This window comes from Pseudomonas paralactis, assembly GCF_001439735.1.
GTDB classification, from domain to species: domain Bacteria; phylum Pseudomonadota; class Gammaproteobacteria; order Pseudomonadales; family Pseudomonadaceae; genus Aquipseudomonas; species Aquipseudomonas paralactis.
In genome coordinates this window covers 576,713-634,383 of sequence record NZ_JYLN01000004.1, presented here as the reverse complement: position 1 = coordinate 634,383, position 57,671 = coordinate 576,713, and the positions used below count along the sequence as shown (strand labels likewise).

49 protein-coding genes (2 of these 49 running past the window's edge) are annotated in these 57,671 nt (G+C 61.5%); 30 read left to right on the top strand and 19 right to left on the bottom strand.

The window, feature by feature from the left end; genetic code table 11:
* Positions 1-376: the 5' portion of a multidrug effflux MFS transporter gene (locus TX23_RS14265; RefSeq protein ID WP_057702689.1), read on the bottom strand. 818 nt of this gene lie to the left of the window's left edge; the window shows 376 of its 1,194 coding nt (coding positions 1-376); the start codon lies at positions 374-376; its stop codon lies off the left edge, out of view.
* Positions 377-463: 87 nt separating this feature from the next.
* Positions 464-661, bottom strand: a complete 198-nt coding sequence (locus tag TX23_RS14260; RefSeq protein ID WP_057702688.1) for a heavy-metal-associated domain-containing protein — start codon at positions 659-661, stop codon at positions 464-466.
* Positions 662-808: 147 nt separating this feature from the next.
* On the opposite strand from TX23_RS14260, the gene TX23_RS14255 reads away from it, so the two are divergent.
* The 3 genes from TX23_RS14255 to cueR all read left to right on the top strand — a co-directional run bounded on the left by TX23_RS14255 (position 809) and on the right by cueR (position 3,855).
* The gene (locus TX23_RS14255) at positions 809-1,189 is read left to right on the top strand and encodes a hypothetical protein (RefSeq protein WP_057702687.1); all 381 of its coding nucleotides are present in this window, start codon (positions 809-811) and stop codon (positions 1,187-1,189) included.
* Between the two features lie 66 nt (positions 1,190-1,255).
* Positions 1,256-3,457, top strand: a complete 2,202-nt coding sequence (locus tag TX23_RS14250) for a heavy metal translocating P-type ATPase (protein WP_057702686.1) — start codon at positions 1,256-1,258, stop codon at positions 3,455-3,457.
* Positions 3,454-3,855 carry a Cu(I)-responsive transcriptional regulator gene (gene cueR / locus TX23_RS14245; RefSeq protein ID WP_003188242.1) on the top strand — a complete coding sequence of 134 codons (402 nt, stop codon included), beginning with the start codon at positions 3,454-3,456 and terminating at the stop codon, positions 3,853-3,855. The genes TX23_RS14250 and cueR overlap by 4 nt, the downstream gene beginning before the upstream one ends.
* Before the next feature lie 128 nt (positions 3,856-3,983).
* Here the strand turns inward: cueR and TX23_RS14240 are convergent, their stop codons facing one another.
* On the bottom strand, positions 3,984-4,883 hold the full coding sequence (locus TX23_RS14240) for a PA4780 family RIO1-like protein kinase (RefSeq protein ID WP_003188241.1): 900 nt from the start codon (positions 4,881-4,883) through the stop codon (positions 3,984-3,986).
* 216 nt (positions 4,884-5,099) lie between these two features.
* Positions 5,100-6,377 (bottom strand): acetyl-CoA C-acetyltransferase, encoded by a 1,278-nt coding sequence (locus tag TX23_RS14235; RefSeq protein ID WP_057702685.1) that lies wholly within the window; start codon positions 6,375-6,377, stop codon positions 5,100-5,102.
* Between the two features lie 105 nt (positions 6,378-6,482).
* Between TX23_RS14235 and TX23_RS14230 the strand changes: the two genes are divergently transcribed.
* The 4 genes from TX23_RS14230 to TX23_RS14215 all read left to right on the top strand — a co-directional run bounded on the left by TX23_RS14230 (position 6,483) and on the right by TX23_RS14215 (position 12,642).
* A complete protein-coding gene (locus TX23_RS14230) occupies positions 6,483-7,835 on the top strand; it encodes a 3-oxoacyl-ACP reductase (protein WP_057702684.1) in 1,353 nt (450 codons plus the stop codon).
* A gap of 2 nt (positions 7,836-7,837) precedes the next feature.
* A complete protein-coding gene (locus tag TX23_RS14225; RefSeq protein WP_057702683.1) occupies positions 7,838-8,686 on the top strand; it encodes a MaoC family dehydratase in 849 nt (282 codons plus the stop codon).
* 301 nt (positions 8,687-8,987) lie between these two features.
* Positions 8,988-10,775 (top strand): collagen-like triple helix repeat-containing protein, encoded by a 1,788-nt coding sequence (locus tag TX23_RS14220; RefSeq protein ID WP_082629622.1) that lies wholly within the window; start codon positions 8,988-8,990, stop codon positions 10,773-10,775.
* A gap of 184 nt (positions 10,776-10,959) precedes the next feature.
* Positions 10,960-12,642 (top strand): ShlB/FhaC/HecB family hemolysin secretion/activation protein, encoded by a 1,683-nt coding sequence (locus tag TX23_RS14215; protein WP_057702682.1) that lies wholly within the window; start codon positions 10,960-10,962, stop codon positions 12,640-12,642.
* 518 nt (positions 12,643-13,160) lie between these two features.
* On the opposite strand, the gene TX23_RS14210 is transcribed toward TX23_RS14215, so the two are convergent.
* Positions 13,161-13,562, bottom strand: a complete 402-nt coding sequence (locus TX23_RS14210) for a response regulator (protein WP_057702681.1) — start codon at positions 13,560-13,562, stop codon at positions 13,161-13,163.
* A 53-nt stretch (positions 13,563-13,615) separates the two neighbouring features.
* A complete protein-coding gene (locus tag TX23_RS14205) occupies positions 13,616-13,813 on the bottom strand; it encodes a Flp family type IVb pilin (RefSeq protein WP_057702680.1) in 198 nt (65 codons plus the stop codon).
* 334 nt (positions 13,814-14,147) lie between these two features.
* On the opposite strand from TX23_RS14205, the gene cpaB reads away from it, so the two are divergent.
* The 8 genes from cpaB to TX23_RS14165 are packed head-to-tail and all read left to right on the top strand — an operon-like array spanning position 14,148 to position 21,570.
* Entirely contained in the window at positions 14,148-15,092 is a 945-nt protein-coding gene (gene cpaB / locus TX23_RS14200; protein ID WP_057702679.1) for a Flp pilus assembly protein CpaB, read from the top strand.
* A gap of 19 nt (positions 15,093-15,111) precedes the next feature.
* A complete protein-coding gene (locus tag TX23_RS14195) occupies positions 15,112-16,317 on the top strand; it encodes a type II and III secretion system protein family protein (protein WP_057702678.1) in 1,206 nt (401 codons plus the stop codon).
* Positions 16,314-17,507 carry an AAA family ATPase gene (locus TX23_RS14190; RefSeq protein ID WP_057702677.1) on the top strand — a complete coding sequence of 398 codons (1,194 nt, stop codon included), beginning with the start codon at positions 16,314-16,316 and terminating at the stop codon, positions 17,505-17,507. Before TX23_RS14195 ends, TX23_RS14190 begins: the two co-directional genes overlap by 4 nt.
* The gene (locus TX23_RS14185; RefSeq protein ID WP_057702676.1) at positions 17,504-18,775 is read left to right on the top strand and encodes a CpaF family protein; all 1,272 of its coding nucleotides are present in this window, start codon (positions 17,504-17,506) and stop codon (positions 18,773-18,775) included. The genes TX23_RS14190 and TX23_RS14185 overlap by 4 nt, the downstream gene beginning before the upstream one ends.
* An 8-nt stretch (positions 18,776-18,783) precedes the next feature.
* Complete coding sequence (locus TX23_RS14180; RefSeq protein WP_057702675.1) at positions 18,784-19,665, top strand: type II secretion system F family protein; 882 nt, start codon at positions 18,784-18,786, stop codon at positions 19,663-19,665.
* Between the two features lies 1 nt (position 19,666).
* Positions 19,667-20,554 (top strand): type II secretion system F family protein, encoded by an 888-nt coding sequence (locus TX23_RS14175; protein ID WP_057702674.1) that lies wholly within the window; start codon positions 19,667-19,669, stop codon positions 20,552-20,554.
* Between the two features lie 10 nt (positions 20,555-20,564).
* Positions 20,565-21,290, top strand: coding sequence for a tetratricopeptide repeat protein (locus TX23_RS14170; protein ID WP_057702673.1), 726 nt, complete (start codon positions 20,565-20,567; stop codon positions 21,288-21,290).
* 10 nt (positions 21,291-21,300) lie between these two features.
* Positions 21,301-21,570, top strand: coding sequence for a DUF3613 domain-containing protein (locus TX23_RS14165; protein ID WP_057702672.1), 270 nt, complete (start codon positions 21,301-21,303; stop codon positions 21,568-21,570).
* 115 nt (positions 21,571-21,685) lie between these two features.
* Here the strand turns inward: TX23_RS14165 and TX23_RS14160 are convergent, their stop codons facing one another.
* Entirely contained in the window at positions 21,686-22,471 is a 786-nt protein-coding gene (locus TX23_RS14160) for a response regulator transcription factor (RefSeq protein WP_057702671.1), read from the bottom strand.
* Positions 22,472-22,594: 123 nt separating this feature from the next.
* Complete coding sequence (locus TX23_RS14155; RefSeq protein WP_057702670.1) at positions 22,595-23,044, bottom strand: prepilin peptidase; 450 nt, start codon at positions 23,042-23,044, stop codon at positions 22,595-22,597.
* 71 nt (positions 23,045-23,115) lie between these two features.
* Here TX23_RS14155 and TX23_RS14150 point away from each other — a divergent pair, with 71 nt between their 5' ends.
* Together TX23_RS14150 and TX23_RS14145 are read left to right on the top strand one after the other, a co-directional pair.
* Positions 23,116-23,553 (top strand): TadE family protein, encoded by a 438-nt coding sequence (locus tag TX23_RS14150; RefSeq protein WP_057702669.1) that lies wholly within the window; start codon positions 23,116-23,118, stop codon positions 23,551-23,553.
* Complete coding sequence (locus tag TX23_RS14145; RefSeq protein WP_057702668.1) at positions 23,550-26,291, top strand: PAS domain-containing sensor histidine kinase; 2,742 nt, start codon at positions 23,550-23,552, stop codon at positions 26,289-26,291. The genes TX23_RS14150 and TX23_RS14145 overlap by 4 nt, the downstream gene beginning before the upstream one ends.
* A gap of 462 nt (positions 26,292-26,753) precedes the next feature.
* On the opposite strand, the gene TX23_RS14140 is transcribed toward TX23_RS14145, so the two are convergent.
* From TX23_RS14140 to pbpC, 6 genes are all read right to left on the bottom strand, one after another.
* On the bottom strand, positions 26,754-28,697 hold the full coding sequence (locus tag TX23_RS14140) for a pilus assembly protein TadG-related protein (RefSeq protein WP_057702667.1): 1,944 nt from the start codon (positions 28,695-28,697) through the stop codon (positions 26,754-26,756).
* Positions 28,698-28,913: 216 nt separating this feature from the next.
* The gene (locus TX23_RS14135; protein WP_057702666.1) at positions 28,914-29,471 is read right to left on the bottom strand and encodes a DUF4136 domain-containing protein; all 558 of its coding nucleotides are present in this window, start codon (positions 29,469-29,471) and stop codon (positions 28,914-28,916) included.
* 44 nt (positions 29,472-29,515) lie between these two features.
* The gene (locus tag TX23_RS14130) at positions 29,516-30,118 is read right to left on the bottom strand and encodes a DUF4136 domain-containing protein (RefSeq protein ID WP_057702665.1); all 603 of its coding nucleotides are present in this window, start codon (positions 30,116-30,118) and stop codon (positions 29,516-29,518) included.
* Positions 30,119-30,142: 24 nt separating this feature from the next.
* Positions 30,143-30,892 carry a methyltransferase domain-containing protein gene (locus tag TX23_RS14125; RefSeq protein WP_057702664.1) on the bottom strand — a complete coding sequence of 250 codons (750 nt, stop codon included), beginning with the start codon at positions 30,890-30,892 and terminating at the stop codon, positions 30,143-30,145.
* Entirely contained in the window at positions 30,885-31,193 is a 309-nt protein-coding gene (locus TX23_RS14120) for a MazG-like family protein (protein ID WP_057702663.1), read from the bottom strand. The genes TX23_RS14125 and TX23_RS14120 overlap by 8 nt, the downstream gene beginning before the upstream one ends.
* Before the next feature lie 168 nt (positions 31,194-31,361).
* Entirely contained in the window at positions 31,362-33,692 is a 2,331-nt protein-coding gene (gene pbpC / locus TX23_RS14115) for a peptidoglycan glycosyltransferase PbpC (RefSeq protein WP_057702662.1), read from the bottom strand.
* Positions 33,693-33,782: 90 nt separating this feature from the next.
* Between pbpC and TX23_RS14110 the strand changes: the two genes are divergently transcribed.
* Positions 33,783-34,076, top strand: coding sequence for a hypothetical protein (locus tag TX23_RS14110; RefSeq protein ID WP_057702661.1), 294 nt, complete (start codon positions 33,783-33,785; stop codon positions 34,074-34,076).
* A 141-nt stretch (positions 34,077-34,217) separates the two neighbouring features.
* On the opposite strand, the gene TX23_RS14105 is transcribed toward TX23_RS14110, so the two are convergent.
* The gene (locus tag TX23_RS14105; protein ID WP_057702660.1) at positions 34,218-39,113 is read right to left on the bottom strand and encodes an alpha-2-macroglobulin family protein; all 4,896 of its coding nucleotides are present in this window, start codon (positions 39,111-39,113) and stop codon (positions 34,218-34,220) included.
* Positions 39,114-39,412: 299 nt separating this feature from the next.
* Here TX23_RS14105 and TX23_RS14100 point away from each other — a divergent pair, with 299 nt between their 5' ends.
* Complete coding sequence (locus tag TX23_RS14100; protein ID WP_057702659.1) at positions 39,413-40,756, top strand: MATE family efflux transporter; 1,344 nt, start codon at positions 39,413-39,415, stop codon at positions 40,754-40,756.
* 49 nt (positions 40,757-40,805) lie between these two features.
* Here TX23_RS14100 and speA read toward each other — a convergent pair whose 3' ends face one another.
* The 4 genes from speA to TX23_RS14080 form a co-directional block, all read right to left on the bottom strand.
* Positions 40,806-42,719 carry an arginine decarboxylase gene (gene speA / locus TX23_RS14095; RefSeq protein ID WP_057702658.1) on the bottom strand — a complete coding sequence of 638 codons (1,914 nt, stop codon included), beginning with the start codon at positions 42,717-42,719 and terminating at the stop codon, positions 40,806-40,808.
* Positions 42,720-42,861: 142 nt separating this feature from the next.
* Positions 42,862-43,233 carry a translation initiation factor Sui1 gene (locus TX23_RS14090; protein WP_005784408.1) on the bottom strand — a complete coding sequence of 124 codons (372 nt, stop codon included), beginning with the start codon at positions 43,231-43,233 and terminating at the stop codon, positions 42,862-42,864.
* 306 nt (positions 43,234-43,539) lie between these two features.
* Entirely contained in the window at positions 43,540-44,076 is a 537-nt protein-coding gene (locus TX23_RS14085; RefSeq protein WP_057702657.1) for an NUDIX hydrolase, read from the bottom strand.
* Positions 44,077-44,078: 2 nt separating this feature from the next.
* Positions 44,079-45,146: a DUF2333 family protein gene (locus tag TX23_RS14080; protein ID WP_003188197.1), complete on the bottom strand. Its 1,068-nt coding sequence runs from the start codon at positions 45,144-45,146 to the stop codon at positions 44,079-44,081.
* A gap of 298 nt (positions 45,147-45,444) precedes the next feature.
* Between TX23_RS14080 and TX23_RS14075 the strand changes: the two genes are divergently transcribed.
* The 11 genes from TX23_RS14075 to purD form a co-directional block, all read left to right on the top strand.
* Positions 45,445-47,115: a response regulator gene (locus TX23_RS14075; RefSeq protein ID WP_057702656.1), complete on the top strand. Its 1,671-nt coding sequence runs from the start codon at positions 45,445-45,447 to the stop codon at positions 47,113-47,115.
* 53 nt (positions 47,116-47,168) lie between these two features.
* The gene (locus TX23_RS14070) at positions 47,169-49,130 is read left to right on the top strand and encodes a methyl-accepting chemotaxis protein (RefSeq protein WP_057702655.1); all 1,962 of its coding nucleotides are present in this window, start codon (positions 47,169-47,171) and stop codon (positions 49,128-49,130) included.
* A 295-nt stretch (positions 49,131-49,425) separates the two neighbouring features.
* Positions 49,426-49,881, top strand: coding sequence for a type II 3-dehydroquinate dehydratase (gene aroQ, locus TX23_RS14065; protein WP_032878109.1), 456 nt, complete (start codon positions 49,426-49,428; stop codon positions 49,879-49,881).
* A 24-nt stretch (positions 49,882-49,905) separates the two neighbouring features.
* Complete coding sequence (gene accB / locus TX23_RS14060) at positions 49,906-50,370, top strand: acetyl-CoA carboxylase biotin carboxyl carrier protein (RefSeq protein WP_043049479.1); 465 nt, start codon at positions 49,906-49,908, stop codon at positions 50,368-50,370.
* Between the two features lie 17 nt (positions 50,371-50,387).
* Complete coding sequence (gene accC / locus TX23_RS14055) at positions 50,388-51,749, top strand: acetyl-CoA carboxylase biotin carboxylase subunit (protein ID WP_057702654.1); 1,362 nt, start codon at positions 50,388-50,390, stop codon at positions 51,747-51,749.
* A gap of 295 nt (positions 51,750-52,044) precedes the next feature.
* Positions 52,045-52,923, top strand: a complete 879-nt coding sequence (gene prmA / locus TX23_RS14050; RefSeq protein ID WP_034134793.1) for a 50S ribosomal protein L11 methyltransferase — start codon at positions 52,045-52,047, stop codon at positions 52,921-52,923.
* A gap of 30 nt (positions 52,924-52,953) precedes the next feature.
* Positions 52,954-54,180: a DUF3426 domain-containing protein gene (locus tag TX23_RS14045; RefSeq protein ID WP_057702653.1), complete on the top strand. Its 1,227-nt coding sequence runs from the start codon at positions 52,954-52,956 to the stop codon at positions 54,178-54,180.
* Between the two features lie 185 nt (positions 54,181-54,365).
* Positions 54,366-55,379, top strand: coding sequence for a tRNA dihydrouridine synthase DusB (gene dusB / locus TX23_RS14040; protein ID WP_032878112.1), 1,014 nt, complete (start codon positions 54,366-54,368; stop codon positions 55,377-55,379).
* Positions 55,376-55,696: a DNA-binding transcriptional regulator Fis gene (fis, locus tag TX23_RS14035; protein ID WP_002555375.1), complete on the top strand. Its 321-nt coding sequence runs from the start codon at positions 55,376-55,378 to the stop codon at positions 55,694-55,696. The genes dusB and fis overlap by 4 nt, the downstream gene beginning before the upstream one ends.
* A gap of 81 nt (positions 55,697-55,777) precedes the next feature.
* Positions 55,778-57,385, top strand: a complete 1,608-nt coding sequence (gene purH, locus TX23_RS14030; RefSeq protein ID WP_034126415.1) for a bifunctional phosphoribosylaminoimidazolecarboxamide formyltransferase/IMP cyclohydrolase — start codon at positions 55,778-55,780, stop codon at positions 57,383-57,385.
* A 170-nt stretch (positions 57,386-57,555) separates the two neighbouring features.
* A protein-coding gene (gene purD / locus TX23_RS14025; RefSeq protein WP_057702652.1) for a phosphoribosylamine--glycine ligase crosses the window boundary here: on the top strand, positions 57,556-57,671 show its 5' end (the start). The gene runs 1,177 nt beyond the window's last position; 116 of the gene's 1,293 nt are visible here — the first part of the coding sequence; the start codon lies at positions 57,556-57,558; its stop codon lies off the right edge, out of view.

The window sequence follows — 57,671 nt, the reverse complement described above, 5'->3', positions numbered from 1 at the left end:
AGCCCACCGCGTCGCATTTATCACTGACCACCGCACGAGAAATCACCATGCCCGCGCAACCGCCGAGGGCCTGCACGAAACGCGCGCCGATCAGCCACTCCAGTGACGGCGCGTAGGCACACGCGAAGGAGGCGAGCGTAAACAAGGTGACGCCACTGAGCAGGGGCAAGCGCCGACCGAAACGGTCAGCCAGCGGGCCGTAGATCAATTGACCAATAGCCAGACCCGCGAAATACACCGCCAGGGTCAACTGGATATGTTTTTCGTCAGTGGCAAACGCGGTGGCCATGGCTGGAAAGCCCGGCAGGTAGAAGTCGATCGCCAACGGCGCGAAGGCGCTCAAGGCGCCCAAAATCAGGATTATGCGAAGGTTCATCAGACACCCAAGTGAGTCGGCAGCTCCACAGTCTAGCCGCGCTTGGGTGCCGTGAACATTACGTTAGGTCGCTAACGATCAGAAAATTCACGCCAACTTGACGCTATAGCCTTCCTCGGCGATCAGGTCGATGACCTCCTGAGGCGACAGACGGCTTTCCACACCCACCTCCTTCGCCGCCAGGTCCACCTTCACACTCGCCGCCGAATCCTTGCTCTGTACCGCCTGGGTCACCGCTTTAACGCAATGGCCGCAGGTCATTCCTTCAACGCTGAATATTTGCATGACATGACTCCTTTGATGAGGTTACGTCCAGTCTCAAGCTTGCCATGATGGAAAGGTCAAGTTTCAAAAAAAACGGCCGGGCTGGTATTCGACGGCAACGTCGGCCAAGCTTCAACTTTCCTTGCTGTAAACCATGGAGCATTCGCCATGCGCTGGTCGTTTTTTGCCCTTGCCGGCCTGATGAGCTTATCTGCCGCTGCGCCCCAGGCCTTCGCCGCTGAAGATTATGCGGTGCTGATCATTTCCCGCGAACGCCTGGAAGTACCCACCAATTGCGAAATCGGCCTGTATCTTCAGGACCAATTGGCCGGACGCCTGTTCCAGGAACAGTCCACCTCGTTCAATCTGCCCGCAGGGAACGTGTCGCTGCGCCTCAAGCTATTGCCGAGTCAGGCCCCGGGCTGTCAGCCAGGGTTGCTGGCACCCGCGGCGCAGAACATCACGTTGAAAGCCGGTGATGTACGTAAATTGCGTATTGCTCAGGGCGCTGATGGCATGTACCTCAAACCCGCCGCATTGGAATACTGAAGACGCTTGACCTTCCCCACAGGTTAAGGTTGATCCTAGTGGCAACTTCTTCTGGAGGACTGCCCCATGAATGGATCCACCACATTTGACTTGCCCATCGGCGGCATGACCTGCGCCAGTTGCGCCGGCCGCGTCGAACGCGCGCTGGGCAAAGTGCCGGGGGTGCAGCGCGTCAGCGTCAACCTGGCCAACGAACGCGCCCATATCGAAGTGCTCGGCCAGATGGACGCCAGCGTATTGATCGCCGCCGTCGACAAGGCCGGCTACACCGCCACCTTGCCCCAAAGCGAAACCGCCACCGAAGCCGACCAGGCCGGGCGCCTGCGTCGCGAGCGCTGGGCGCTGGTGGCGGGGATTGTGCTGGCGTTGCCCCTGGTGCTGCCGATGCTGGTAGAACCCTTCGGCTTGCACTGGATGCTACCGGCCTGGATACAGTTTGCCCTGGCCACGCCAGTGCAGTTTATTTTGGGTGCACGCTTTTATGTCGCCGCGTGGAAAGCCGTGCGCGCCGGCGCCGGTAACATGGACCTGCTGGTGGCGATCGGCACCAGCGCCGGCTACGGCCTGAGTATCTATGAATGGCTCACCGCCGCCCCGGGCGTGACGCCGCACCTGTACTTCGAAGCGTCAGCGGTGGTCATCGCCCTGGTGCTGCTGGGCAAATACCTGGAAAGCCGCGCCAAGCGCCAGACCGCCAGCGCCATCCGCGCCCTTGAAGCCTTGCGGCCGGAACGGGCGATCCGCGTGCAGGACGGCCGCGAAGAAGATGTCGCAATCAATGCCTTGAAGCACGGTGACCTGGTGCTGGTAAAACCCGGCGAACGCTTCCCGGTGGACGGTGAAGTGGTGGAAGGCCAAAGCCATGCCGATGAAGCGCTGATCAGCGGCGAAAGCCTGCCGGTGCCAAAACAGCCGGGCGATCCGGTTACCGGTGGCGCCATCAACGGTGAAGGCCGCTTGTTGGTACGCACCCTGGCCCTGGGCGCGGAGAGCGTGTTGGCACGTATCATTCGCCTGGTCGAAGACGCCCAGGCCGCCAAGGCGCCGATCCAGAAACTGGTGGATAAAGTCAGCCAGGTGTTTGTACCGGCCGTGCTGGTACTGGCACTGATCACCGTAGTGGGCTGGTGGTGGTATGGCGCATCGCTGGAAACCGCGATCATCAATGCGGTTGCCGTGTTGGTGATCGCTTGCCCTTGTGCCCTGGGCCTGGCCACACCGACCGCAATCATGGCCGGCACCGGCGTCGCCGCACGCCACGGTATTCTGATCAAGGATGCCGAAGCCCTGGAACGCGCCCATGCCGTAAGCGCCGTGGTGTTCGACAAGACCGGCACCCTGACCTCCGGCGCACCGAAGATTGCACACCTGGCGGCAGTTGATGGCAATGAAGCCCTGTTGTTGCAACAGGCCGGCGCCTTGCAGCGTGGCAGTGAACACCCTCTGGCCAAAGCCGTGCTGGATGCCTGCCAGGAGAAAGGTCTGAACGTGGCCGATGTAAGCGCCAGCCAATCCCTGACCGGGCGCGGCATTGCCGGTACGCTGGACGGTCGGCCGCTGGCCCTGGGCAATCGACGCCTGCTGGAAGAAACCGGCCTGGATGCGGGCGATTTGGCTCAGCGCGCCAGGGAATGGGAAGCCGAAGGCCGCACCTTGTCCTGGTTGATCGAGCAAGGTGCGCAACCGCGCGTGCTGGGCCTGTTTGCGTTTGGCGACACCCTCAAGCCCGGCGCACTGGAGGCGGTGCAACAACTCAAGGCGCAGCACATCAGCAGCCACCTGATTACCGGCGATAACCACGGCAGTGCGCGGGTCGTTGCGCAGGCGTTGGGGATCGATGATGTGCACGCCGAAGTCCTGCCTGCCTACAAAGCTGCCGCCGTTGCCGAACTGAAAAAAACCGGTGTGGTGGCCATGGTGGGCGACGGCATCAACGATGCGCCGGCCCTGGCCGCTGCCGATATCGGCATCGCCATGGGCGGCGGCACCGACGTGGCCATGCACGCCGCCGGTATCACCTTGATGCGCGGCGACCCGCGCCTGGTGCCGGCGGCCCTGGAGATCAGCCGCAAGACCTACGCAAAAATTCGACAGAATCTGTTCTGGGCCTTTGTGTATAACTTGATCGGCATTCCCCTGGCCGCCTTCGGCCTGCTCAACCCGGTGCTGGCTGGCGCGGCCATGGCCTTGTCCAGCGTCAGCGTGGTAAGCAACGCACTGTTGCTGAAAACCTGGAAACCCAAGGACTTGGAGGATCAACGCCCATGAACATCGGCCAAGCCGCCCGCACCAGCGGGCTGAGTGCAAAGATGATTCGCTACTACGAATCCATCGGCCTGCTGAAAACGGCCCATCGCACCGACAGCGGCTACCGGGTGTATGGCCACGACGACCTGCACACCCTGACGTTTATCAAGCGCTCGCGGGACCTGGGGTTTTCACTGGAAGAGGTCGGCAAGCTGCTGACCCTGTGGGAAGACCGACAACGAGCCAGCGCCGACGTAAAAGCCCTGGCGCGCCAGCACATTGACGAGTTGAACCACAAGATTCGCGAGCTGGGGCAACTGCGCGATACCTTGCAGGACCTGATGGAGCACTGCCAGGGCGATCATCGGCCCGATTGCCCGATACTCAAGGAGTTGGCGGCGGGGAACTGCTGTGCCTGACTGGACAAACACAAAACCAAATGTGGGAGCTGGCTTGCCTGCAATAGCATCACCCCGGTGTCACTGATACACCAAGGTGTCTGCATCGCAGGCAAGCCAGCTCCCACATTGGAACGCGCCGTTGTGAGTTACTGCATCCAGGGCGGCGGCGGTGGCTCGTCCGGCACTTTGCTCGGAGGCGCATCGTCTGCCGCGCGAATCGCCTGGCGACGCTCTTCGTCCAGCCGCGCCGCTTCGATTTCGCGGATGACACCGCCCACGTCCGCCAGCTCTTCCGGTTCGTCGAACTCACCGGTCAATACACTGGCCGGGTGCAAGGTGCCGGCTTCGTACAGCGCCCACATTTCCTTGGCGTACTTGGTCTTCTTCAGCTCCGGGGCAAAGCGCCCGAAGTAGGAAGCCATGTTCCCCACGTCCCGCTCCAGCATATTGAATGCGTGGTTGTTGCCCGCCGCATCCACGGCCTGAGGCAGGTCGATGATCACCGGGCCCGTTGGCGTGAGCAGTACGTTGAACTCCGACAGGTCACCATGCACCAGGCCAGTGCACAACATCAGCACAATCTGCGAAATCAGGAAGGCGTGGTATTCGCGCGCCTGGTCCGGGTCCAGCACTACGTCATTCAGACGCGGCGCCGCATCGCCGTACTCGTCGGCCACCAACTCCATCAACAGCACGCCTTCAAGAAAGTCGTACGGCTTGGGCACGCGAACGCCCGCACCGGCCAGGCGGAACAGCGCCGCCACTTCGGCGTTCTGCCAGGCATCTTCGGTTTCTTTCTTGCCGAACTTGGAGCCCTTGGCCATGGCTCGCGCCTGGCGACTGTTACGGACCTTACGGCCTTCCTGGTATTCGGACGCCTGACGAAAACTTCGTTTATTCGCCTCCTTGTAAACCTTGGCGCAACGCAATTCATTGCCGCAGCGCACCACATAAACAGCTGCTTCTTTACCACTCATCAGAGGGCGCAGCACTTCGTCGACCAGACCGTCTTCGATCAGGGGTTCAATGCGTTTAGGAGTCTTCATCAGCTTTTATTGTGGGTCCTGTATTACCAAACACGCGTGTGGCACTCGTTATACGGCAATCGGCTCGTTGGAGGGAGAGGCTACCGCAATTTCCTGCAGGAGCGAGCTTGCTTGCGAAGAACTCAAAGGCAACGCATTTATCCAGAATGCACGCGTTATCGTTGACGTCTTTCGCGAGCAAGCTCGCTCCTACAGGGGTTACTCGTCAAGCCTCTTTCATCGTTCAATGATTGCTGTCACACCCTGGCCGCCCGCAGCGCAAATCGAAATCAACCCCCGCCCTTTACCCGCCGCGTCCAACAATTTGGCGAGGTTGGCAACGATGCGCCCGCCGGTGGCGGCAAACGGATGGCCCGCCGCCAACGAACTGCCCTTGACGTTGAGCCGGCTGCGATCGATAGCGCCCAGCGGAGCATCCAGGCCCAGGCGTGTCTTGCAATAATCGGCGTCTTCCCACGCCTTGAGCGTGCACAACACCTGGGCAGCAAAGGCTTCGTGGATCTCGTAGTAATCAAAGTCCTGCAAGCTCAGGCCGTTGCGAGCCAGCAAGCGCGGCACCGCATATACCGGCGCCATCAACAGGCCCTCGGCACCGTTGACAAAATCCACCGCCGCCGCTTCGCCATCACGCAGGTACGCCAGAATCGGCAGGCCACGTTCCTTGGCCCACGCCTCGCTGCCCAGCAGCACCAGGGAGGCCCCATCGGTCAGCGGCGTGGAGTTGCCGGCGGTCAGCGTGCCCTTTTCGCTGCGCTCGAAGGCGGGCTTGAGGCTGGCGAGTTTTTCCAGGGTCAGGTCCGGGCGCAGGTTGTTGTCACGGGTGAGGCCGAGAAACGGCGTGAGCAAATCGTTGTGCCAGCCTTCGGCGTAGGACGCGGCCATCTTCTGATGGCTCTCCAGCGCCAACTGGTCTTGCTCGGCACGCGGGATCTGCCAGGTCTGAGCCATCAGTTCGCAGTGCTGGCCCATGGACAGTCCGGTGCGCGGTTCACCGTTGCGCGGCAACTCGGGCTTGAGGTGCTGGGGGCGAAGTTGTAACAGAACTTTTAATTTGTCCGCCATGGACTTGCTGCGGTTGGCTTTGAGCAGCAGCTTGCGTAGCCCCTCATTCACCCCAATCGGTGCATCGGACGTGGTATCCACCCCACCGGCAATGCCGCATTCGATCTGGCCCAAGGCAATTTTGTTGGCCACCAGCAGCGCTGCTTCCAGGCCCGTGCCGCAGGCTTGCTGGATGTCGTACGCCGGGGTCTGCGGCGACAACCGCGAACCGAGCACGCATTCGCGGGTCAGGTTGAAATCGCGGGAATGCTTGAGCACCGCGCCGGCGGCCACCTCGCCCATGCGCAGACCGTGCAGGTTGTAGCGCTCGATCAGGCCCTCCAGGGCGGCGGTCAGCATCGCCTGGTTACTCGCCGTGGCGTAAGGGCCATTGGAACGGGCGAAAGGAATGCGGTTACCGCCAATAATCGCCACTCGGCGCAATTGAGTCATGAAAAGCTCCCTCTGTCGGTTATGGGCTTGATCACTGAGCCTAGTCGAACGACTGCTACCCTGGGATGGTCAACCCTTTGAACCCCAGCCTTCGGAGAGCGTTCCATGTCTGACCGTTATATCGACTTCGCCAACTCAAGCCTCGGCCATCGCCTGGTCGCCGCCATTGGCCTGCCGTCACCGGTACGCCTGGAACGCTGGCAAGCCGGACGCCTGCGCCCGGTCGAAGGCGCACTGTTGCTGGGCGGCGGCGCGTTGACCCACAAGGTGCTGGCGTTTGCCAATCGGCTCACCGATGCGGTTTACAGCTACGGCGCAGAAGCCTCAACGGCATCCGCGTGGATTCCGGGGCATGGCCCCAGGCTCAAGGCAGTGGTGTTCGACGCCAGCGACTTGAAGCACACCGACCAGCTCAAGCAACTGCGTGAGTTCTTCCAGCCGTTGCTGAAAAACCTCGACCACAGTGCGCACCTGGTGATCCTCGGCCGTGCGCCGGAAAGCCTCAGCGACCCGTTTGCCGCCAGCGCCCAGCGCGCTCTGGAAGGCTTCAGCCGCTCGCTGGCCAAGGAACTGCGCAGCGGGGGTGTGTTGCAGTTGCTGTATGTAGGTGACGGGGCCGAGGACCAGTTGGAGGGCGCGCTGCGGTTTTTCCTCTCGCCCAAAAGCGCTTACATCTCGGGCCAGGTCATTCGCCTGTCAGCCTGCGACACCCCGGTCGAAGACTGGACGCGTCCACTGGCGGGACGCAAGGCGCTGGTCACGGGCGCCGCCCGGGGCATCGGTGCATCCATCGCTGAAACCCTGGCCCGGGATGGCGCCGAGGTGATCCTGCTCGATGTGCCCCAGGCCAAGGCTGACCTCGAAGCACTGGCCGCACGCCTGAATGCGCGTACGCTGGTGCTGGACATCTGCGCCGAAAACGCCGCCAGCCAGTTGGTTGAACACCTGCCCGACGGGCTCGATATTCTGGTGCACAACGCCGGCATCACCCGCGACAAAACCCTGGCCAACATGACCCCGGAGTACTGGGACGCGGTGCTGGCAGTGAACCTCAATGCCCCGCAAGTGCTGACCAAGGCCCTGCTCGACAGCGGCACCCTGCACGACAATGCGCGGGTCGTGCTGCTGGCCTCCATCAGTGGCATCGCCGGCAATCGCGGGCAAACCAACTATGCCGCGAGCAAGGCCGGTTTGATCGGCCTGGCCCAGGCATGGGCGCCCCTGTTGAAGGAGCGCGGGATCAGCATCAATGCCGTGGCACCGGGCTTTATCGAAACCCAGATGACTGCGCACATCCCGTTTGCCCTGCGCGAGGCCGGGCGACGCATGAGTTCACTTGGCCAGGGCGGCGTGCCACAGGACGTGGCCGAAGCGGTTGCCTGGCTCGGTCAGCCGGGTTCTGGCGCGGTCAGCGGCCAGGCACTACGGGTGTGTGGGCAAAGTCTTCTGGGAGCGTAAGCATGCAATGGCAAACCTTGGACAGCACACCGTCGCTACTCCCGCTGTACTGGCGTGCAGCGCTCAAGCGCAAGATCACCGGCAGCACCTTGCCCGAACGCGGCTGGCGCTGTCGGGTCCACGTCGATCCCAAGGCCGTTGCGGCGTACCGCAAGGTCTGCGGATTTACTGACAGCCCGATGCTGCCGGCGACTTATCCGCACATTCTGGCGTTCGGCCTGCAATTGCAACTGTTGACCGACAAGGCGTTTCCGTTTCCGCTGTTGGGGCTGGTCCACTTGAACAATCGCATCCGGATTCATCGACCTCTGGGCGGCGTGGGCGATGTGAGCATCGGCGTGTACGCACACAACCTTCAGCCCCACGCCAAGGGCGCGACCTTTGACATTGCGACCGTGGTCGAAGATGCCCTTGGGCTGCTATGGGAAGCCCAAAGCCAGATGCTCTGCCGGGGCGTGAAGCTTGAAGGCCAAGCGCCGAATAACAGCGTGCTGGCCCCAGGACCTCTTAATGAACTGACACGCTGGAAAGCGCCCACCGATATCGGTCGCCGCTATGCCCGGGTGTCCGGTGATTACAACCCCATCCATCTCAGTGCGCCGACGGCCAAGCTGTTCGGGTTTCCCCAAGCCATCGCCCATGGGCTGTGGAACAAGGCCCGTACCCTTGCAGCGCTGGGGGAACATCTGCCGGCCGCCAATATTGAAATCGACGTTGAATTCAGAAAACCCGTGCGCCTGCCCAGTGAAGTGATCTTGCGGAGTAGCGCAGCCGGTTCCAGTGGTGAATGGGAACTTAAAGGGGTGGGCGACCTTCAGCACATGGTCGGAAAGTGGCAACCGATTGCATGAAAAACACTGATTAATTGTATATATACATCCAAAGTTATAGCGGACCTTACGAGGTCCGCTATTTTATTCAACGCTTTGATTTTAATAATTTAAATATTCTTTAACATCCTTGCCCTACACCCTTTGTATTAGTCGCTAAGTCAACGAACGCCCGGGGTATATAAATTGTTAATACCAAGTTGAGCGTTGTGCGAAAGAGCGCCATGACCTGAGATAGCCCCACGGACAAACTTATTGCTGCCCCAAGAAGTAGCGAAGGTTTGAAACAACCCAGGTTGTACCAGGTGCAAGGAACTCAATCATGAAAACTCAAGTCGTGTTTTGGAAGGCAAGTACTGCGTTGGCCCTGATTCTGGCGATGAGCCTCGGCGGTTGCAGCAGCGGTGGTGGCGGGCATAAATCCAGCGTGGCAGAGTCCTCGCCGGATGCTGGCGCAGGTGCGGGTACAGGTGGCGGTGACGGCGGCACGGGCGGTGGAACTGGAGGAACTGGCGGTGGCACCGGCGGGACTGATGGTGGCACTGGCGGCACAGGTGGCGGCACTGGCGGCACAGGTGGCGGCACTGGCGGCACAGGTGGCGGAACTGGTGGTACTGATGGCGGCACTGGCGGAACTGGTGGGGGCACCGGCGGAACTGGCGGCGGCACCGGCGGGACTGGCGGCGGCACCGGCGGGACTGGTGGCGGCACCGGCGGGACTGGCGGCGGCACTGGCGGGACTGGTGGCGGCACCGGCGGGACTGGCGGCGGCACTGGCGGTACCGGCGGTGGTACCGGCTCGACAACCACCCCGCTGGTCACTGGCCAGATCGCCGGGACCCTCGGCACTACCGTGGGCAATGTCGGCACAGCGGTTGGTAACCTTGGCTCCACCCTTAATGGTGTACCTATCGTCGGCGGCACCGCTGGCGGCCTGGTGACCTCGGCGGGTACTGCTGTGACCAGCATCGGTACCGGCGTGACCACCGGCTTGGGCTCACTGGGCACCAATACCAACTCCCTGGGCACGACTGTGGCAGGCGTCGGTAATGGTGTTGCGGACTTGGGCGGCGGCCTCTCGACCACCGGCCAATCGCTGTCGACTACCCTCGGCGGTATACCCGTCGTCGGCGGCCTGACAGGAGGTGCAGGCACTGCCGTCGGTGGCGTAGTGGACAAAGTCGGCACCACGGTGACCATGCTCGGCGATACGCTCAGTACTGCCAGCACCACCGGCCCATTGGGCTCATTGACCAACACCCTGGGCGGCAAAGTCCTGGTACCTGTGGTATCGCTGGTGGAAAACACCACCGGCAACCTCGGCACGGCAACCGGCCTGGGCACTCCTGTCAGCGGTCTGCTGGATAAAGTCGGCTCCACCGTCACCAGCCTGGGGACTCAAGTCGCCAGTACTGGAGGTACCGGTAACCCTGTCACCACGGTGGTCGGCAGTGTGCTGACTGGCGTTGGCGGCACCCTCGACAAGTCTGGTGGCTATGTCGCCCCAACCGGTGGCACTGCGGCTCCCGGCATTCCAGAGCTGGTCGGCGGCCTGGTCAACAACGTCGGTACCGGCCTGAATGTCGGCAACACCAACGGCACGATCAGTGCAGCAGGTGTGACCGGTGGCGCGCTGGGCAATACCATCGCTTCCGTGGGGACTGTGCTGGGTGGTACAGGTGTCGCCAACACAGGCGCCACGGCACCGGTAGCGGCCGTGGCAACCAATGTCGGTGCAGCGCTTAACCCGGTCACATCCGGTGTCACCGCGCTGACACAGAACATCGGTACTACCACTGGCGTTGGCGCCCCGGTCAACGGCCTGGTGACGCAAGTGGGCGGTGCTGTCAGCAGCGTAGGCACCAACCTGACTGCCGCCAATGCCAACCCGATCACCAACGCAGTGGGCACCACCGTAACCGCTGTCGGCAACACTGTAGGCTCGGTGGGTGGCTTGGTCACCGGCGGCACCACTGGCACCAGCAGCGGCCTGCTCGGCGGCTTGAACATCGGCGCCAGCACCTCGACTACCGGTACTGCGACTACCACCGGCGGCACCACAGCCACGGGCGGTCTGGGCGGTTTGTTGAACGGTCTGACCGGAAAATAGAAATGCACCTGGCCGATTAGACGGCCTCCCCTACAGCGCCTACGCTTGGTTGAGACGAGAGACCCTAAATAAGTCTCTCGTCTTTTTTATGGGCGGCGCCTTGTAATGAACCGCCGCCCTCCCGAACCGAGTCCCAGAACCCGGCGGGCCCGAAGCGCTGCTGCAGTTGACCATGGAGTGTCCTATGCGCGTATTAACGCCGTTGTTAATGCTAACCCTCAGCGCTTACGCCCAGGCCGAGCCCCTTCCCAGCTTTTTGAACAGCAACGACACCGTCCGCACTTTGCCGACCCCCAACCTGCCCGCCGATGCCTATCGCCCGACCACGCCGCAAACCCAAGTGCCTGAAGCGCCACCGACTGCCGGGCAACCCCTGTTGATGGACACCAAGGTCACTATCCGCAAGCTGCAAATCGAAGGCGGCACCGTCTACCCGCTCACCGAGACGGCCCAGGTTTATGCACCGCTGATTGGTCGGGAGACCAACCTCGCGCAATTGATCGAAGCAACCCGTGGCATCACTCGCCGCTACCAGGAAGACGGTTACCTGCTGTCCTACGCGTTCCTGCCGCAGCAGAATTTCGAAAACGGCCTGGTCCGCGTCGTCCTGGTGGAGGGTTACATTAAGGACTACCAGCAAACCGGCGACATTGGCTCAGTGTCGGCCTACGTCGACAAGCTGGCGCAAAAGCTGTTGGCCGAACGCCCGCTGACGCGCAAGACCTTCGAGCGCTACACCACGCTGATGAGCCGTATTCCCGGCCTGACCGTACAAGCCCAGGTACCGCCGCCCGGCACCACCGACGGCGCCACGCACATGCAGATCCAGGCCAGCCGCAAACCTTTCACCACCAGCATGAGCCTGGTGCAAAAAAGCCGTGGCGGTACGCAAGCCTTGCTCAGCGCCACCAGCAACTCGCAAACGTTCATGGGCGAACAGTTGACCGTCAGCGGCCTGTTCCCGCCCGGCGAGGACAAGGAGCATTACTACCGGGTGGATTACAACCAGTTCATCAATGCCGAGGGTACCCAACTGGCACTCGCCGCCGAGCGTTACCGCGCCGATCCCAACAGCCGCGTGCAACTGGACGGCGGTTTCGAGCTCAAGCCGCACCAGTCGATCGATCGCTACTCCATCGGTCTGAGCCACCCGTTTATTGCCTCCCCCACCGAATCATTGACCCTGGGCACACGCCTGTACGGGGTGGACCAGACCACCCGTTACAAGCTGGTGGGCTACCCGCTGAGTTTCGACATCGAATCCAACCTGCGCGCCCTCGCTTTTGAAGGTGATTGGCGCAAGGCCGACGCACGCCGGTTACGCATCATCAGCGGCGGCCTGTACCAAGGCATCGACGGTTTAGGCGCCAAGGCGCGCAGTGACCTGGACGTGGCAAAACCGGACCTCGATTTTTTCCGCCTGCGCCTCTCCGGCGTGCAAAGCGACAAGTTCTTCGATAACTGGCAAGGCGTGCTTTCAGGTGCGTTGTACTGGAGTAACAACACACTGCCCGACAGCGAACGTGCCACCTTCGGCGGGCAAAATTTCGGGCGTGGCTACCCTGACGACCAGGGTTCGGGCGACAAGGGCTGGGGCGTGGCGTACGAGGTCAACTACAGCTTCAACCGCGCGGGCAACTGGGTGAAGGTCTTGCAACCTTACGTAGTGCTCGACCGCGCCAAGACCTGGTTCAACGACCTGCCGGTCAAATCCAACGACATGTCCTCGGCGGCGGTGGGGTTACGCTTTGGCGATAACAAGTACTACAACATCGCTCTGGAAGCGGCCAAGCCGATGTCGGATGTGGCGCTGGACAGCTTTAATCGACGGCCGCGGTATACGCTGAGTTTCAGTTATCAGCTCTGAAGAGGTTGATGCGTTGACCATTTGTTGGATCAGACCGGGTACATATCCATTGCTGCGGTAACGGCTGCTATGGGTTCCGCCCTTACGGCGGCTCACTTTTGAAAAGCCGGAATGCCGGCCCAGGCAAAAGTAAGCAAAACGCTCTTGCCCCACCACTCGGCACCTCGCTTAGGCTCGGTGTGCCCGTAATCCGCCATGGATTCCGGCCAGCGTGGTTTGACGGGGCGCTTAAGATCAAAAGCAGATCAAGATCAAGAGCGGCTCGCTTCGCATCGTGGTTACTGCTGGCTGCTACTAAGTTGTGTAGAGCTCATCGGGGGCAGGCCCTAATGTCAGTCAGTTAAGCGTACATCGCCCTCTGTAGGAGCGAGCTTGCTCGCGAAAAACCTCAACGATAACGCGGGCTTCATGAATGAACGCGGCGCCTATGAGTTTTTCGCGAGCAAGCTCGCTCCTACAAAACCTAATCAGCTCAATACCTGTCAGCTGTCAGGCAACACTCGCATTGGATCCAACGATCAAGAGGGCTTCGAGCGGGGAAACAAACTATCCAGCGTATCAATCAAACGCACCAGATAGATCGGCTTGCGAAACAGATCCAGCACCTGCAAGCGCAGCATATCGCTGACATCATCCATCTCGGCATGACCGGACATCACGATCACAGGCAAATGCGAGCGTGAGGTGTGTTCGCGCAGGCGCTTGATCAAGGAAATGCCGCTTTCCTCGGGCATACGCAGGTCGGTGATCACCAGGGCGATATCGGGATTAAGTGTCAATTCTTGCAGCGCGAAAGTGACGGACGTGGCGGTATAGCAGACGAATCCCTCGTTTTCGAGGGATTCGGCCAACTCGATCAGCGCATCCTCCTCGTCGTCCACCAACAGGATTTTCTGGCGGGATGACGAGGGGTGGCTCATGGGCAGTACCTGATTAAAAGAAGCACCAGAACAACAACCTGCAGCAATTATCGTTATGCCGCAGCCGGCAGCCCATCAGACACTTGTTGGAACACACCTTTTATCTTATCTCCAATCTCAGTGCCGAACGTGATGATAGCCAACGCAACTAGCGCCACAATAATCACATACTCAATGGCCGATGCCCCGTCTCTGCGACGCAGAAATAACTGGGCATGAATGTAAAACTTCAAGAACAGGTCAAGGATCATACGCCTTCTCCTTCATGCGCCAAAAAGCGCCGCTACAGCTGGCCCGCACAATGATTGCCGTGTGCCACTAGAGCATTGTCAACATTTTTAACACTCACAACTGTAAGAACGCATTAATCACAAAGTATTAGTCGCCTTAGACACGCCGTAAAACCTGTATTTACAGGGGTGCGCTTGAACTTCAGATAAATTTTGCGTTCGGTAATGGCATTTCGTCCTAGCTGAGCTACCTTCAAATAGCCAAATCGTTAGTTGTTCATCACAGCCAAGTTGCGAATTTAACTCGTTTGAAGTGACGGGATAAAAGCCGTGCAACAGGATAGGGAGAGCCGTCATGAACAGTCGCATCAGCATGGTCCTGGCGGGTTTGCTGCTTGTTGGAGCCTTGATTGCAGGGTATTGGGGCCTGGTGCTTAGCCGCCCTCCCGTACCGGTAGCGGCTCCATCGCAGAACCCTGTCATTTCTGTTGAAAAAACCGTCGCCGCCGTCGAAGACCAGACCCGCCAGCCGGTGGTGGTGCTGGTAAATGCGGTGCCGCCTTTCGTTGCGCTCACCGCCGCTGATGTCGCCGTGGAAAAACTGCGTACCGTACCGGCCGGCAGTCTGACCAGCCTCGACCAGGCCATCGGCCGCACGCCTTTGCGCGCCCTGAGTGCCGGCACCTGGCTGAACGAAGAGAGCTTCACCGCCGGTGGCCCCCTGGCCCGTATGATCCGCGCCCATGAACGCGCTCTGGCCGTGGCTGTGGATGAAGTCATCGGTGCCGGCGGCCAGTTGAGCCCCGGCGATTACGTGGACGTATTGCTGTTCCTGCGCCAGGACAACGCCAATGCCGAGCAGTCGGCACAGGTGGTCATCCCGGCAATTCGCCTGCTCAGCGTCGGCGATCAACTGGGCCTGGCCAACGACGGTCAACCCGCAGTGCCGCCACCGGCCACCGCCGAAGAGCGCGCCCAGGCGGCGCAGCGCCGTACCGCCGCGCGCAGTGTTGTGTTGGCAGTGCCCGAAGCGTTGCTGAGCCGGCTGATGCTCGCCTCCCAGGCAGGCACCTTGCGCCTGGCCGTACGCAGCGCCGACGAGCAACTGCTCAGCCGCTACTGGGCCGGCGAAAGCGACACCCCGGACAAGGTACAAAGCGCCAACCGCGACCTCTACCAATTCACCCAATTAGCCCTCAGCGGACCGCCGAAGAAAATCGCCCCCACGGTTGCCGACACCGGCCAGCGTCGCGGCATCGAAGTGATTCGCGGCGCAGCATCAGCACCCCAAACCCCCTGATTGAACAAGGATGCCTTGAATGAGCCAACGCTACGCTCAATTGGCCTTGGCCTTGATGCTGCCGTGCTTGCCCGTGGGCATGGCGATGGCAGCACCGGGTAACTGCAACGCCCTGGGCCAACTGCCCGCTGTGGTTGAAGTGGGCGAGGGTTTGCAAACCGAACTGCACTCTCCGGTGGCGATCACGCGCCTGGCCATTGGTGACCCGAAAATCGCCGACGTGCGCGTCAATGGCGAGCGCAATTTTCTGCTGACCGGCGTCGGCACGGGCGCCACCAGCCTGATGGTGTGGACGAGCTGTTCGACCACACCGCGCCAGAGCATGGTGTTCGTCAAGGGCAAGGCCACTTCGGCGCTGACCAGCCAATCCCTGTCGCCCTCCGAAGACCCGACCCTGCCCAGCCAGGTGCAGACCGACATTCGCTTCGTCGAAGTCAGCCGCACCAAGCTCAAGGAAGCCAGCACCAAGATCCTCGGCATGGGCAAAAACTTCTTTCTCGGCAGCCCTGACCTGCTGTCTCCAGCCGAGAGCGTGTTCAAATTGCCGGTGAGCGCTGACAGCTTCAACATCGGTTTTGGCGGTGGGCGGGTCAAGGCATTGATCAACGCGCTGGAAAGCAGCGGCTTTGCCTACACCCTGGCGCGCCCGAGCCTGGTGGCCATGAGCGGCCAGAGCGCGACCTTCCTGGCCGGTGGCGAAGTGCCGATCCCGGTGCCCAGCGCCGGCAGCGATACCATCACCATCGAGTACAAGGAGTTCGGCATTCGCCTGACCCTCACGCCCACGGTCATCGACCACAACCGCATCGCCCTGAAAGTCGCGCCTGAAGTGAGCGAGCTGGATTACAACAATGCGATCCGCATCGAAGGCATTCAGGTGCCGGCCCTGACCGTGCGACGTACCGACACCAGCGTGTCGTTGGCCGACGGCGAAAGCTTCGTGATCAGCGGCCTGATCAGCAGTACCAACCGCTCCACCATCGCCAAGCTTCCGGGCCTGGGCGATATCCCGATTCTTGGCGCGTTTTTCCGCGACTCCAATATCCAGAGCGAAGAAAAAGAGCTGCTGATGATCGTCACCCCGCACCTGGTTCGCCCCTTGGCGGCCAATGCGCAACTGCCCTCCTTGCCCGGCGAAAAACTGCGCAACTATGACCCGAACTGGTTCCGCCTGTTCTTCCTGGAAAACGGCAATTTCGACCGTCGCAGTGGACTTTCCCAATGAGCGATAGCCTGAGCCAGACCTTCCTGGCAATCACCCGCAACAGCACCGATCTGGAATGGCTCCAGGGTGCGCTGGCGCCCCTGGGTCAAGTCATCAGCGTGGGCGGCGGCAGCCTTGACGAACTGCTGGCGCTGGTGGACGTGACCTTCGCCAACCTGGTGTTCGTGGGCCTGGACCGCGAGCACCTGGTGGCCCAGAGCGCCTTGATCGAAGGCGCACTGGAAGCCAAGCCAATGCTGGCCGTGGTCGCCCTCGGCGATGGCATGGACAACCAGTTGGTACTCAACGCCATGCGCGCCGGCGCCAGGGATTTTGTCGCCTACGGTTCACGCTCCAGCGAAGTGGCCGGGCTGGTGCGGCGCCTGAGCAAACGCCTGCCGCCCACCGCGCCCAATGCCCACCTTGGTGGCCTGACCGTGCTCTATGGTGCCCAAGGCAACACCGATGGCGCCCTGCTCGCCAGCCACCTGGCGATGGTGGTGCAACAGAGCGGTCAACAAACCCTGCTGCTCGACCTCGGCCTGCCCAAGGGTGACAGCCTGGCGCTGCTGGGGCTGGAGAGTACGTTCAATTTCGGCGACGCCCTGCGCCACCTGCGCCGCCTCGACACTACGCTGATCAACAGCGCGTTCACCAGCACCGACGATGGCTTGCGGATCCTGGCCTATGCCAACAGCGACGAACCCCTGGAAGTGACCAGCGCCGCCGAGCTGTACATGCTGCTCAGCGCCCTGCGCCAGCACTTCCAACACATTGTGGTGAACCTCACCGGCCAGGCCGACAGCGAAGCGTTGCGCACCTTTGTCAGCCACTGCGACAAGCTGTTGTGGTGCACCGACCAGGGCGTGCTCGACTGCCGCCGTAACCTCGCGGTGCTGAACCTGTGGCGCGAAAAAGGCATGAAACTTGACCACGCCAAGCTGCTTATCGACCGCTATATCAAAGGCTGCGCCCCCGGTACCGAAGCCCTGGAAAAAAGCTTTGGCCTTGAGTGCATCGCCGTGTTGCCCCTGAGCCCCGAAGTGCGCCTGAATGCCAAGAACCAGGGGCAAAGCCTGTTCACCCTGGCGCCACGCGAAGCCTTGACCCAAGCCTTGCGCCAGTTGGGCGAGCGCCTGGCAAAACGCTCCGAGGGCATTGCCAAACCCTCGACGCGTTGGTTCGAGCGCCTGCTGGGGCCCGGTCGATGAACGGCGAAAAACTCTTCGGCGCACCGACTCGCAGTGCGACCACACACAACGATCACGACGGCCTGAAACTGGTGCTGCACCGCTATATCATCGACGCGATCGAAGAGTCCGGACAGAATCTGCTCGAAGGCTCGCGCCAATCCCTGGCGCAATTTGTCATCGACAAAGTGGCCGAATACATCACCCGCATGCACCTGGCGATCTCGCGTTATGAGATGGAGCGCCTGGCCGAAGAAATCGTCGATGAGCTGACCGGCTTCGGCCCACTGGAGGTGCTCCTGCGCGACGTGTCGGTGACCGAGATCCTGGTCAACGGCCCACACCGGGTGTTTATCGAGCGCGACGGCGTGCTGCACCAGAGCGACCTGCGCTTTATCGATGCGCACCATGTGGAACGCGTCATGCAGCGTATCCTCGCGCCACTCGGGCGGCGCCTGGATGAATCCTCGCCGATGGTCGATGCGCGTCTGCCCGACGGCAGCCGGGTCAACGCGATCATCCCGCCAATTGCTCTGGATGGCCCCTGCCTGTCGATCCGAAAGTTTCGCAAGGACATGCTCAAAAGCAGCGACCTGGTGGCGATGCAGACCATCGACCACAGCATCTTCGAATTTTTCCAGGAGGCGGTGGGCAAGCGCTGCAATATCCTTATCAGTGGCGGCACCGGTACCGGCAAGACCACGCTGCTCAATATCCTCAGCCAACTGATCAACCCCCATGAGCGCCTGGTCACCATCGAAGATGTGGCCGAACTGCAACTGGGCCACCCCCATGTGGTGCGCCTGGAAACGCGGCCGCCCAATGCCGAAGGGCATGGCGAGGTCAAAGCCAGCGACCTGATCCGCAACGCCCTGCGGATGCGCCCCGACCGCATCATTCTCGGCGAGATTCGCGGCGTCGAAGTGCTCGACGTGATGACTGCCATGAACACCGGTCACGACGGTTCCATGAGTACCGTGCACGCCAACAATGCCCAGGACGCGCTACTGCGCCTGGAAACCCTGGTGGGCCTGACCGGTCGCGTGGTGGCGGAAAAAACCCTGCGGCAAATGATCTGTGCGGCGCTGGATGTGGTAATCCAGCTCACGCGCCTGCCCGATGGCCGCCGGTGCGTCAGCGAGGTGGTGGAAGTGGTGGGTGTGCGCGACGACGTATACGTCACCAACACCCTGTTTCGCCTGGACCGCCGTACCGGTTTTGGCTTCCTGCGCGAGGCGCTCAACCCGGCCGGCGACAAGCTGCGGCGTGAATCGGCATTGCCATTGTAGAGGGCACCATGACCGGACTTATCTTGCTGCTCGTCTGCGTCCTGCTGGTCAGCCTGTCTATCTGGCTGTTCCAGCGCGGGTTACGCCAGGCCGGCACCGACCGCGTGCTGGAGCGTCTCGCCGATGGCCAGCCGTTGCCCCAGGAACCCAACGGCAGCTGGATCGCACTGGAGCGCATGTTTCAGCGTGCCGGCCTGGGCAAACCTACCGATCGCCTGGGGTTGTGGCTCAGCGGCTGGGTGGTAGCCATGTTGCTCGGTTACCTGCTGGCCGACGGGCTGGGCCTGCTCGTCATGCTGATCATGCCGCCGCTGCTGCTGCGTGCGTATATCGCTTGGCGCTACCAACGGCGGGTGCAGCGCATGATCGAACAATTGCCGCAACTGCTGGACCACAGCGTGCGCAGCCTCAAGTCCGGTCGCACCCTGGCCGATGCCGTGCTGGGCGCTATCGACAGCACCGAGGCACCGCTCAAGCAGGCCATGAGCCGCATCCAGCGCAACGTGCAGATGGGCGTAAGCCTGCCCGAATCCGTCAGTGACTTTGCCGAGTTCTATGAACGCGATGAGTTCCGCCTGTTTGCCCTGGGTTTGAAGGTCAACCACCGCTACGGCGGCAACGCCAGCGAGCTGCTGGAAAACCTGATCAAGATGATTCGCGAGCGTGAACAGGGCGCCCGTCAACTCAAGGCCATGACCGGTGAAACCCGCATGACCGCCTACGTGTTGGCCGGCTTGCCGATCGTCATGGTGGGTTACTTCCTGATGGTCAACCCGGGCTATCTGATGAGCATGTGGAATGACGGCACCGGGCGCTATTTATTGTTGGCCGCGGTGGCACTCGACATCACGGGCACCTTTGTCATGTGGCGCATGTTGCGGAGTATTTGAAATGGCGATTCTGATCAGCATCCTGCTGTTGCTCGCCGCCGTCGCCTTGATCGCCGGCAACCTGCTGGAGCAACGGCGCCGCCAGCGTATGGTCAGCCAGCGCCTGCAAGGCCAACTGAGCCGCGAAGACAAACTCGGCAGCCTGATGCGCCAACTGGGCGCAAGCCAGGTGGCCCAGCGTTCGGTCAGCCTGGACAACGAAACACAGACCCTGCTCAACCGTGTCGGCTGGCGCAAGGCCAACCAGCGCTCCATGTTTGCCGCCTGCCAGGTTGGCGTGCCGATCGTGCTGCTGGGCGTGACCCTACTGGGCCAGCAACTGCTGTTTCCCCATGCCGGCTCGCCATGGATCGCGCCGGCGGTTGCCCTGGGGGTCGGTTACCTGGTGCCCAAGCGCGTCCTGGCCCTCAGCGCCAAATATCGCCAGGAGCGCATTGCTCGGGAAATCTCCACATTCATTCCGCTGCTGCGCATCCTGTTCGAATCAGGCATGGCGGTTGAGCAATCGCTGCGGGTGTTGAGCACCGAAGCCCAGCGTCTGCTCCCAGACCTGACCCACGAACTGCGCCTGATCCTGGCGCGGGTCGACTCGGGCCTGGAGCTGTCCGAAGAACTGGGCAAGACCGCACGCCTGTTGGCGGTGGACGAGTTCACCGACACCTGCATCATTCTCCAGCAATTGATCCACCAGGGTGGTGGCGCGATGAAGTCGCTGCTGGCGCTCAAGCAATTGCTCGATGACCGACGCCTGACCCGCCTGCAGGAATACATCTCGAAAATGTCGGCGAAGATGTCCGTGGTGATGATGGTGTTCCTGTTTCCAGCCTTGCTGATTGTGCTCGGGGGCCCGGCCATGATCGCCATCTCCCGCGCCCTGAATAACTTCTGAGGAGTCTGTTATGAAGCCATTGATTGTCGCCCTAAGCGTGCTGATGCTGGGCGGCTGCGCCAGTAATGGTCAGGCTCCGTGGGCCGGGTTGCTGGCGCCCGGCAGTTGCCCCAAACCCAGCTCGGACCAGGAGCTGTCCCTGAACCTGGCCGATGACATGGCCAACGAGGGCAAGCTGCACGCCAGCCTGGCCAACCTGCAAAACCTGCCCAGTACCCTACCCCAGGTGCGCCAGCGCCAGGCCCGCGCCTATCGTTTGCTCGGCCGCACCGAGGCCGAGCCGTTGTACCGCAGTTTGCTCGGCACCTGCCTGGCCGCCGATGGCGAGCACGGCCTGGGGCAACTGGCGTCGGCCAAAGGCGACAACGGCCAGGCCATGGCCCACCTGCAACGTGCAGCACGCCTGGCGCCCACCGACGAAAAAATCCGCAATGACCTGGGTGTGGTGTACCTCGATCAACTGCGCCTGGAAGACGCACGCTTTGAATTCATGACCGCCATCGAGCTCAAGCAGAGCGATCAACTGGCGGCGGTGAACCTGGTGACCTTGCTGATTTACCAGGACAACTGGGAACAGGCCGCCAAAGTGGTCGGCCAACTCGGGCTGAGCCCCGAACAAGTGACCCAAGCCCAAGCCCGCGCGCAACGCATCAAGGGGGCGAGTGCGGCAACGGTACGTCCATCCAAAGACCAGGTAGCGGCCGTCAGCGACACGCTGCCGGCGTCTGTGAAATAGGGAGTCGATGATGAAATTCCATTACCTCGCCGGCCTTGCACTGCTGGCCCTGCCTTACGCGGCATCGGCCATCGAAGCCGGGCCTTCTTCGCCGCAGCAGGCGGAAACAGAAAACTGGATGGCCCTGCAACTGAGCGGGCGTGCAGCCTCGGCCAACCCGCAAAAGACCACACCGGCAGAGCGCGAGCAGGCGATGAAGCGCTGGCTGGACAGCAACAAGCACCCGATTCCGGAGTTCTTTGATCAGAAGATAGGCGGCACTGCGCAGGGCGGCAAATAACCACTGCAGGAGCGAGCTTGCTCGCGAAGAACGTCAACGATAACGCGTGCATCCTGGGGTAACGCGGTGTCTTGGCGTTTTTCGCGAGCAAGCTCGCTCCTGCAGTAGGGCGATGCTAGTGCGCGGTCACCCGCTGACGCATCGCCGAGTTACTCGGTGATAACGCCAACGCCAACTGGGTACGGTTGTGCATATGGGTCAGGCGCAGCACCTGGGACACGTACAGCTTGACCGTGTTTTCGGTGATCCCCAGTTCACAGGCAATCTGGTAGTTGGTCTGCCCCTTGCCGACCAGGCGCGCCACGTCCAACTGGCGCGGAGACAACTGATTGAAGATCGCCGGGATCTCCACCGGCCCGGCTTCGTCTGCCATCGCCTCGCCGTCGTTGTCCTTGGGCGCCGGGTTACGCCGCACCTTGTCCAGGTCCATATACAAGTCGTTGATGGATTCGGACAGGTACTGCAATTTCTGGTTAAGCGTGCCCAGTTGCAGGTCCTTTTGCCGCTCCTCCAATGCCGCTTCCTGGCGCTTGAGGCCTTCGAGCAATTCATCCAGATTAATTGGCTTCTGGTAGTAATCGGCGATCCCCGCACGCAGGGCCTTGATCACGTCCTGCTTGTCGGCGCGACCGGTGAGCATGATGGCTTCGAATGCACGATGCTTGCCGGCGACGCGTTGCAACGCCTGAACCAGTTCGATGCCGTCCATGTCCGGCATATGCAGATCACACAGCACCAGGCCGATCAGAGGGTCGTCGCTGAAACGCTGGATCGCCTGCTTGCTGGATTCGCACGGGACACAACGGTACCCGCTGCTTTCAAGAAATTCACAGAGCTCCTCTACGATTAACGGTTGATCGTCGACCACGAGCACTTTTATTGCTGATGTAAGCTTGTTCACGCGCTACTCCATGCCTGGCAAGCCAAAGGTTGACCTATCCTTTCTGACGAAAAATCCCACAACCACTCATTAAACGTAGACGTACTTTCTGACTATGTACATAGCATTAATCCACTCGAACGACTAATGGATCCAAAACCAGCTGGCAGCAAAACCTGTCAAAACAAAGGGTGCAAAAGGCTGTTTTGTTGACACTTGCGCCTCCCCTTCAACATGGCTTGAGCTAAGCCATTGATGCATAAGTGTCCAGGCCACCATGGCGATGCCAGCGCCGATCAGCGACCCCAGCAAATACTCGGTACTGGAGGCCAGGCCAAGGGCTGCCAACAACTTCACATCCCCGGCGCCGAAGCGGCCCAGTGCATAGCCCGGCAGGGTCAAGGCCAGCGCCAGCAACAGAGCCATGCCGCCGTCACTGCGCGTAGCACCGAGCCACGTCGAGCCGGCCCAAAGCAGGTAGATCAACGCCAGTAATCCGACGCCCAGGGTCAGCGTATTGGCAATTTGCCGCTGACGCATATCCTGTACGGCGCACAGCCCCAACCACAGCAACATCACTACATTCTGGATCACGTAAAAAACATCCCTTTTTGCCGAATGATTCTATGCTGATATCAGGTATTCGCCTCAGGGTAGACGCAGTCATGAAATCAGGCCTCCCGAGAAAGCAAAAAGGTGCGGCGGCGATCGAGTTTGCCTTGGTCTTCGTGATCTTCTTTGCGGTGTTCTACGGCCTGCTCAGCTACAGCTTGCCGCTGCTGTTGATGCAGTCGTTCCACCAGGCAGCGGCAGAGGGCGTGCGCCGCAGTGTGTCACTGGACCCAGGTACCGCAGGCTATTCGGCCCTGGTTGTGCAGCGCGCCAAAGATGCAGCCCAGGCGCAGTTGAACTGGATCCCCGGTTCTTTAAAGTTTTTGCCCGGCTACATCACCGCCACCTACACCAATAACTTGCTGACGGTGAAAATCACTTATCCATCCGCCAACATCAAAGCGGTATTGCCGGCCCTGGTATTGCCTGGGGTCGGCACCGTTCCGAACCTGCCCACCAACCTGACCGCTACCTCGAGCCTTCAGTTTTGACGACCGGGGATAAATTGTTCGCACGCCTGCGCGGGCGCAGCAGCGCCCTGGCCCTCGACGCGCCGGCAATGCCTGCGCCGGGCCTGCAATTGCAACTGGACAACCTGGGCCAGGTGCTAAGCATTGCCGGTAGTTTGCGGCCTCTGCTCGACCAACGTGTGGCCAATACGCCCAACACACCGTTGCACACGTTGCTGTGCCCGAGCAGCGTGCTGAGTGTGGAAGGGGCGCCGCACCAATGGCAGCGACAGGGGCTGGACCTGGACTTCCAGGGCGCCGCCGACCAAATTCTGCACACCCGCGGCTGGCTTGAGCCCGAAGGTGACGGCTGGTCCCTGCGCCTGCTGGATATCACCGACCTGCTGGCCGACCGGGCACGGATGCAACAGCGCGAGCAGAACCATCAACTCGCCTGCCTGATGAGCGAACAACTGCGCGTGTGCAGCCTCAACCGCCTGCCTCAGGTATTCAACGAGCACCTGCGCAGCGTGGCCCAGCGCTGGCGCATACCTTGCGTGGCCATGGCGCTGCTCGACGAGGACGATCAGGGCTGGCGCATCTACAGCCAATACGCCGCCCACGATGCACCGGCCCTGTGGCAAACCGGGCAGCACCTGGGCACCAGCCTCGACAGTCTGAACGGCAACATGCCGCTGAACCTGGACATTGCCCTGGGCCGCAGCGAAAACCCGCGCCTGCACGGCATCTTCGGCAACGTCGGCGGTTTGCTGGTGCCGTACCGCGACAGCCACGGCGTGGCGGCCTGGCTGTTGTGTGGCGGCTACGACGGCCAGGTGGAACACACCCGCGAACGTGACTGGCTCACCCTGTGCGCGGCACTCGCCGCACCACTGTTGAGCCGCCTGCGTGAACAGCGCCACCACCAACAACTGGAACGGCTGGAAGCCTTGCAGGGCCTGCTCGGCACCGGCTGGTGGGAACTGTTGCCCGCCACCCAGGAGATACAGTTGGCGCCACAATTGCTGCGCAACCTGAGCCAGGAGGACGGCCCCACCCGTCAGGCCCTCGACACCTGGCTTGAATTGATCCACCCCGCCGACCGCCAAGCCCTCAGCAGCCGCCTGCAAGACCTGCAAGCCTTGGGTAAGCCGTTGCTGGCCAGCGTACGCCTGCAACGCACGCAGGCCGAGCAGGCGCCGCTCTGGTATCGCATACAGGGGCAAGTGCTGGGCGTTGGCAGTGAACGGCGCTGGATCGGCTTCATGCTCGACATCAGCGACATCAAGAACCAGCAACTGCAAGCCGCCGCCGCCCACGCCCGCCTGGACAACCTGATCGCCAGCTCGCCGGCGGTGATCTATGTACAGCGTTACGTCAACGGCGCGCTGCATCCGGCGTTCTTCAGTGCCAGCCTGTTACCGCTGCTGGGCTGGACCTTGGCCGAGTGCAACCACGACACCCTGGCGACGCTGATTCACCCCGACGACCGCGAACTCTACTTTGAGCGCACCCGCCAATTGCTGCGCGAAGGCACCGTGCGCAGCCGCTACCGGCTGCGCGACAAACAAGGCCATTACCACTGGCTGCTCGATGAAGCCAAACTGTTGCGCGACGACCTCGGCCTGCCGGTGGAAGCCGTGGGCCTGTGGCTGGACGTGACCGAAGCGACCCTGGCGGCCGAGCAAGTGCGCCAGAGTGAAGAGCGCTACCGCATCCTGGTGGAAGACTCGCCGGCAATGATCTGCCGCTACCGCCCCGACCTGATCCTGACCTTCGGCAACACGCCGCTGGCCAACTACCTGGAATGCCTGCCCGCCCAATTGCCGGGCGTCGACCTTGGCCAATGGCTGTCGGATGAACAACGCGCCTCATTTGTGCAACGCATTGCACGACTGACCCCAGAATTCCCGGTCAGCACCGCCGAAATCAGCCTGCAACTGCCCGGCCGCGAACATGCCTGGTGGGTGTGGTCGGACCGTGGCGTGTTTGATCAGCAGGGTACCTTGATAGAAGTACAGGCCGTGGGCCGCGACAACACCGAAGTGCGCCGCTCCCAGCAACAACTGACCCAAAGCGCCAAAATGGCCACCCTCGGCGAAATGGCCACCGGCCTGGCGCACGAGATCAACCAGCCGCTGAACGTGATGCACATGGCCGTCGTCAACGTGCTCAAGCGCCTGAGCAATGGCGATGTGCAAATCGACTACCTCACCGAAAAACTCCAGCGCATCGACGCCCAGGTGCAACGCGCAGCCCGGGTGGTTGACCACATGCGCGTGTTCGGCCGCCGCTCGGAAATCGAGCAGCAACCCTTCGACCCGGCGCAAGCCCTGGAAGGCACCCTGGCATTGCTCAGCGAAGGCTTGCGTGGCAAAGGTGTAGACGTGCGCATCGCACCGGCGGACTTCGCCGTGCAGGTCAAAGGCTATGCCGATCAGTTGGAACAGGTGCTGATCAACCTGATGGTCAACGCCCGCGACGCATTGCTCAGCCAACGAGAAAAAGACCCTGCCCTGCGCCCCTGGATTGCCCTGCACAGCGAGCATGACCGCCACCATGTACGCATCTGGGTCGAAGACAACGCAGGCGGCATCGACCCGCGCTTATTGGAACGGATTTTCGAGCCATTCTTTACCACCAAACCAATCGGCGTAGGCACCGGACTGGGATTGTCGGTGAGCTATGGCATCGTAGAAAACATGGGCGGACGCCTGAGCGTCACCAATGGCGAGGCCGGGGCGAAGTTTTGCGTTGAGTTGCCCATCGTGCAGGCCTAACCCCCCGTAACCACGATGCGAAGCGAGCCGCTCTTGCTTTTGCTCTTGCTCTGCTGTTGCTCTGCTTTTGATCTTGATCTCAGGCGCCCCGTCAAACCACGCTGGCCGGAATTCGACAGGGATTTGGGGGGTAAACCGGCAGGGATGCCGGTTTAGCCGCCCCGCGCCATGGATGGCGCGTGGCGGCGGCCCCCCAAATCCATGGCGGATTACGGGCACACCGAGCCTAGGCGAGGTGCCGAGTGGTGGGGCAAGAGCGTTTTGCTTACTTTTGCGCTTTTCAAAAGTGACCCGCTGTAAAAGCGGAACCAATAGCAGCCGTAACCCAAACAACGGATATGTACTCGATCAAAGTCCAACATCCTGGTCGACTCTCAGGCCGCCATCGAGAGCAAGTCGAATCGTCGCACCGCCCCTCCCACAGTTGGCTCGCAGGCCGTCAGTTAAATTATGGGGCTCAAGCTAAATCACAAGATAAGCCCGGCCCATATGGCAGGTGAGGTTGGCGCCAACTTCGGCGTTGCCCAGGTTGATACCCAGGGCGCTGAACAAGGTATTGACGATAGGGTCAAGGATCGGCGACAGCACATTCTGGATCAGCCCCACCACCGCAGAGGTGATTGTCGCAAGAAGCCCGGCGACGCCAGCCAGCGCACCATTGGACACACTGCCGCTGGGCGGTACGTAAGTCACCTGCAAGCCGCTCAAGGTAGCCGTCAGACTCCCGACGATATTGGCAGTACCAGGTGCACTCTTGTAGGTCGGCGGCGCATTCATTTCTGCCACCGGCGCAAACAGCATATTGCTGGTCTGCGCACCAATTGTGGAGTTGGCCTTCAACAGCAAACCGCCCCCTACATTGGGTGTACGGGTGGGGCTGCACAACAGCGTCAGGACAACACAGTAACGCTCGCCAAAATCGATCAATCTGACCGGCTGCACATTGACCGCCGCGGATGAAGAAAATGCAGTGACTGGATCCACCGTACCCACCGCCAGCGTGGCAAGGGAAGTGGTTGTCTTCACCGTCAACGACTTGGAGGCCGGCGAAGTACAATTGAAATCAATGACATTGCTTTGCGCGCTGCCGGCTTCGATGTATATGGACAGCGTCTGCGTGACATCAACGTCCACGACATTACACGCCAGCAGGCATAACACGCCCCCCACCACCGCAGGCAAATTAAGATTCAGCAAGCCTTTGACCACTTGGGACACCGGCGTGCCCAGCCCCGTCAAGATCGACGCCACGCCAGAGACGGCCTTGATGATCGGCGCTTGCACCGTCACCAACGTGCGCACTTGCGCAGTGCGCACAAATATCTGATCGGTCGGCGGGGTATTCAACAAGCCCTTCTTCGCCAATGCCGGATTGCCAATCGCCGACAACTGCGGCGGCTCAATGACTTTGGTCTGGATCGACACATTACCCACCAGAGGAAGAGCAATCTGCGCCGCCGCGCTCACCGCACTCTTGCTACTGGACAACTGCGCCACCGCTTCCAGCAACTGAAACAACTGCACATTGCTGTTCAGCGCTGCTGTCGGCGTGCCGGTGGCGATGTCGATCAAGTCCCCTACCGTCAACAGCTTGGCATTGGGCGCAATCGCTTGAATCGCAATCACATCATTGATCACCGACGTGACCGCTGCGCCGTTTTTCTGCAAGACCTTGACCGCGGCATCGATCAACTGGGTCGCGGAGACAGCTGTATTGAGCAAGGCATCGTAGTCCCCCGCCTTCACGTCCAAGTTGATCGCCAACTGGTCCAGGTAACTGAGCAGGTTGACGTTGGTTTGCAGCAAGCCGTTCCATCCCGCAGCGGTGAGCGCCAGGTTGCCACCGAGCAGGTTGCCGATGACCAGATTAAGCAGTGGGGACTTGCTCGAATCCACACTGGCCAGGCTGCTGCGGATCGACAGCTGCGCTACCGGAGGCGGCGTCGCGGCGACAGCAGTGGCGCTCAGGTTGATTTGCGGGGCGATCGGCGCGCCGCTGAAGAGGTTCCACAGACCATTGGCGATGCTGGTCATCACCGTGCGCGAAGCCACCACGCGGATCGCATCGCTCTTGGTAGCATCGGCGGTAAATACGCGGGTGTTCAGGGCGTTGGTGGCCAGGGTGCCGCAGGTCACGGCCAGCGTGCGGCCATTGCCGACCACAAAACCATTGCGCGCCGCGTTTTGCGTGGCATAGGCGTTGGCCGTGGTATTAGCGCCGCACTGCCCACCGAGGCCGGCCGCTTCCAACGCCGAGGTATCGGCGACGGATTGCAGCTTGCGCTTCTCCAAATACAAGCGCCCGCTGTCGACCGCCAGCAACGTAAACACCAGGGCCAACGCCAAGGTGCCCGCCGCCATCAAGCCAATTGCCCCACGCTGCCTGGAACCGAATCGGGGAGACATCGAAGCACTCCTGCGCTAACTCACCGGGGTTGCACTGGAGTGTAGACAAGGCTTCGACAGGTTGCTGGCAACTCGCCACATTGGCGACTGGCGGAGGTGCCCTAATCCTGTAGGAGCGAGCTTGCTCGCGAAAAACTCACAGGCGCCGCGTTGATTCAGGAAGCACGCGTTATCGTTGACGTTTTTCGCGAGCAAGCTCGCTCCTACAGAAGATAATCAGCGCGGCGGGTAGTTGGAGAGAATCTTGGTCACGGTGCTGCGGATGGCCTTGTTGCGGTCCTCCGGGTTAGGCGTGCTGGCCATCATTTGTTCGTCGCTGCCGCGCCACACCAGTTTGCCGTCCTTGCCGTCGAGCAGGTCGATCTGGATGGTCGCCACTTTGTAGGTGATGTTGCGCGTTTCGTTGTACATCGGCGCGCCCCAATAACCATTCCACGGGCCGCCCCAGGCGCCGCCATAGTTGGTGGTGACCTGTTGCTGGCGGTCTTCGACAATCAAATAGGCCTGCACATTCAGGTCTGCCCTGGTACCCGCCGCTGCCGGACGCAGGCCGCGTTGGTCGAGCTGCTCGCCCACGGCCTGGCGGATGCGCTGCTCGGTGAGGTCGCTCTTGATCCGCGGGTCATCGGGGCGGTACTGCAACGCCGGGTCTTTCCAGGCCCAATTGCGGTAGGCGCCAAAGTCGCGGCCGGCGTCGAAATCGTGGTTGACCTGGTTGCTCTGGCAACCGCCCAGCAACACAACAACAGCAAGTGCAGCGATGCGACCGAACATGATGTTCTCCAAAAAACGACTTGAGCCTGAAATGAGAATAGCGGCTAACTGGGCGGATAGGCAGCCATTGCCTTTTGCATCGCCTTGCGCAAGCTGTCGGCCCGCTCACTCAGACTGCCCTGGCTGGTGGTTTCTGCGCTGGTGCTCCACACCGGCTGGCGAGTGCGGGCGTCGAACAGGCTGATGCGCGCCACCGCCACCGTCACTTCATAGGTGCGCACCACCGGCACGGTGTTGTACATCCCATAACCGTTGCCATAGCGGTTGTAGCCACCGTATCCATACCCGTAATCATCCTGGACCTGACGCAAGCGCTTTTCCAGGCGCACATCGGCGCTTACCAGCAAGTCGGGCACGCGCTTGTCATGCAAGGGGCGCAGGCCGCGCTGGTCGAGGGCGCCGCTGACCGCCTCGGCAATCTGCGCCGAATCGGCCCAGGCCGTACCCGCCGGCAACTGGCCATTGAGCCAACCCCAACTGCGATAGGCGCCATAGTCGCGTACCGGTGCCGGATAGGCGCTGGCATCGAAGGTCGTGGCCGCCTGCGCCGGAGCCGGTGGCATCGGCGCTGAAGCGGCGACGTAAGGGTTGGGGCTGGAGCACGCCCCCAGCCCCAGAGATAACAGGATTAAACCGAGACGACGCATTTCGACCTCCGCAAACTGGGCCGCTTAAACCGGGCGGCAAATCCAGTGCAAATAACGCCCAAGCCCGGCAAAGCTTGGGTGACGACGGTGAGCGAGCTCCATCTCCAACAATTCCTGCAAATCGGCGCGGGCCTGGAACTCCACCGGCATGTAGTCGTGGAACACCCGCACCCCACTTTGGCTTTCGACCTGCCATAACCCTTCGAGTTGCGCCGCCAACTCCCGAGGGTCGAGCGGTTGCTGCGGCGTGAGGCTCTGCTTTTCACCGGCCATGTCGTTCTTGCGCATTTTGCGAAAGTGGCCTTTGAGCAGGTTGCGGTAAATCAACGCATCGCGGTTGTAGAACGCCAGGGACAACCAGCCGCCGGGCGCCGTCAACTGATGCAGGACCGGCAGGATGGCATGGGGTTCGGCCAGCCACTCCAACACCGCGTGGCACAGCACCAGATCGTAAGGCTCGGTGAGCTGGCCGAGCAAGTCTTGCCATGGTGCATGGATAAACGTCGCCGTTTGGCCGGCATCGGCAAAACGTTGGCGCGCACCGTCGAGCATGGGCTCAGCAGGCTCGGCCAGGGTCACCTGGTGCCCGCGCTCGGCCAGCCACAGCGACATATGCCCCAGGCCCGCGCCGATATCCAGCACGCGCAATGGGCGATCGGGCAGTGCTTCAAGCAAGTCGGCCTGAAGTACAGCCAGACGAATCGCGCCCTTGGCACCGCCGTAGATTTTCTCGGCAAAGCGCGTGGCCAACTGGTCGAAATGACGATCACTCATGGGCAAACCGCCGCTCGCTGTCGGCCAGCTTGGCACGTACCACTTCGTTCATGTCCAGGCCCAGTTCACTGCACAGCAACAGCAAGTACAACACGATATCCCCGACTTCCTGGCCCGCATGGGCAAGTTGATCGGCGGGAAGCTGGCGGGATTGGTCCTCAGTCAGCCACTGGAAGATTTCCACCAGCTCGGCCATTTCGACACTGGCAGCCATGGCCAGGTTTTTCGGGCTGTGGAACTGCTTCCAATCGTTGGTATCGCGGATGCGGTGCAGGCGTTCGGTGAGGTGTTCGAGGTTCATGCGGGGGCTCCTGAATGGGCATAGCTTCAGGGGGATGGGGGATGAACGCAAGCACCTGTAGGAGCGAGCTTGCTCGCGAAGAACCCCAAGACACCGCGTGCTTTCTGGCTGCACGCGTTATCGTTGACGTTTTTCGCGAGCAAGCTCGCTCCTACACCTACAGTGGGGCTAGTCGACAACGCTGAATTCGAGCCTGGCGGTTTGACCGGCTTCATCCAATACGCTGAGCTGATAGCGGCCCAGCCGTTCAAAATTGGCATTGATGCTGTCCTGATTGGCGCTGTCGCCCAACGGCGCACCATTGAGGAACCACCAACGCCGGCCACTGCCGCCCAGGGCGGATATTTTCAGGCGCAAGGCTTGCTGACTGGCAGCGGGCAGACGCAACTGATCGCCCTCGCGCACGCCCACAATGGATAACGGCGAAGCCGCGGCCAGCGCCGGTGGCGGGCAATCCGGATCAGGCGCAGGGATGCGCGCTTCACGGCGTTCAATCCTTGGCAACCAGGGCTCCAGCGGCGCCGGCCACAGGGCAATATTGTTCGGCACCGCGCCAGGGCAACGGGCATCGACCCGCAAGCCCTTGGCATTGACCCAGATACTTTCCATCAAGCCCACACTCAAGGGTTGATCCAATGCCTGCAAAGTCGGTGGCGTGGTGTTGTCCAGGGTCCAGGCAAAACGCTGGCGACGGCAATTGGGGTCGCTTCGGCTCATGGGCTGGCCCAGCGGCCAACAGATGGCCGCCACACCAATATTTGCCGGCACCGGTTTGACCGGAGCACTGATGCCGCGCTGGCTGTCGCGGTTGGTCAACACGTCATGCACTTGCAGCATCAACGGCGCCGCCGACGCCAGGCCAAATTGGCCCGGCACCGGGGTGCCATCTGGCCGGCCAATCCAGACGCCGATCAAATAACGCGGGCCCACGCCAATCGCCCAGGCATCACGAAAGCCATAGCTGGTGCCGGTTTTCCATGCCAGCACCGGGCGTTGCACCAGCTCGGCACGCGGGTCGCGGTCGGGCCGTGCCTGGCCGCTGAGGATGCGCCGCACAATCCACGCCGCCCCCGGCGACAGCAAAGGCCGCTCCCTGAGTGCATCCTTCGGCTGTAGTCGCAAGGTGGCGCTTTTGCCGTCGCGGGCCAGGGCGCTATAGCCGCTCACCAGGTCTTCCAGGCGACTGCCCGCGCCGCCGAGGATCAGCGCCAGGTTCGGTTCGGCCAGCGCCGGCAGCGCCAAGGGCATGCCACCAATACGCATCTGCGCGGCAAAACGCTTGGGCCCGTAGGCTTCCAACAGTTGCACCGCCGGCAGGTTCAACGAACTGGACAACGCCGTGCTCGCCGGCACCGCCCCGGTAAAGCCCATGGAAAAGTTGCCCGGCCGATAATCGCCGTAACGCCGGGGCACGTCCTGCAACAGGGACTCGGAGTGAATCAGGCCGTCGTCCAACGCCATGCCATACAGGAAAGGCTTCAGGGTCGAACCGGGCGAGCGCAGCGCGTTGATCATGTCCACATGGCCAAAGCGTTTGGTGTCGTTGATATCCACCGAGCCCAGGTAGGCGCGCACCGCCATGCTTTCTTCTTCTACCACCAGAATCGCCGCCGAGGTGTGTTCCGGCAGGCGTGCGCGCCAACCCAGCAGCAGGTCTTCGAGACGGCGTTGCAGGGTGGCGTCCAGGGTGGTGCGAATCAGCGGCGGGCTGTCGGGGCGGTTCAGACGCCGCGCCAGCAACGGCGCCAGGCTCGGCTCCAGGCGTGGGGCAAGCAGCAGTGGTTCTTCCAGGGCTTCATCGACAGCAGGCTGCGGCCACACCTGGAACTCGGCGAGGCGGCGCAACACTTTGTCGCGGGCCTGCTGGGCGCGTTGCGGATGACGGTCCGGGCGCAAGCGACTGGGTGCCTGAGGCAATACCGCGAGCAAGGCCGCTTCGGCGTGGGTCAGTTGTGACGGCGACTTGCCCAGATACGCCCAACTCGCCGCCGCCACGCCCTGCAGCGTGCCGCCGAAGGGCGCACGGTTGAGGTACAGGTTGAGGATTTCGTCCTTGGACAGGTGCCACTCCAACTGCGCGGTGCGCCACAGTTGACGCAATTTGCCATGCAGGGTGCGTGAATGCGGGTCGAGCAAGCGCGCCACCTGCATCGACAAGGTGCTGCCGCCGGACACCACCCGTGCACCCGTCAGGTTTTGCCAGGTTGCGCGCACCAGTGCCAGGGGGTTTACACCGGGGTGCTGATAGAACCAGCGGTCTTCGTAAGTGAGCAGCGCGTCGAGATAATACGGCGACACTTCACGCGTCTGCACCGGATAGCGCCATACGCCGTTGGCATCGGCAAATCGCCACAGCGGCGTGCCATCTTCGGCCAGCACCACCCGGGCCAGGTCGTCCTGAGGCAGGGGCAAGGGCCAGATACGGTCGGCCAGCCATAGCAGGGCAATCACCAACAACAGGCTCGCCAGGGTCCAGCGGGCAACAAAACGCAAATTCAACCGGGCAAACCTCTATGCTTGTAGGGAACTAGCCTGTCGCAATAACGACCAAAGGCACAGTTACGCCCACCTTCTTATCAGGACACGCACATGCAGGTAGAAAGCTTTTTCGAATGGTTGGGCCAGGCGCTCGGCTCCGTCATCCGCTTTATCGTCGATGGCCTGAGCGGGTTGTTCGGGGCCTTGACCCACGCCGGCGGCAACTTTATCGATGGCTTGTCGCGCACCTTGGGCATGGATACCTCGATCATCAGCATCATCACCCTGATCGTCGGGTTGCTCTTCCTGTACTCGGCGGTACGCGCCTTTATGCGGGCGTCGATCATTATCGGGATCATCTGGCTGATGTTGGGGCTTTGGCTACTCAGTTGGGTCGTGCACTGACGGTGCAACCACTCAATTCCCCTGTAGGAGCGAGCTTGCTCGCGAAGAACTCAAAGGCGCCGCGTTGATTCAGGAAACACGCGTTCTCGTTGACGTTTTTCGCGAGCAAGCTCGCTCCTGCAAAGATTCAACCATCCCGTTTCAGCGGCCCTTGATCACCATATCCACCGGCGTCTCGCCCACCGCCTGCCAGTTCGGTCGATACATCGACTCCACTTGCGGAGGCGGCACCCGATAGGTGCCCGGCGTCACCGCCCGTGCCAGGTACAGCAAGTGCGTGGTGCCGTAGCCGTCCAGGTTCATGGCCGCCACATAGCGATCATCCCTGAACTCCTGATGCTTGAGCGATGCGTTCTGCATCGACTCGCGCCACTCCTTGACCTGGCTGCTGGCGTTCTCCAGGCTCGCTGCGCTTTGTGCCAGGTTCTGGTTTTCCAGTTCCAGGCCGGCGGGCAGCAAGTCCACCACCAGGGCATCCGGCACCCGTTGCTTGGCACTGACGGCCAGGTGCACCAGCACCAGGTCGCCGCTGTTGAGGCTGCGCAGATTCAACGGCTGGCCATTCATGCCCAGGTATTCGCGGCGAATACTCAGGTTCTCGCCACCCGGGGCAGGCGGCACGTGTGGGTAACCCGAGATGGTCAGTTGCTGGTAGACCGGCACATCGCTTTGATTGGTCAGGCTCAAATTGCCGGAGAGCAACTTGCCTTCCAGGTTAAGCGTCGAGTGTTGGTTGTTCAGCTCATGCTCGCCGTCGCTGCCGTCCAACAGCACCTTCCACGCCGATGCGGGCTGGGCGAAACCCAGCCGCCCGGCCAGGAACAGTGAGTTGCGCTCCTGGGTCGACAGATAGGGGCTGGCCGCCAACTGGTCCGACAAGGTAAACAGGCGCTCTTCACGCGTGCCCTTGGCCAGATCACTTTCCTCCAGCAACGCCAGAATCATCGCCTGATCGCGCAACGGGCTGCCGTAGTCGGCCAGCCACTCCTTGGCACTGCGCTGCGCCGCCAAACCGGCGAGCAAGGCTTGATCGGCACGCGGCTGGTCGCCCATTTTTTGCAGGGCGATGGCCAACTGCACCAACGGCAACCCGGAGCGCGCATCGCTGCGCCGTTCAAACAGGCTGCGCAAGGCACCCAACGGCGCCTGTTGACTGCGGGCCAGCACCATACCGGCGTAGGCCTGTACGGCGAAACGCGTGTGCTCGGCGTTGTCGCTGTAGTCGACTTCAATCAGGTTGCGTTCCTGCACATACCGCAGCAGCCGCTCGCTGGCCTTCTTCAAGGCTTCAGGTGGTACGGCAAAACCCTGGTCGCGGGCACGCAGCAGGAAGTCGGTGACATACGCAGTCAGCCAATACTCTTCCTCGCCGTCAGCGCCCCACAGGCCAAAGCTGCCGTTGTAGCGCTGCATCCCCAGCAGGCGTTCGATGCCCAACTCGATCTTGCGTTTGCGCTCGGCATCCGGCTCGCCCTCAATGCTAAGGCGCTTGAGCAGCGCATCGTCGGCATACAGCGACGGATACAAGCCGCTGGCGGTTTGTTCCAGGCAGCCATAGGGGTAGGCCTTGAGCGCACTGATCTGCGCGCCAAGGTTCAACGGCGGCCGGCTCGACAGGCTCAACAGCGCCTCACGCCCCGAGGCATCGAACTGATCCAGCGCACCCGCCGGCAAGCTCCACGGCTGATCCTTGATCACGGCACGGTAATGCTTGAGCAAAGCCGGATACGCGGGGCGCACGCCCAGGGTCCATTCACGGCTGAACGGCGGCAGGTTTTCCCCCGGCAGGTCCAGGCCATTGACCGTAACCTTGACCTTGCCCTGACCGAAACCGCCCCAGGCTTTTACCGGAATGCGCAGGGTGGTGCGCTGGCCTTGCTTGAGTTCAAGCGATTGCGCGTCGCTGTTGACCAGTTCCAACGGCCCTTGCGTCGCTAATTGCACATCGAGTTTCTGCGCCTTGCCCGACAGGTTGGAGAGGTCCAAAGCCAGAGTGGTCTGGTCGCCTCCGGCCAGGAAGCGCGGCGCCGACAGCTCGGCAATCAGCGGTGCAGCGATAACGGTCTTGCCCTCGGCCATGCCGTAGCGATCATCGCTCCAGGCCTGGGCCATCAGGCGCAGTTCGCCATTGAAGTCGGGGATATTGACGCTGACTTCGCCCTCGCCTTTGTCGTTCAAGGCCACCGGCGCGCTTTGCAGAGCCACGATGGTCACGCTGGTGTCCGGGCGTTTGCCGCCTTTGGCCAATGCCGCGTCACCACCAAATGCCAGACTGGCCAGGCGCCCCTGGCCCGCCTCGATCAACTGGCCGTAGATGTCGAACTGGTCGACGCCATAGGCTTTGCGGCCGAACAGGCTGGAGTACGGATCGGGCGTTGGGTATTCGGTAATATTGAGGATGCCCACGTCCACCGCCGCCAACAGCACATGCACCTGCTTGGGCACGCTGCCATCGGCGTTCTTCGCGGCGATCTTTACCGTGAGTGGTTGCTTGGGGCGCATTTTTTCCGGCGCGGTGAGGGTCAGGCCGAGTTTGCGCTGGGTGCGATCCAGCGGCAGGTGCAACAGGCCCACGGCGCGCTTGGGGGTGATATTGGCTTTGCGCTCGCCGGGGCGAATCACCAGGGCGCTCACATACAGATCATGGCGCGACCATTTCGGGTCGAGCTTCACCGCAAAGCTTTTGCCTTCGGCCGGCACGTCGATTTCCTGCCACCACAGCGGGCCTTCGGCAGACTCCACCAACAGGTAGCCTTTACCGGCAGCGGGCGGCGTAACGGTGACGTTGGCGGTGTCGCCATCGCCATAGGCCGGTTTATCCAGCGCCAGCTTGACCTGGTCGGGCCGCACGGCGCCGCCTTCGGTGTTGTCCTGGGCCTGGTAACCGGCCCAGAAGCGCACGCTGCTGATCAGCCCGGTCTGCGGGTCTTCAACCTCGACACGGTACGGGCCCCACTCCACCTGGAAGCTGACCTTGGCGGTGTCGCCGGCCTTGATGTTCAGGGTCTGCTCATCGAGGTTGAGGAATTTCTCGTTGAAGTGATAGCTCCAGCCATCGTTCTCCGAGTAGTTCCAGTAGTAGTCACGGCGCTCGCGCACCAGGCGCACCTTCAGGTCCTGCGCGGCAAGCTTCTGCCCGTCCTGGTTGGCCACCAGCACTTCGAACTCCACCGGGCCATCGCCGTTGGTTTCCTTGCCATCAAACAGCCCGCGCAACCCCGGCAATTGCTCGGCCGGCCAGATCGGCTGCACCAGGCGTCGGGTGATGGGCCGCCCGCCGGACTCTTGCAGGCTGGCTTGCACAATCAGTTGCAGTGGGGATTTGGCCTCGGCCCACTTGCTTTCCAGGGTCAACGCTTGCTCGCCGTTGGCGTCGAGTACGCTTTCGTCCAGTTCAAAATCCTGGCTCAGCTCTTCTTCGGTAACGGAACCGAACTGGTAACCCGGCAAGGATTTGACCGCTTCACGCAGCGGGCGCACATAGACCTGGCCACTGACCCGATTGCCGGATGCCGGTGCGCCGTACAGATAGCGCCCGTTGACCTGAATAACCGGGTTGTCCGCCGGGCTCAGCGCGGTGTCACTGCCCTTGAGTTCCAGCGCCAGGCGTTCGGGCAGGAAATCTTCAACAAGAAACTCATACAGCTGCGGCTTGCCGTCCCCCAGGTCAAACACCAATTGCCAGCGCCCGGTCGGTGCTTCGCCGGCCAGTTGCAAGGCATATTGGTACAGGCCGGAGGCATCCGCGTCCCACACGAATTTGCGGCTCACCTGTTCATCCGGACGGCGCACCTCGACGCTCACCGGCTGCGGCTTGACCGCGTTGCCATCCTTGTCGCGCAATAATGCATTGAGCAACACGGTTTCGCCGGGGCGGTACAGATCACGCGGGCCGAATACAAAAAACTGCAGCGGGTGGGACGGCTGCCCGCCGATATCGAACTCGGCCAAATCCAGCGCGGCGCTGTCCAGGCGCAGCAGGCTGGTTTGTTCGCCAAGCTTTGCCAGCAACACCTGGGCTTTTTTCGGCAGAGGCAGCTCGGCGTGACCGCCGTCTTCAGTCTTGCCCTGACCGAGTACGCGGCCTTCGGCATCAAGGATTTCCAGTTCGACGCCGTTCAGTGCCTTGCCGCCTTCCAACGCCTGGGTAAACACGTCCAGGCGATTGGCATAGCGGTGCACCGACAGGCCGATATCACTCAAGGTGAACAGCGTAGCCGGTTGCGAATAGTTGTAGGTGCCCGAAGCACGCATCACCGCCAGGTACACCCCCGGCTGCTGCAATTGCTTGAGACCGGCAATCGGCAGCAGCAGGGTTTCGCGAGTGTTGCGCGCCGGGTTCAGGTCGAAACGCCCGCCATAGACCAGTTCGGCCATCGGCAGTAGTTCACGGGACTCATAGCTTTGCAGGCTGGTATTGCGCCCCCACTGCGCCAGGAACGACGGCAGGGATTCGGGTTTGATACGGAAGAACTCGACGTCGATTTTGTCGACGTTCAGCGCGATTACCGGCAAGCCCTCGGCCAGACGTGTCGGCAGCAACGTGCCGCGGCTGGCAAAGCCGACGGTAGCTTGCAGATCACGGGTTTCCAGGCGGGCGGTGTATTCGGCGGCGAGCTTGTTGTCGTTGACCGCCTTTACCCCGGCATCCACCGTCAGCACCAGCTTGCGCTGCGGCTCCAGGTGACGCAGGCGCAACTCCATCAGGTTATCGGACAGCTCCCAGGCGCCATCGACCTTGCCGGACTTGCTGTCCACCAAGTGCAGTTTATCGGCGAACTTCTGGTCCGGATCCAGGGGAATGGAAAAGCTCACCGACAGGGTGCTGGCCCCGTCCAACTGCACCTCGGACACGTCCACCACGCTTAACTCACGCCCGGCATAGCGCTGTTTGAGCGCTGCCACATCCACCGCGGCTTTCACCGGCTTCGGCGCTACCGCCACAGTGGGCGCAGGCGGTGCTGCGGGTTTATCAGAAGAATCGCAAGCGCTCAGCAGGGCCAGCGCGCAGGCCAGGAACAGTCCTTTGTTAAGCATGGGGCACTCGTAGTCAGAGGGAACCGAGGGGTGAACTATATATCAGTGCCGACCAAGCCGCTGCGGCGCTGGTCACATTGACCGACGGAGGGGCGGTTGGTTCTAGGTGGGCATGAAGCCAAGCCAAATCCCACAGCCACTGGAGATCAAACTGTGGGAGCTGGCTTGCCTGCGATAGCGGTCTTTCAGCCGATATCTTCACTGGCTGACCCACTGCTATCGCAGGCAAGCCAGCTCCCACATTGGTTCTGCAGTGTGGCGGGCTGACGGTTACAATGCCGCTCCACCAAGGAGCCTTCATGACCGCCCTGCTCGCCGACTGGCGCCACCGCCCTACCCATCGCCGCGTCTGGGCCCTGGCCGCGCCGATGATCCTGTCGAATATCTCGGTGCCCTTGGTGGCCCTGGTGGACAGCATGGTCATCGGCCACCTGCCCCACGCCCACCAACTGGGCGCCGTGGCAGTCGGCGCCAGCCTGTATACCTTCCTGGCGTGGGCCATGGGTTTCCTGCGCATGGGCTCCACCGGGTTCGCCGCCCAGGCCGCCGGGCGCAACGATGGTGCGGCGCTGCGGCAGATCCTGTTGCAAGGCTTGCTGTTGGCGCTGGGGTTGGCGATGTTGCTGGGCACGGTCGGTATTCCCCTGAGCCACCTGGCTTTGGAATGGATGCAGCCCTCCCCTGAATTGAACCAACTGACCCGCGAGTTTTTCCACACCCGCCTGTTCGGCCTGCCCGCCGCCCTCGCCAGCTATGCGCTGGTCGGCTGGTTCCTCGGCACGCAGAATGCACGAGCGCCATTGGCGATTTTGCTGACCACCAACCTGGTCAACATCGCGCTCAACCTATGGTTCGTCCTCGGGCTGGACTGGGGCGTGGTCGGCTCCGCCCGTGCCTCGGTGATCGCGGAATGGACCGGCGCCCTGCTCGGCCTGGCGCTCACGCAAAAAGCCCTGCGCGCCTATCCGGGGCATATCGCCTGGGCCGCCTTGAAACTGTGGCAAAGCTGGCGCCCATTGCTGGCGGTGAACCGCGACATCTTTATTCGCAGCCTCGCCTTGCAGTCGGTATTTTTCATGATCACGGTGCAAGGTGCTCGTCTGGGCGATGCCACCGTGGCGGCCAATGCGCTGCTGCTTAACGGCCTGTTACTGACGGCTCATGCCTTGGATGGCTTGGCTCATGCGGTCGAAGCGCTATGCGGCCACGCCATTGGTGCCCATGACCGCCAGGCGTTGCGCCGCTCGCTGGTGGTGGCCTGTGGTTGGTCGTTAATCGCCAGCATTGGTTTCGCCCTGCTGTTCACCTTTGGCGGCCATCTGTTTATCGCCATGCAAACCGATATCCCCAGCGTGCGCGAAACCGCCGATATCTACCTGCCCTACCTGGCGGTATTGCCGTTGATTGCGGTGTGGAGTTATTTGCTTGATGGGCTGTTTATCGGTGCAACGCGGGCGCGGGAAATGCGCAATGGGATGTTGTTGACGGTGCTGCTGGTGCTGCCGGTTGCCTGGGCGTTGCAGGGGTTGGGTAACCACGGGCTGTGGATAACCTTCCTGCTGTTTATGGCGGTGCGCAGCCTGACTTTGTGGGCGATAGCCTGGCGCTTGAATCGGCAAGGGCTGTGGCTGGAAGCAAACTGAAGGAATACAGAACCAAATGTGGGAGGGAGCAAGCCCCCTCCCACCTATATTACGAGGACAGGTACGAAGAACGCGTCAGGCCCAGGCGCAACGCGTCCAGAAACTGAGTGCGCTCCGAAGCCGAGATCTTCGCACTGGCACACTTGTCGCGGTAATGCGTCATCAACTCCTCCGGCGACAAGTGCACATAACGCAGCATGTCTTCGATGGTGTCGTGGGTTTCGATACCGGCGCTGTACACCGAACCGTCTTCACGCTGGTAGATGTTCACTGAGTCGGTATCACCGAACAGGTTGTGCATGTCACCCAGGATTTCCTGATACGCGCCGACCAGGAAGATACCCAACAGGTAGTCTTCGCCTTCGTTCAAACCGTGAACCGGCAGGCTGGTCTCGATGCTCTGCTCGTCAACGTACTGCTTGATCTTGCCGTCGGAGTCGCAGGTCAGGTCTTGCAGCACGGCGCGGCGCAGCGGCTCTTCGTCGAGGCGGTGCAGCGGCAGGATCGGCAGGACCTGGCCGATGGCCCAGGTGTCCGGCAGGCTCTGGAACACCGAGAAGTTGCAGATGTACTTGTCGGCCAGCTTGTCGTTGAGTTCGTCCAGCACCTGGCGGTGCGAGCGCTGGCGGGCTTTCAACGAGTTGTGCAGGCGGCGGCACACGGCGAAGTAGCACTGTTCGGCGAGGGCTTTTTCGGCCAGGGTCAGTTTGCCGTCGGCGTACTGGGTGGCCACGTCGCTCATGTAGTGGGTGGCGCGCCAGTAGGTTTCGGTGACCATTTCGATGTCGGTCGGGCCGAGCAGGTCCACCAGCCATTGCACGGTTTCCGGCAGGCTTTCCTTGTTTTCGATGGTCGGGATTTCGTCGTTGTGCTTCTCGACGTCCGTCACCTGCACCACCAGCATGGCGTGGTGAGCGGTCAGGGAACGACCGCTTTCAGAGAAGATGTTCGGGTGCGGCAGGCTCTGCGCATCGCAGAATTCCTTGAGCATCCCCACGACCACACCGGCGTAGTCGTCCATGTCGTAGTTGATCGAGCTGGCGTTACGCGAGTGGGTACCGTCGTAGTCCACGCCCAGGCCGCCGCCGACGTCGATATGGTCCACCGGCAGGCCGAGGTTGCGCAGTTCGCCGTAATAACGAATGGCTTCCTTGAACCCGTGCTGGTAGTCGGCCAGGTTGGCGATTTGCGAACCCATGTGGAAGTGCAGCAGGCGGATACCCTGGTCCAGGCCGGCCGCGCGGAAGCGCTCGACCACCGACAGCAACTGCGCCGCCGACAAACCGAACTTGGACTTCTCGCCACCAGTGTCAGCCCACTTGCTCGAAGCCAGGGACGACAGGCGCACACGCAGGCCGACCTGAGGCTTGACCTTGAGGCTGGCGGCCTCTTCGATCACCAGCCCGACCTCGGATTCTTTCTCGATGACGATGAAAACGTTGTGACCGAGTTTCTGGCCCATCAACGCCAGGCGGATGAACTCGCGGTCCTTGTAGCCGTTGCAGACGATGGTGCCGCCCTTCGGCGCCAGGGCCAACACGGCCAGGAGCTCAGGCTTGGAGCCCGCTTCCAGGCCGATGGAAACGTTCTGGGTGGCGATGATGTTCTCGATCACCGCTTCCTGCTGGTTCACCTTGATCGGGTACAACGCGGTGTACTTGCTCTGGTATTCCAGGCGTTCGATATTCGCATCGAAGGCGCCGGTGAGCTGGCGTACGCGGTCTTGCAGAATGTCGGGGAAACGTACCAGCAGCGGCAACGACAGGCCGCTTTTACGCAGTTGATCAACCTGCTCGTACAAATCGACCGGCGTGCTGTTCGGACCGTTGGGGCGGACTTCTACGCGACCGGCTTCATTGATCGCGAAATAACCGGCCCCCCAATGGCGGATCCCGTAAACACTGCGGCTGTCCGCAACTGTCCATTGGCTGCCATCGTCTTTGCGTGTGCGTCGTACGGACATCGAAGTCCCCTATAAATGAAGGCGAAGGCGCCACCTCAAACGGAGGCTGGCGCAGTCTAAAGAATGAAAATGACGATTTGCCTGTAAGAAGGTCAGACCCCACTCGCAGGACAGAGTTTAGCCACAGGTTGGGAAGAGGCTTTCAGCCGCCGGACTTCTTGGCCTTGTAACCGAGCTTGATCAGCTCGGCCAACAGCAGTTCGACGTGATCGCCCTGAATCTCGATGACCCCGTCTTTCAATGCACCACCGGTGCCGCAGCGCTTTTTCAGCGTGGTGGCCAGCTCCTTGAGGGCGTCTTCGGCCAGAGGCACGCCGGTGATGGTAGTCACCGTCTTGCCGCCACGGCCTTTGCTCTCGCGGCGTACGCGGGCAATGCCATCGCCTTCGGGAATCAGGGTCTGTTTGCAGGTACACGAATCCACGGGCTGACGACAGTCCGGGCAGTGTCGACCTGCATCGGTGGAAAATACCAGGCCACCAAGGGCGGCGAAGGATGCGGCTTTTTTGGCCACCGGCAATCCTCTTGGGAGGATGAAGACTGATCGGCGCCGCAAAGGGCGGTGACCGACCGCGAAGCCCCACTCAGGCAGGGGCAGCGCTACCGAACCGTCAAGGTCATTACCACCGTAGGAGCGAGCTTGCTCGCGAAGGTCGTCAACGATAACGCGGGCATTCAGGCAGCACGCGGTGTATTGGCGCTTTTCGCGAGCAAGCTCGCTCCTACAGGGTGAAACAATAGCGGTTCGGGTGAAAAGGCGCGCAGTGTAACGGCAAAAAGCCAAGTTGCTAAGAGCCAAATGGCGCCAATTTATACAACTTTAGCGACGTGAGGCGAGATAGCGCCGCAGCCCCTCTTGAGCATCCGGGCAATAGGGCTTTTGCTCAGCCTCGGCAAGCACCGTTTCAATGGGCAGAAAGCGTGCCTCCATGACCTCTTCAGGCTGCAGCCGCAGGGGGCCGTCCCATATAGCAGAGTAGGATTTGCACCAAAGCCGACTGTCGCCATCCTCAAAATAGAAGTGGTCATGCTCGGTCAATGGCACACCGCTCACACCCAGCTCTTCTTCCAGCTCACGGGCTGCCGACACCCCATAGGACTCACCCGCCGCCACCATGCCCCCAGCCGCCGTATCCCAAAACCCCGGATACAGCGCCTTGCTCAAGGTGCGCCGGTGCACACACAGCTCGCCCCTGCAGTTGAACAGGAAAATAAAGGTGCAACGGCCAATCAGGCCGCGCTGGCGCAGGTCGGACCTGACCAGGTGACCGAGCAGGTTGTCCTGCTCGTCGACCCAGCAGATCAGTTCAGCATCGGAGGCCACGCGGTGTGCGGCCTCCTTTTGAGTAGCGTCCATCATCAACCCTGGTTGAGGAGCTGACGCAAGTCGATCACTGCAGCGTTTGCCCGGGAAATATAGTTGGCCATCACCAGCGAATGGTTCGCCAGTACACCGAAGCCACTGCCGTTAAGAATCATAGGACTCCATACCGGTTCCTGCGAGGCCTCCAGTTCACGAATGATCTGGCGCACGCTGACGGTGGCGTTTTTCTTGGCCAGCACATCGGCAAAGTCGACTTCAATCGCGCGCAGTAGATGGGACAGCGCCCATGCCTGGCCGCGGGCTTCGTAGAACACGTTGTCGATCTGCATCCATGGGGTTTCCACCACTTCTTCATCGACCTGCGGCACTTCGCCCGGCGCCAGCGCCTCGGTTTTCAGCGCAGTGTTCAACTTGACGCGACCCACGCTGGCCGACAGGCGCTGGGACAGCGAGCCCAAACGGGTCGCCACATCGCCCAGCCAGTTGTTCAGGTTGTCGGCACGCGCATAAAACAGTGCGCCGCGCTGGTTCGGGTCAGACAGGCGCGCTTCGTAGCGGCTCAGGGAGTTGATGCCTTCCTGGTATTCCGATTCGCTCGAAGGCAGCACCCAGCTCTTGTTATCGAAGTTGAAGCGCGGCTCGGCCTTGGCCAAATCCGCATCTTCAGCCGACTGCGACTGGGAGCGGGCGAAGTCTTTGCGCAAGGCGCGGGTCAGGTCACGCACCTGCACCAGCACGCCGTATTCCCAGCTCGGCATGTTGTCCATCCACAAGCCCGGCGGGAAACGATCGTTGGAGATGTAGCCGCCCGGCTTGTTCAGCAAGGTGCCGACCACGGTCTTGAGGGTTTCGACGGTGGTGTAACCCACAACCATCTGCTTGCCTTCCTTTTCGGCGGCAAGCTGGGCGTTCTGCTGGACCGGAAACAGCGCCGGCTCCTGGCTCCAGTACCAACCCAGGCCACCGGTGACCAGCAGGTACAGGCCGATAATGCTGAGCAAAGCCCGGCTCATCAGCAAGTTGCGAAAATAGCTGCGGTTGGCCGACTTGGGCTCAGGGGCGGGGCCTTTGGCACTGCCTTCACGGTTTTTCCAGTCCAGCATGGCGATATCCTTTCAATCACTTGAGTTCATGCACGTCAATTGTCCGGGTGCGTTCAGACACTCCGACCACAACCCTACCCCATCGTGCCCATCGGTGCGGGGCTTTTACGCGAAAGTGGCGCATACGCGCGGTTGGACTATAAAGGATGCACGCTTTTTAAGCTGCGCGACCCGCTGGTCAATAACTGAATATCCGGCGCGCAGACTTAATTGACGTATGACACTCATGCGACAGAAAAGAGGTGCTAGCATAGAGCCATCAGTCGACCTCAGCATGCACCCTCACAGTAGTCAGGATATGACCGAGTCAGAAGACCCCAGCCGCGAGCGTCTCAAGCAGCATTTTGCCCAGCGGGTAATTCATCAGGCACGTCAAATTCTTGAGATCTGGCAGCGCCTGCAACGCGGCGAATGGTCGAACGCCGACTTTTCCGAACTCAGCGAAGCCAACCTGCGCCTGCAGCGCTTTGCCGAGCGTTTTGAACAGCCCGAGCACGGCCAACTGGCCCAGCATATTGGGCAAACCCTCCAGGCGGTGGACGAAAACCGTGGTCGCCTGAGCAGCCAGCTGATCACCGAACTCAACCGCCTGATGCAGCGCCTGTCGCGCACAGGGCTGCGTCAGGGTGACCAGCTTGAGCAAACCCTGCTGCCGCCGATGCGCAAGCCGATCTACGTGATGCTGGCTGACCACGACCGCGCCGAGCGCCTGGCCAAGCAGCTGGAATTCTTTGGCCTGAGCGCCCAGTCCCTGGACAGCATCGCAGCTTTTAACACCGCCATGGCCGAGCGCCTGCCGTCAGCGATTGTGATGGACGTGGACTTTTGCGGCCCCGGCCTGGGCCTCACCCTCGCGGCGCAAGCCCAGGAGGGCCTGGAGCAAAAGTTGCCGCTGTTGTTTTTCAGCCTGCACGAAACCGACACGCCGACGCGCCTGGCCGCGGTGCGTGCCGGAGGTGAAGAGTTTCTGACCGGCACCCTGGAAGCCTCCAGCCTGCTGGAAAAGATCGAAGTGCTGACCTGTGTTGCCCAATACGAACCGTACAAAGTACTGATCATTGACGACTCGCGAGCCCAGGCGCTGCACACCGAGCGCCTGCTCAACAGCGCGGGGATTATCACGCGCACCTTGATCGAACCCATCCAGGCGATGGCCGAACTGGCAGACTTCCAGCCGGACTTGATCATCCTCGACATGTATATGCCTGCCTGTACCGGCACCGAACTGGCCAAGGTGATTCGCCACAACGACCGCTACGTCAGCGTGCCGATTATTTACCTGTCGGCCGAAGACGACCTGGACAAACAGCTGGACGCGATGAGCGAAGGCGGCGATGACTTCCTGACCAAACCGATCAAGCCGCGCCACCTGATCACCACTGTGCGCAACCGCGCAGCGCGTGCGCGCAACTTGAAGGCGCGGATGGTGCGCGACAGCCTGACCGGGCTGTACAACCATACGCATATCCTGCAATTGCTCGAAGACTGCAGCTTTCGCGCTCGCCGCGAGAACAAGCCCTTGAGCTTTGCGATGCTGGATATCGACCACTTCAAGCGCGTCAATGACAGCCACGGCCACCCCATGGGCGACCGGGTGATCAAAAGCCTGGCGCTGTTTCTCAAGCAGCGCCTGCGCAAGACCGACTACATCGGCCGCTATGGCGGTGAAGAGTTCGCCATCGTGATGCCCGATACCGATGTGGAATCGGCCTGCCAGGTGCTGGACGACATTCGGCGGCGCTTTGCCGAAATCCACTACCCCGCCCAACCGCAGGATTTGTGGTGCACCTTCAGCGCCGGCCTGGTGGAGCTGTGCGACGGCTGCGACAGCCTGACGATGGCCGCCCAGGCTGACGAAGCGCTGTACCGCGCCAAGGACGCCGGGCGCAACCGCGTACAAGCCGCGCGCACATCAAAGCAAAGTGCCATCTTTTCACCGGAATCCACCGAATCGGTCATAACTCTGTAACGCAAGCGCAATAACTTCAGGCACTTATCTTTTGCCGTCGGTTGAAACCCCGCATGCGCCTCAAGCTGCTGACCAATCTCAATACCCTTCTGCTGGTGGCCGTATGCCTGGCCCTCGGGGCGACGCTGTGGTGGTCGCAACGGGCGCTGGAGCGTCCGTATTTGCTGATGGAGCGCTACCTGGGCCTGTCCCAGGCCTTTCAAAACCAGGCTGCACGCAATATCGATGACTACCTGGCCAGCGGCGATGCCCTGCGCCTGAGCAGCGCCAGCCAGAGCCTGGAAAGCCTGTTGCAGCAAGTCGCGCAATTGCCGGACGCGTTGGCGCAAACCCTGCGCCCCAGCCTCGCAGACCTGGAAACCTTCAGCAAGACCGACCTGCTGGCCGCCGGCAAGCTGGCCGGCGACCCGCAAGCACTGTTATTGCAGGCCGAACGTGAACTGGGGGCGAACCTGGAGCAACTGAGCCAGTACGCCAGCGCCGTCAACTCTGCGGACGCCGCGCGCTACCTGCCGGCGCTGCTGGCCGCTTCGCAGCATCTGGGCAAACTGTCCCTGGCCCGCGACAAGCTGGTGAGCAGTGGCCGCGCCGAGCTGGCCGATGAGGTGGAACGCGAAATGGCCAATATCCGCACCCAGGCCGACCTGCTGGCGCAATTACCCTTGCTTGGGGTGAAGGCCAGCGCCGAATCCAGCGCTGATGATTTTTCCGCGCTGATGGGCCTGGAAAATACCGAAAAAACCACAGCCCAGGATAGCGGTGTCGACCTCAAGCGCGAGCTCAACAGCCTGTTGACCCGCTACCCCGCCGAACTCCAGCGCACCCGCGAACAGATCCAGCAACGCGCCGACCTCGCCGCTGCCACCCAAATGAAAATTGCCAGCGTGCAGCAAGCTATCGCCGGCCTGGAGCCGGTAGTGCGTGCACAGCACGCCAGGATCCAGGGCGAAGTGCGTGTGCTGCAAGGCGTGATGATCGGCCTGATCCTGTTGATCGCGCTACTGATCGACACGCTGCAGCGGCGCCTGGCGCGGGTGCTGACCAACCTGGCACCGGCCTTGTCGACCTGGGCCGAAGGTAATTTCAGCCAACCGATAGCCCTGGGCAAGACCAACCGTGAACTGCACGCTATCGAAGCCTCCCTGAATCGCCTGCGCGCCTATCTGGTGGACCTGGTGGGCACCATTCGCGGGAATGCCGAAGAAGTGGCCGGCAGCAGCCGCGCCCTCGCCGAACTGAGCAGCGGCCTGCACGACGGCGCCGAGCGCCAGGCCGGCGACACCGCGCAGATCCGTGATTCGCTGGGTGAACTGGAAGCCACCATCCAGCAAGTGGCCGGGGATGCCAGCCAGGCTGCCGGCGCCAGTCGCAGTGCCGGCCAGGCCGTGGAACAAGGCCAGCGCGTAATCGGCCTGAGCCTGACCGGGCTGCACGCGCTGGTGGGCGAAGTGCAGCAAAATGCGCAGATGATCGAGAAACTCGCCGAGGAGTCCGCCACCATCGGCGGCGTGCTGACCGTGATTCGCTCGATTGCCGACCAGACCAACCTGCTGGCCCTCAATGCTGCGATCGAAGCCGCTCGCGCCGGTGAGGCCGGGCGCGGCTTCGCGGTGGTAGCCGACGAAGTACGTTCCCTGGCCCAGCGCACCGCTGGCGCCACTGCCGAAATCCAGGGCCTGATCGCTGGCCTGCAAACCGCCGCCCACCAATCGGTGCAGGGCATGCGCGCCCAGGTCGAACACGCCGAAGCCACCGCCCAGCAGGCTCAGGCGGCAGATGGTGCGCTGGATGAAATCGTCGGCGCGATCCAGACAATTTCCGAGACTGCGGTGCGCATTGCCGATGTGACCGCGCAACAAAGTGGAGCCGTGAGCGAGATACGCGACAACAGTGAGCGGATTCACCAGTTAGGTGAGGACAACCTGCTGCGTATCGGCCAGGGCCGTAGCCAGGGCGAACACTTGCTGGTGCTGGGTGGGCAGCTCAATACAGCTGTGCAGGCTTTCCGCGTTTAGCACGATCTATCACACTGTGGAGATCAAAATATGGGAGGGGGCTTGCCCCGATAGCAGTGTGTCAGGCTCAGTATGTGTAGCTGATCCACCGCTATCGGGGGCAAGCCCCCTCCCACATTTGCCCTCCAGTGTTTTATGGATCGTGCTGCCAATGACCAGACCACGCCACTTGGTCACATACTTTGCGCAATCCTCGCTAATCGTGCTGGCTACTGCATAGAACTGGACAGTCACAAAGGCTTTGCGGCATAGTCGCCGGGTTCTGCCGTACCCCACCAATAACAAGGAACAGCCGATGGCGACCTTACTGGTTCTTCACGGACCCAATCTGAACCTGCTTGGCACCCGCGAACCGGGCGTCTACGGGGCAGTGACCCTCGACCAGATCAACCTCGACCTGGAACGACGGGCCCGTGAAGCCGGCCACCATTTGCTCTACCTGCAAAGCAATGCCGAGTATGAATTGATTGATCGCATCCATGCCGCGCGTAACGAAGGCGTGGACTTTATCCTGATCAATCCCGCCGCTTTTACGCATACAAGCGTTGCATTACGTGACGCGCTGCTGGCGGTGAGCATCCCATTCATCGAAGTGCATTTATCGAACGTGCACAAACGCGAAGCTTTCCGCCATCACTCTTACTTCTCCGATGTAGCGGTAGGAGTGATCTGCGGCCTTGGCGCCAGCGGTTACCGACTGGCCCTGGAGGCCGCCCTGGAACACGTTGAAGAACAGGCTAAACGCCCCTGACCGACCCTTGGGAGTTGATGATTCATGGATATCCGTAAAGTTAAGAAACTGATCGAACTGCTGGAAGAATCCGGTATCGACGAGCTGGAAATCAAGGAAGGCGAAGAGTCCGTACGGATCAGCCGTCACAGCAAGACCCCGGCTCAACAGTTCTACGCACCGCAGATGCAAGCACCGGCCCCTGCCGCTGCCGCGCCTGCCGCCGCTCCAGCCGTTGCCGCAGCCCCTGCTGCCCCGGCCGCACCAGCGCTGAACGGTTTCGTGGTCAAGTCGCCAATGGTCGGTACCTTCTACCGCACCCCGGCACCGACCTCGCCAGCCTTCGTTGAAGTGGGCAAAACCGTGAAAGTGGGCGACACCATCTGCATCGTTGAAGCGATGAAGATGATGAACCACATCACCGCTGAAAAAGCCGGCGTCATTGAATCCATCCTGGTAGAAAACGGTCAGCCGGTTGAGTACGACCAGCCGCTGTTCACCATCGTTTGAACCGCGGAGCGCCTTCGATGTTGAAACCTGCGAAGAAACTGCAAAAAGTCCTGATCGCCAACCGCGGCGAGATCGCGCTGCGTATCCTGCGCGCCTGTAAGGAAGAGGGCATCAAGACCGTCGCTGTTTACTCGACGGCCGATACCGAATTGATGCACGTGAAACTGGCGGACGAAAGCATCTGCATCGGCCCGCCATTGGCCACGAACTCGTACCTGAAAGTCTCGAACATCATCGCTGCCGCTGAAGTGACCGGCGCTGATGGCATCCACCCGGGCTACGGCTTCCTTGCGGAAAACGCCGATTTCGCCGAACAGGTGGAAAAATCCGGGTTTGCCTTCATCGGCCCCAAAGCCGAAACCATTCGCCTGATGGGCGACAAGGTGTCGGCCAAGGACGCCATGATCGCAGCCGGCGTGCCAACCGTTCCAGGCTCCGACGGCCCACTGCCTGAAGACGAGGAAACCGCTCTGCGCATTGGTCGCGAAGTCGGCTACCCAGTGATCATCAAGGCCGCCGGTGGCGGTGGTGGTCGCGGCATGCGCGTGGTGCACAACGAAGAAGACCTGATCGAAGCCGCCAAGCAGACCCGCTCCGAAGCGGGCGCCTGGTTCGGCAACCCGATGGTCTACCTGGAGAAGTACCTGACCAACCCACGTCACGTGGAAGTCCAGGTGCTGTCCGACGGCCAGGGCCACGCCATCCACCTGGGTGATCGCGATTGCTCGCTGCAACGTCGCCACCAGAAGGTGCTGGAAGAAGCCCCGGCTCCGGGCCTGGACGAGAAAGCCCGTCAGGAAGTTCTGGCGCGCTGCGTCAAGGCGTGCATCGACATCAACTACCGTGGCGCCGGTACCTTTGAGTTCCTCTACGAGAACGGTCGTTTCTACTTCATCGAGATGAACACTCGTGTGCAGGTAGAACATCCGGTATCGGAGATGGTCACCGGTATCGATATCGTCAAGGAGATGCTGAGCATCGCCGCCGGTAACGTGCTGTCGTTCACCCAGGACGACGTGAAGATGCATGGCCACTCTCTGGAGTGCCGCATCAACGCCGAAGACCCGAAAACCTTTATCCCAAGCCCTGGCCTGGTCAAGCATTTCCACGCGCCCGGCGGCAACGGCGTACGTGTGGATTCGCACCTGTACAGCGGCTACAAGGTTCCGTCCAACTACGACTCGCTGATCGGCAAGCTGATCACCTGGGGCGCAACCCGCGACGAGGCCATGGCCCGTATGCGTAACGCCCTGGATGAAATCGTGGTCGACGGCATCAAGACCAACATCCCGCTGCATCGGGACCTGGTTCGCGATGAAGGCTTCTGCGAAGGTGGTGTGAACATTCACTACCTGGAACACAAGCTGGCCAACCAGTAAGTGCTCCACCCAACAAAACCGCCTTCGGGCGGTTTTGTTGTTTCTGGGCCCCAAAAAACACCACCAAACCCAGTGGGAGCTGGCTTGTGTGGGAGCTGGCTTGCCTGCGATGGCATCACCTCGTTCCGGCAGAAAAACCTAGGTGCCTGCATCGCGGGCAAGCCCGGCTCCCACACAAGCCACACATTTGGACCGGGTGCAGTCAGTGGTGTCGTCTTCTGCCCGCCGCTCGCGTAAACTTGCGCGCTTTCGCGGCCTACGCGCTGCACATTCATTTTTTTCAAAGGTGCCCGCCATGCCTTGGCTGCAAGTCCGTCTCGCCATCAGCCCAGAACAAGCCGAAACCTACGAAGACGCTTTCCTCGAAGTGGGCGCTGTCTCGGTGACCTTCATGGACGCCGAAGACCAGCCGATCTTCGAGCCGGAACTCAACACCACGCCGCTGTGGTCCCACACCCACCTGCTGGCCCTGTTTGAAGACGGCACCGATGCCGCCGCCGTACTGGCCCATATGGAACTGCTCACCGGCGGCCCGCTGCCCGAGCATCACAGCGAAGTGATCGAAGACCAGGACTGGGAGCGCAGTTGGATGGACAACTTCCAGCCCATGCGCTTCGGCCAGCGCTTGTGGATCGTGCCAAGCTGGCACGCTGCTCCTGAGCCAGACGCCGTCAACCTGCTGCTGGACCCGGGCCTGGCGTTCGGCACCGGCACCCACCCCACCACCGCTCTGTGCCTGGAATGGCTGGACGGCCAGGACCTGACCGACAGCAACGTCCTGGACTTCGGCTGCGGCTCGGGGATCCTGGCAATTGCCGCGCTGCTGCTGGGCGCCAAGGAGGCCGTGGGCACCGACATCGACGTGCAGGCCCTGGAAGCTTCCCGCGATAACGCCGGGCGCAACAACATTGCTGAAGGCAAATTCCCACTCTATCTGCCTGAAGACCTGCCCCAGGTTCAAGCGGATGTATTGGTCGCCAATATCCTCGCCGGACCGTTGGTGTCGCTGGCACCGCAATTGTCGAGCCTGGTCAAGCCGGGTGGGCGCCTGGCGCTGTCGGGCATCCTCGCCGAGCAAGGTGAAGACGTGGCGGCGGCCTACGCCAAGGACTTCGAGCTGGACCCGATCGCCAACCGTGATGGCTGGGTACGCATCAGCGGTCGTCGGCGCTAGAATGAGCGCTTGTCTGAATCGGATGGCCGCATGACCGACAGTTTCGTCACCCAGTGCCCGCATTGCCAAGCCCGTTTCCGCGTCAACCACGCTCAATTGAGCGTGGCCCGTGGCGTGGTGCGCTGCGGCTCCTGCCTGCAAGTGTTCAACGCCGCTCGCCAGTTGCTGGAGCAACGCGCCCAAGTGTTGGCAGCCGAAGCTGAACGGCCCGCTGCGGTCGAGCCAACGCCTGAACCCCCGCGAGCCATCAGCCAGAAACAGTGGACAGCCCAGGAGCTGGACCTGGACAACCTGGACCTGGACGAAGAACTGGCCAAGCTTGAGCGCCGCGAGATTCAGCACACCCAACCTCTGGGCGCAGAGCGTCGGCAGCCCGGCAGCGAACGTCGACACAAGGAAGACACCCTCAGCGCCAGCCGCGACACGGTCAAGGCCGAGGAAGAAAAGTGGGCCGCCAGCCTGTTCAGCGAACCCGCGCAAGAGCGCGCAGCTGACGACGAGGACGAGCCCGAACCGAGCAATACCCGGCAGCGCACCGAACCGTCCATGTCGCTGCACAGCGAAGCCATCGACGACGAGCCCACCCTGCTCTCGCCCCTGCATGACGACGAGCCTGACCCGCCCTTCACACCCCTGACCCCAGCGGCAGAAGAGGCCGATGAACGCCCGCATCCACGGGGCAAACGCCCTCGCGCCGAGGCCAGCGTCCACGACGCCATGCTCCAGGATCTGGAAGACGACCCGCTGCACCTCTATGCACAGAAACGTCCGTCAGGCTGGGGCCGCCGCCTGATCTGGATCCTGCTGGTCCTGATCGCCGCCGCTGGCCTGGCAGGCCAGTACATCGCCTACCAATTCGACGAACTGGCCCGCCAGGACGCCTACCGCCCATGGTTCCAGCAGCTGTGCCCAAAAGTGGGCTGCACCGTGCCATCGCGGGTCGACATCGCCCATATAAAGAGCAGTAACCTGGTGGTACGCAGCCATCCGGAGTTCGCCGGTGCGCTGGTGGTCGATGCGATCCTCTATAACCGTGCGACCTTTTCCCAGCCGTTTCCGCTGCTGGAACTGCGTTTTGCGGATTTGAATGGCAGCCTGATCGCCAGTCGTCGCTTCAAACCCGCCGAATATCTGAGCGGCGAGTTGGCCGGGGTCAGCGAAATGCCCTCGCAGACACCGATCCACATTTCCCTGGACATCCTTGATCCCGGCAACAAAGCCGTGAACTACAGCCTGAGCTTCCACTCGCCCGAGTGAAACGGCACGCCCGAAGAGGTTTGACGGCGGATTATTGACTTGACCGACGTCAACCAAACCGCTGGCGATAAAAAAATAACTGTTCAGATTTTATCCAATTCAGCCTTTAACCCGTCATCGAGAGCGGGTATCATGCCAACCCTTTTTCGAACTCTAATGATCCGGCCCCACAACAGGGAAGTCCTATGTCGGCGGTACGCATCGGCCCATATACATTGCAGAACGGCTTGATCCTCGCCCCGATGGCGGGTGTCACCGATCAGCCCTTTCGTCAGCTGTGCAAGCGTTTGGGCGCGGGTCTAGTAGTCTCTGAAATGGTTACCAGCGACATGAGTTTGTGGAACACCCGCAAATCGCGGATGCGCATGATCCACGAAGGTGATCCCGAGCCACGCTCGGTACAGATCGCCGGGGGTGATGCGCAGATGCTGGCGGATGCGGCCCGGGCCAATGTTGAGCTGGGTGCGCAGATCATCGATATCAACATGGGCTGCCCGGCCAAGAAGGTCTGCAACAAGGCCGCCGGTTCCGCCCTGTTGAAAGATGAGCAGTTGGTCGCCGAGATCCTGCAGGCCGTGGTTGGCGCAGTCGATGTGCCGGTGACCCTGAAGATTCGTACCGGTTGGGACCGGGACAACAAAAATGGCCTCACAGTGGCAAAGATCGCTGAACAGGCCGGGATTACAGCGCTGGCGGTGCATGGCCGCACCCGCGCCGACCTTTATACCGGTGAAGCCGAGTACGACACCATTGCCGCGATCAAGCAGGCTGTGTCGATGCCGGTATTTGCCAATGGCGACATCGACTGCGCCGAGAAAGCCCGGCGCGTGCTGCACGCAACCGGTGCCGACGGATTGTTGATTGGCCGGGCCGCCCAGGGGCGACCATGGATTTTTCGCGAGATCGAGCATTTCCTGCGCACCGGTGAAGTCTTGCCGGCGCCGGAGCTGGTCGAAGTGGAACGTATTCTGCTTGAGCATCTGGCCGCCCTGCACGCCTTCTATGGGGATGTGATGGGCGTACGCATTGCTCGCAAGCATGTCGGCTGGTATCTCGCCACCTTGCCGGGCGCCAAGGAATTTCGCGCTCAGTTCAATCGTTTGGATGAAACGCAGGCACAGGTCGCCACCGTTCGTGAGTTCTTCGCCGAACGTGACAAGAGCCTGGGAACAGGGGATGGAAAAGGGGTGGCCGCATGACGATGATGACCGAGACTTTAGTGAGTGGAACAACACCCGTGAGCGACAACGTCAATTTGAAACAGCACCTCAACACGCCCAGCGAAGAAGGCCAGACCCTTCGCGGGAGTGTCGAGAAAGCGCTGCACAATTATTTCGCCCACCTTGAGGGTGCTTCCGTCACGGACGTGTACAACCTGGTGCTCTCCGAAGTCGAGGCGCCCTTGCTCGAAAGCGTGATGAACTACGTCAAGGGCAATCAGACCAAAGCCAGTGAGCTGCTGGGCCTGAACCGTGGCACCTTGCGCAAAAAGCTCAAGCAGTACGATTTGCTGTAAGCATTCAATCAAACCAGAAAGGCGCCCGCGTAAAACCGGTCGCCTTTTTTGCTGACTCCTTTGCTTTTGATGGAAATTGAAATGACCGACCAGACTACCCGCCTGCCGATCCGCCGCGCCTTGATCAGTGTTTCCGACAAGACCGGGATCCTCGAATTTGCCCGGGAGCTGGAAGCCCTGGGTGTGGAAATCCTCTCCACGGGCGGGACTTTCAAACTGCTGCAGGACAACGGCGTGGCCGCAGTAGAAGTCGCGGACTACACCGGCTTCGCAGAAATGATGGACGGTCGAGTCAAGACCCTGCACCCGAAAATCCACGGCGGTATCCTCGGCCGTCGCGGTATCGACGACGCCATCATGACCGAGCACGGCATCAAGCCGATCGACCTGGTGGCCGTTAACCTTTACCCGTTCGAAGCCACCATCAACAAGCCAGGCTGCGACCTGCCGACCGCCATCGAAAACATCGATATCGGCGGCCCGACCATGGTGCGCTCGGCGGCCAAGAACCACAAAGATGTGGCCATCGTGGTCAACGCCAGCGACTACGCCAACGTGCTGGAAAACCTGAAAGCCGGTGGCCTGACCTACGCCCAGCGTTTCGACCTGATGCTCAAGGCGTTCGAACACACCGCCGCCTACGACGGCATGATCGCCAACTACATGGGCACCGTGAACCAGGCGGCTGACACCCTCAGCACCGAAGGCCGCAGCCAGTTCCCGCGCACGTTCAACAGCCAGTTCATCAAGGCCCAGGAAATGCGCTACGGCGAGAACCCGCACCAGAGCGCGGCGTTCTACGTGGAAGCCAAGCCTGCCGAAGTGGGCATTGCCACCGCGACCCAACTGCAAGGCAAAGAACTTTCCTACAACAACGTGGCCGATACCGACGCCGCGCTGGAATGCGTGAAGAGCTTCGTCAAACCGGCCTGCGTAATCGTCAAGCACGCCAACCCGTGCGGCGTGGCCGTGAGCCCGGACGCTGAAGGCGGTATCCGCCAGGCCTACGAACTGGCCTACGCCACCGACACCGAATCCGCGTTCGGCGGCATCATTGCCTTCAACCGCGAGCTGGACGCCGAGACCGCCAAGGCCATCGTCGAGCGTCAGTTCGTCGAAGTCATCATCGCCCCAAGCGTCAGCGAAGAGGCCCGCGCCATTGTCGCCGCCAAAGCCAACGTGCGCCTGCTGGCCTGCGGCGAGTGGTCGGCCGACCGCGCCGCTGCCTGGGACTACAAGCGCGTCAACGGCGGCTTGCTGGTACAGAGCCGCGACATCGGCATGATCGGCAGCGACGACTTGAAAGTGGTGACCAAGCGCGCACCGACCGAGCAAGAGATCAACGACTTGATCTTCGCCTGGAAAGTGGCCAAGTACGTTAAATCCAACGCCATCGTCTACGCCAAGAACCGCCAGACCATCGGTGTCGGCGCCGGCCAGATGAGCCGTGTGAACTCGGCGCGTATCGCCGCGATCAAGGCAGAGCACGCCGGTTTGCAGGTGGTGGGTTCGGTGATGGCTTCCGATGCGTTCTTCCCGTTCCGTGATGGCCTGGATAACGCCGCGAAAGCCGGTGTGACTGCCGTGATCCAACCGGGTGGCTCGATGCGTGATGCAGAAGTGATTGCCGCCGCTGATGAAGCCGGCATCGCCATGGTGTTCACCGGTATGCGCCACTTCCGCCACTGATTGATTTGATCTCAAGCGGGCACCGGCTTCATGTGGGAGCTGGCTTGCCTGCGATGGCATCACCTCGGTGCAACTGACACACCGAGGTGCCCGCATCGCAGGCTAGCCAGCTCCCACAGAAAAACAGCCAACAGTGCCCCCACGAATTTGCTCCATCCGAGGTTTTTGAAATGAATGTTTTGATCATTGGCAGCGGTGGCCGTGAACACGCCCTGGCCTGGAAAGTAGCCCAGGACCCACGCGTGCAGAAAGTCTTCGTGGCCCCCGGCAACGCCGGTACCGCCAT

Bases quoted from the DNA above. Each gene is read 5' to 3' on its own strand.
- TX23_RS14260 (WP_057702688.1), bottom strand. From the start codon at position 661: ATGCAAATATTCAGCGTTGAAGGAATGACCTGCGGCCATTGCGTTAAA.
- TX23_RS14255 (WP_057702687.1), top strand. From the start codon at position 809: ATGCGCTGGTCGTTTTTTGCCCTTGCCGGCCTGATGAGCTTATCTGCC.
- TX23_RS14250 (WP_057702686.1), top strand. From the start codon at position 1,256: ATGAATGGATCCACCACATTTGACTTGCCCATCGGCGGCATGACCTGC.
- cueR (WP_003188242.1), top strand. From the start codon at position 3,454: ATGAACATCGGCCAAGCCGCCCGCACCAGCGGGCTGAGTGCAAAGATG.
- TX23_RS14240 (WP_003188241.1), bottom strand. From the start codon at position 4,883: ATGAAGACTCCTAAACGCATTGAACCCCTGATCGAAGACGGTCTGGTC.
- TX23_RS14235 (WP_057702685.1), bottom strand. From the start codon at position 6,377: ATGACTCAATTGCGCCGAGTGGCGATTATTGGCGGTAACCGCATTCCT.
- TX23_RS14230 (WP_057702684.1), top strand. From the start codon at position 6,483: ATGTCTGACCGTTATATCGACTTCGCCAACTCAAGCCTCGGCCATCGC.
- TX23_RS14225 (WP_057702683.1), top strand. From the start codon at position 7,838: ATGCAATGGCAAACCTTGGACAGCACACCGTCGCTACTCCCGCTGTAC.
- TX23_RS14220 (WP_082629622.1), top strand. From the start codon at position 8,988: ATGAAAACTCAAGTCGTGTTTTGGAAGGCAAGTACTGCGTTGGCCCTG.
- TX23_RS14215 (WP_057702682.1), top strand. From the start codon at position 10,960: ATGCGCGTATTAACGCCGTTGTTAATGCTAACCCTCAGCGCTTACGCC.
- TX23_RS14210 (WP_057702681.1), bottom strand. From the start codon at position 13,562: ATGAGCCACCCCTCGTCATCCCGCCAGAAAATCCTGTTGGTGGACGAC.
- TX23_RS14205 (WP_057702680.1), bottom strand. From the start codon at position 13,813: ATGATCCTTGACCTGTTCTTGAAGTTTTACATTCATGCCCAGTTATTT.
- cpaB (WP_057702679.1), top strand. From the start codon at position 14,148: ATGAACAGTCGCATCAGCATGGTCCTGGCGGGTTTGCTGCTTGTTGGA.
- TX23_RS14195 (WP_057702678.1), top strand. From the start codon at position 15,112: ATGAGCCAACGCTACGCTCAATTGGCCTTGGCCTTGATGCTGCCGTGC.
- TX23_RS14190 (WP_057702677.1), top strand. From the start codon at position 16,314: ATGAGCGATAGCCTGAGCCAGACCTTCCTGGCAATCACCCGCAACAGC.
- TX23_RS14185 (WP_057702676.1), top strand. From the start codon at position 17,504: ATGAACGGCGAAAAACTCTTCGGCGCACCGACTCGCAGTGCGACCACA.
- TX23_RS14180 (WP_057702675.1), top strand. From the start codon at position 18,784: ATGACCGGACTTATCTTGCTGCTCGTCTGCGTCCTGCTGGTCAGCCTG.
- TX23_RS14175 (WP_057702674.1), top strand. From the start codon at position 19,667: ATGGCGATTCTGATCAGCATCCTGCTGTTGCTCGCCGCCGTCGCCTTG.
- TX23_RS14170 (WP_057702673.1), top strand. From the start codon at position 20,565: ATGAAGCCATTGATTGTCGCCCTAAGCGTGCTGATGCTGGGCGGCTGC.
- TX23_RS14165 (WP_057702672.1), top strand. From the start codon at position 21,301: ATGAAATTCCATTACCTCGCCGGCCTTGCACTGCTGGCCCTGCCTTAC.
- TX23_RS14150 (WP_057702669.1), top strand. From the start codon at position 23,116: ATGAAATCAGGCCTCCCGAGAAAGCAAAAAGGTGCGGCGGCGATCGAG.
- TX23_RS14140 (WP_057702667.1), bottom strand. From the start codon at position 28,697: ATGTCTCCCCGATTCGGTTCCAGGCAGCGTGGGGCAATTGGCTTGATG.
- TX23_RS14135 (WP_057702666.1), bottom strand. From the start codon at position 29,471: ATGTTCGGTCGCATCGCTGCACTTGCTGTTGTTGTGTTGCTGGGCGGT.
- TX23_RS14130 (WP_057702665.1), bottom strand. From the start codon at position 30,118: ATGCGTCGTCTCGGTTTAATCCTGTTATCTCTGGGGCTGGGGGCGTGC.
- TX23_RS14125 (WP_057702664.1), bottom strand. From the start codon at position 30,892: ATGAGTGATCGTCATTTCGACCAGTTGGCCACGCGCTTTGCCGAGAAA.
- TX23_RS14120 (WP_057702663.1), bottom strand. From the start codon at position 31,193: ATGAACCTCGAACACCTCACCGAACGCCTGCACCGCATCCGCGATACC.
- TX23_RS14110 (WP_057702661.1), top strand. From the start codon at position 33,783: ATGCAGGTAGAAAGCTTTTTCGAATGGTTGGGCCAGGCGCTCGGCTCC.
- TX23_RS14105 (WP_057702660.1), bottom strand. From the start codon at position 39,113: ATGCTTAACAAAGGACTGTTCCTGGCCTGCGCGCTGGCCCTGCTGAGC.
- TX23_RS14100 (WP_057702659.1), top strand. From the start codon at position 39,413: ATGACCGCCCTGCTCGCCGACTGGCGCCACCGCCCTACCCATCGCCGC.
- speA (WP_057702658.1), bottom strand. From the start codon at position 42,719: ATGTCCGTACGACGCACACGCAAAGACGATGGCAGCCAATGGACAGTT.
- TX23_RS14085 (WP_057702657.1), bottom strand. From the start codon at position 44,076: ATGGACGCTACTCAAAAGGAGGCCGCACACCGCGTGGCCTCCGATGCT.
- TX23_RS14080 (WP_003188197.1), bottom strand. From the start codon at position 45,146: ATGCTGGACTGGAAAAACCGTGAAGGCAGTGCCAAAGGCCCCGCCCCT.
- TX23_RS14075 (WP_057702656.1), top strand. From the start codon at position 45,445: ATGACCGAGTCAGAAGACCCCAGCCGCGAGCGTCTCAAGCAGCATTTT.
- TX23_RS14070 (WP_057702655.1), top strand. From the start codon at position 47,169: ATGCGCCTCAAGCTGCTGACCAATCTCAATACCCTTCTGCTGGTGGCC.
- aroQ (WP_032878109.1), top strand. From the start codon at position 49,426: ATGGCGACCTTACTGGTTCTTCACGGACCCAATCTGAACCTGCTTGGC.
- accB (WP_043049479.1), top strand. From the start codon at position 49,906: ATGGATATCCGTAAAGTTAAGAAACTGATCGAACTGCTGGAAGAATCC.
- accC (WP_057702654.1), top strand. From the start codon at position 50,388: ATGTTGAAACCTGCGAAGAAACTGCAAAAAGTCCTGATCGCCAACCGC.
- prmA (WP_034134793.1), top strand. From the start codon at position 52,045: ATGCCTTGGCTGCAAGTCCGTCTCGCCATCAGCCCAGAACAAGCCGAA.
- TX23_RS14045 (WP_057702653.1), top strand. From the start codon at position 52,954: ATGACCGACAGTTTCGTCACCCAGTGCCCGCATTGCCAAGCCCGTTTC.
- dusB (WP_032878112.1), top strand. From the start codon at position 54,366: ATGTCGGCGGTACGCATCGGCCCATATACATTGCAGAACGGCTTGATC.
- fis (WP_002555375.1), top strand. From the start codon at position 55,376: ATGACGATGATGACCGAGACTTTAGTGAGTGGAACAACACCCGTGAGC.
- purH (WP_034126415.1), top strand. From the start codon at position 55,778: ATGACCGACCAGACTACCCGCCTGCCGATCCGCCGCGCCTTGATCAGT.